The organism is Chryseobacterium sp. B21-037 (assembly GCF_028570785.1).
In the GTDB taxonomy this organism is placed as follows: Bacteria; Bacteroidota; Bacteroidia; order Flavobacteriales; family Weeksellaceae; genus Chryseobacterium; species Chryseobacterium proteolyticum.
Genome location: NZ_JALGCB010000001.1, coordinates 2,018,503 through 2,076,173 on the forward strand (window position 1 = coordinate 2,018,503; position 57,671 = coordinate 2,076,173).

Consider the following 57,671-nt stretch of genomic DNA (forward strand, 5'->3'; position numbering starts at 1 on the left):
GGAGGAGCCGCGTTCACAGTAGATGCCGCTTGTGCCAGTTCTCTGATTGCAGTAGACCACGCTGTTCAGGAGCTTAACAGAGGCCGTTGTGATATGGTTATTGCCGGAGGCGTACACACCGGACAAAATGCAGCTTTTTGGAGTATTTTCGCCCAATTGGGCGCCATGTCACGCCAACAGCAGATCAAACCTTTCAGCATGGATGCCGATGGATTATTGATTGGAGAAGGCTGCGGATTTATTGTCCTGAAACGTCTGGAAGATGCCATCAGGGATCAGGATAAGATCTATTCCGTGATCAAAGGAGTTGGTGTAAGCAGTGACGGCAGTGGCACCAGTGTTATGAGCCCATCTGCAAAAGGCCAGCTGAAGGCACTACAACAGGCATGGATCAATGCAGACCTTGATGAAAAGAAAATCGGTTATCTTGAAGCCCATGGCACAGGGACACCGCTTGGAGATAAAACAGAACTTCAGACGCTCGCTCAGTTTTTTGGAAAAGAAGAATCTGCTCTTACGGCAGGTATCGGATCCGTTAAATCCAATATCGGACATGCCATGCCGGCAGCCGGTATTGCAGGTTTAATAAAAACGTGCCTGGCCCTGCATCATGATATCCTTCCTCCAACATTATATTGTGAGAATCCTATTGCCGATATGCAGCAAACCAGATTCGCACCGGTCCAGGAACCTACAAGCTGGTCTAAAACCGGCTTACCGAAAGTAGCCGCTGTTAACGCATTTGGGTTTGGAGGAATCAATGCCCATGTGGTTCTTGAAGGATACGATATGCCTAAAAAAGACCGCGTATTGCTACTGGCCAGAAAAACACATCAGGAGTTACTTTCAGCTTTACAGAATAACGAAAGTACAACCGGAGAAGGGAACTACAGAGTGGCCATGTTTGATCCTACTCCTGAAAGAATAGAAAAACTTATTAAAATTGTATCCAAGGACAAACCTTGGCGTAATAAACAGGATATCTGGTACACCAATACTCCGTTGCTTCATGATGGAGGAAAAGTTGCTTTTGTATTCCCTGGACTGGATGGACTGGCAAAAGGCGAAGTAGAAAGTGTAAGCCGTTATTTCGGATTAACAGAACCAATACAAACAGAGGGCGAAGGCTTACTTACGGACGCATTAAACATATTCAACAACTGCAGCATCCTGGATAATTCATTGAAAAAACTAGGCATAATACCGGATATGAATGCGGGACACAGTTTGGGAGAATGGCTGGCCGGCTACTCCTCTGAGCTGGCAGAAGTGAATTCTGTAAAAGCACTGATCGATGTTCTGAATCCTGAAACATTTGAACTAAAAGATTCTAAGTTTATTGCGATCGGGGCAGGTATTGATATCATCACCCCCATTATTGAAACAATTCCGAATATCTATATTTCCAATGATAACTGCCCGAATCAGGTAATCCTTTGTGGCAGTAATGCTGCACTGGAAGAACTGGTCCCTTTATTAAAAGCCCAGCAGATATTTCATCAGATACTTCCCTTCCAATCAGGATTCCATTCACCTTTTATCGCAGATAAACTGGATATAATCCTGCAGGGAATGGAAAAAGCACAATTCCAGAAAACGAAAATCCCGTTATGGTCTGCAACGACGTTGGAGCCTTATCCTTCGGACGAGGAGGCCATCAGAAAACTAAGTGCGGAACATTTGGTTCAGCCTGTACGCTTCAGGGAACTGACGGAGAAATTGTATGAAGAAGGAGCCAGATTCTTTATCCAGATAGGTACCGGAGGACTGATCGGCTTTATAGATGATACCTTGAAAGGGAGACCATTCAGTACATTAGCATCAAGTGTCGCTACCCGATCTTCTCTTGCCCAGCTACAACGTGTAGTTGCCGCATTATTTGTGGAGGGTAAAGATATTTCACTCGACTTTTTAGAAATACATCACGCTTCTAAAAAATCATCAGGTAAAGGTATTAAACTGGAATTAGGATCACCTATCATCCGTAATTTTAAAGAAGCTAAAACACTGGCTAAATCTTTTGATGTACTAGCACAAAACGGAACTTCCGCCATCGCAACGAAAAGCGGGCATCCTCTTGTGCAGGCTTTCCAGGAAAATATTGCGGATATGATCCGTATGCAAGAAGAAGTTTTAACGCTATTCCAGCACGGACCAAAGACGACAACTCAAAGTCCGGTAATTACTCAACCTAAAGCACCTGTAAGCAAGAATTTTTCAAAATCCCTGCATGTGAATCTGGATACCCATCCATACCTCATCGACCATAGTCTGCTTAGACAACCTGCAGGCTGGCCTGATGTAACGGATATGGAACCTGTGATTCCCATGACCATGATCTTTGAATTACTAGCAGAAATAGCCCAGGCTGAGATCCCGGAAATGCAGGTCCATAAAATAATGAACATTAGCGTATTCCAATGGATGAACGTAGCCAAACCATTTGAAAAAACAGTGAATGGAGAATGGCGCTCTTCAACCCACGCTTATCTTGATATAGAAAATTTCGCCAATGCTGAAGTCATATTAAGATCTTCACCTCCTGTCGTACCGGTTTTTGATCTTTCGATCGGAGATCTGCTACCCATCCATCGTACTCCTGAGGAAATCTATGATAAACATATGTTCCATGGAGATGCTTATCAGGGAATTACAGAAATTTTATCCGTTGGAAGTAAAGGTATTATAGGAACTATTAAAGGAAATGGCGGAAAAGGTTCCCTGTTGGATAATGCAGGACAGCTGTTTGGCTTGTGGCTGCAACTTACCCTTACTAAAGACAGGATTGCTTTTCCGGTAAAAATAAGGGATATTGAATTCTTCGGAAACATGGAAGGTCAGGACGGATTATTCGAATGTACCTGTATTCTTACCGATTTAAATGAGGAATTTGCCACCGCCAATATTATACTGAAAAGAGATGGAAAGGCGTGGTGTGCCATTACAGGCTGGCAGAACAGAAGACTTGAAATCGATGAAGCATTATGGAATGTTTCCATGTCTCCTCTTCACAACCGTCTTTCAGAAGAAATAGCACCCCAGGTATTTTCTTCCATCAGGCTTATACCAGAGTGGCTTCCTGGGACTTTATCCTGAAGCGATATTTCAACCAGACGGAAAAACAATACCACCAAAAACTACTACCCAACAAGAAGAAAAACTGGATGGTGAGCCGCGTTGCCGTAAAAGATGCCGTAAGGAATTTACTCCGTGAACAAAAGAATCACGCCTGCTATCCTATTACATTTGAAATAGGCTCAGATGAACTGGGCAAGCCTTACCTCATCAGCGATTTCACACAGGATATCCACGTATCCCTTGCCCATAAAGGAAAGGAGGCTGTAGCTATTGCACGCCATGGTAAGTCCGTAGGAATTGATATGGAAACGATCGAGGAAAGAAGTTCCGGTTTCTATGATCTGGTATTCACAGATTCAGAGCTGGAATTATTAAAGGACAGGGATCAGGCGGAATGGACGACCCGATTCTGGGTTGCCAAAGAAGCCTATGGAAAGTTCCTGGGAAAAGGACTGCAAGGCAATCCTAAAGCATATGAAGTACAACTAATAAAGGATGATCATTTGTGGATCAACCAAACTGAAATAAAAACCATAAAACATCAAAATTATATTATCGGATGGACACTATGAACAACACATTAAAAATGAATCACGAGGAATTATTCATTCTTTTGAAAGGTTTTATCACTGAAGTTATAGGAGAGGAATTTGTTGAAGAGATGGATATCACTCCGGAGAGTTCATTTACTAAAGATCTTGAAATGGACAGTATAGAAATTGTCTCTTTCTCAGAAAAAATAAAAGCACATTTTGGAGATCAGATTGATTTTACAGGTTGGTTGTCTTCTATGGACCTCGACCAGCTGATCAACCTGGATCTCCGTATGATCATCAATTATATTTACGAATGCCAATAATTACAGTTGATAACAGGAAAATTCATATTCAGGAACTTAATAAAGGTGCCCGGGAAACGGTTGTGCTTATCCATGGGATGTTCAGCAATCTGTCCATTTACTATTTTAACATAGCACCCATCCTGGCACAGCATTACCACGTAGTAATGTATGATTTAAAAAGCCATGGAATGAGTGAACGTATACTCGATGGATACGATCTTGAAAATATGGCTTCCGATCTTCTTGGCCTTATTGATTTCCTTGACCTGAAAAAAGTTCATTTGGTAGGTTATAGTTTCGGGGGACTTATTGCTTTGAAAACAGCATTGAAATATGCAGACCGCATAAATCAGCTTGTAATTATGGAAGCTCCTGATCCCAGGGATGAAGAAACCCGGGGGATTATCGATCAGTACAGTAAGGAATTCCTGGAACATTATGTAGCCAATTTTACAGACACTACAAAAGTGCAGATGGGCAAAAGGCAAATGGAAAAAAATCACAGAATGTATGAATTCCTGTTTTATGAGACCAGTATCAAAGCGGATATGATCAGAGAGAAAGATTTCTTTACTGAAACCGATCTTACAAAGATAAATGTTCCGGCATTGCTTTTATATGGGAATCAGTCCAATTGTCGTCCTACGGGAGAATGGCTAGAGAAAGAACTCGGCCAGGCAAAACTTGAACTCATTCCTGGAGATCATAATATCCCGATACAGGAACCCGCTCAGATCGCTGAGGCTATTGTGCATTTTTTATCCAAATCATTATCTAAATCTAACACCTTAACACAAAATCATGGCTAAATTTGTATTTGTTGTTCCACCGTTGACGGGCCATGTCAACCCTACCCTGAGTATCGGGGCTGAATTATTGAACAGAGGACATGAAGTGGCATGGATCAGTCTTGACAAAAATCTTAATACCAAACTTCCGGCAGGAGGAGAGCTCCTGCTTATCCAATACGATCAAACTGACGAAGAAAAAAGAGATAGCGAACAGTACCTGGATATTATTTCCAAAAAAGTAGTATACGGAATAGACAGCATCAAATTTCTTTACGATGATGTACTTATCCCACTGAACAGGCATTGCTATAATGGTATTGTCCATTTACTCGATTCTTATAAACCTGACCTTGTAATCGGTGATCATCAGCTATTTGCAGCTGCTATTGCTGCAAAAAAGCTAAACCTTCCTTACAGCACTACTGTTACTGCTCCCGCTGCCATCAAAATCATGGATGAATTACCAAAGGTTCATGAGTGGGAAGTAAATAAAATCATTGAACTGCAAAAGGAACTGGGAATAATGGAAGACCATTCTTTGGCTTCCTCAGACCTCTTAACAATGGTTTTAACGTCCAGATATTTCTTTGGTGAAATGGAACTACCCTCCAATTACCAGTTTACAGGTCCTGTTCTTACGGAACGCCGGATATCCTGTGAGTTCGACTGGGAAAGGTTTAACAGCAGAACTCAAAAGAAAATTCTTGTAAGTATCGGTACGACTTTCGATCATGATCATAAAAAAGCTTTTTTCCAAAAAGTAATTGATGCATTTAAAGATGAAGACCTAACGGTTGTAGTTGTTTCAGATCCTCAGCTTTTCGACAGCTGGCCGGAAAATTTCATGGTATATCAGCAGGTTCCTCAATTGGATCTCTTGCCGCATCTTGATGGTGTCGTTTGCCATGGGGGACATAATACGGTATCCGAAACGCTTTCAAACGGACTGCCGTTGGTTGTTATTCCGATTGCCTATGACCAGTCCCATGTAGCAGGACGTGTAGTACGTACAGGAGCTGGTGAGCGTCTTAATTTTAACCGCTTCAAATCAAACCATTTAAAAGAGGCGGTACAGCAGATCCTTAACAATCCTGATTATCGTAAAGCAGCAGAAATCATCCGTCAGTCTTTTATTGAGGCCGGAGGTACGGTAACAGCTGCCAATTTACTGGAAAAAGCTATTACCGATGCCACACAAAAGATAAAATCCCGTTCGAAATTCCTGTTTGTTATCCCTCCTTTTTTTGGACATATCAGTCCTACTCTGAGCGTCGGTGTAAGCCTTATCGCAAGAGGACACGAAGTAAAATGGTTCGGGATTACCCCGCTAGGAGATGAACATATTCCGGAAGGAGGATCGTATTTCTACCCTGAAGAAGATCTTATTCCGTATCAGGATGAGATCAAACGTATTTTAAAAAGACAGGATGACGGACCCGCCTGTTCCGGGCCTGAAGTTATGAAACTGGCATTAGAGGAAACTTATGTTCCTTTTGCCAAAATGATGATGCCCGGATTAAGCCGTCTTACTGAAAACTGGAAACCTGATGTTATCGTTAATGACTGTATTACTTTCGGAGGTGCCCTTTTTGCTCATAAACACAATATTCCATGTGTAACAACTACTCCTGTACCCCCGGATGTTATGGGAGATACAGAAAAAAGTGCTCCGAAAATATTTGAATGGCAACAAAACCTCATCAAAGATCTACAAAAAGAAGTGGGGATTGATGATGATGGAATTTTCATCCATTCCCATAAATTAAACCTTGTATTTACATCTCAGGCTTTCGCAGGTTTTGAAACAGTACCTGACCATATGAAATTTGTAGGTCCTGTGAAAGGACGTCCCAATGATGCTCCTTTTGACTGGGATCGTTTGCATGCGGCTACTACACCCAAAATATTTGTATCATTAGGAACACTCCTTGTAGACATCAGAAAAGCCTTTTTCGAAAAGATCATTGCGGCATTCGCGGATCAGCCGGTAACTATCGTTGCTGCCACGCCACCGGATATTTTTGAAGAATGGCCTTCTAATTTCATTGTAAACAGTTTTGTACCTCAATCGGCATTAATGCCTCATATGGATATGGTAATTTGCCACGGAGGTTTTAATACAGTTAATGATACATTCCGTAACGGATTACCAATGCTGATCACACCGATTGCCTACGATCATTTCCACATCGCAAAGCTCATCGAACAGGCTGGTTGTGGCAAGAGTATCCGTTATAAAAGATTACGCATAGATTCACTCCGTGAAACGGTTTTTGAATTGCTGGAAGATCCTGCTTACCGCAATGCAGCAAAAGAAGTTCAGACAACATTCCTTACTGCCGGAGGTAATGATAAGGCTGTAGAGCTACTGGAGAATTTTGTACAACAAGAACAATCAACATTAGTTTCTGTTTAAATCATGAAAAGAAGATTGTTATTTGGTGAGCGCATGTTGCTGGGGGATGGAACGGAACCCTTCAATGCAATTATTCCCTTCCGGTTAAAAGGAGATTTCAGGGAAGAAGACGTGCGGCATGCCTTATATCAGATCCAGGCCAAGCACCCTTGGCTGAGAGCACTCATCATACATGATGAAAAGAAAGTACCGTGGTTTGAAGTACCGGATCCTATTGTTCCTATTCCTGTAAGAACTGTGGTCAGAAAAGGGGAAAACGATTGGCAGGAAGAATCCATAAAGGAATGGCAAACCGTTTTTAAGTATGACCAATTTCCTCTTATCCGGTTTGTATGGATCAAGGGAGAAGGAGTATCAGATATGCTTTTTGTTTTCCATCATTGTCTGTCTGACGGTGGTTCTGCAATGGCATTTTTAGATGAATTTCTAAAGGTATTGGATAATCCATTGACAGATATTGGAACAGAGAATCCGATATTGGGAATTGAGGATGTGGTTCCATCAGCTATTTTATTGAACCGGAGACAGCGTCTGAAAGCAAAATTTATCGGGAGAGTCGCTGCCACAGCGATAAAATACATGCCCGTGAACAAAAAAGCCATTGACCGGAAAAATGACTACTTTATCCACTGGAAATTTGATCGTGAGACAAGCAGCCAACTGATCTCTTACTGTAAAGCCATGAAGGTTACCGTGAATACTTTTTTGAGCGCTTCATTACTTAAGGCTTTTAAGAAAGTAAAAGGTCCGGCGGCTTTCAATAAAGTTTCCTGTCCTGTAGATATCAGACGTTTTGCCTCACAGATAAAAGAGGATCATATCTTTGCTTTCGGGCTGATGATTACCCTGTCATCCAATGAAAAAGTGAGCTTTGAAGACAATCTGACGCTTATGCAGGAAGATGTGGAACGTAAAACATCCAAGCTTAACCCGTACATGGTAATGATGGTAATGGAGTCCGGACACGATGCCCTGAAAAACTTCACCAGGCTTCTGAAACAAGGAAGGTCTACCAATGATTGTATGTTCTCCAATCTGGGAAGGATCCAGATTCCTGAGAACTATAAAGAATTTTCCGTTGAAACCATATTCAGTCCTTCTGTAATCGGTCCTCTGGGTAATACAACAACCATGGTAACATCTACCTACAGGGGAGAAATGGATTTTTCTTTTATGGGTAGTGAGGGATATTTACCATACACTGAAGCTTTAGCCATACGTGATGAGATGATTGAGTCCATTCAACTTAAACTGGAATATGCCGAAGTATTATGATCAGATAAAAATCAGTGATATGAACTAAAAGATTGATAAAGTTACTTCTTGTCCGGTATTATTCGGGAAGCAGATGAAGTAAACGGAATGATATAAAACTAAAGAGATCCATTTTGGATCTCTTTGCAGCAGACAGCAAGAATGTAGGTTGGAATGATCAGAAAGCTTTTTGCATAAAAAACAAGAAAAACATTAATTTGATATAACCTATGAAAAGAAAACTACTATTTGGAGAACGAATGATATTAGGAGATGGAACAGAGGCTTTTAATGGCATTATCCCGTTCAGATTAAGGGGTACGTTCAAATTGGAAGAAATTCAGCGGGCTCTGGCTTTGCTTCAAAATAAACATCCCTGGTTAAAAGCACATGTAACCCATGACGAAGAAAACCTTCCATGGTTTGAAGTGCCCCAGAAAGTTGTACCCATTCCTATAAGAATTGTGATCCGGCAGGGAGAAGACGACTGGCAGAAAGAATCCATGAAAGAATGGTATATGCCTTTCGATCATGAAAAGTTCCCCCTGATAAGGTTTGTATGGATCAAAGGAGAAGAAGTTTCAGACATGTTTTTCTCATTTCACCATTGTTTATGCGATGGAGGTTCCGCAATGACATTATTGTATGAGTTTTTACAGGTATTGGACAACCCTTCCGCCGATATTGGTGTAGAGAATCCTATCCTCGGAATCCAGGATATTGTTCCTGCAAACATCTTAAACAGCCGAAGGCATAAGCTTAAAGCAAAAGTACTCGGCAGAGTGGCATCTACCATCATTAAATATGCTCCTGTAAACAAAAAACCAATAGAGAGGCAAAACGATTATATGATCCATTGGAAGTTTGACAAGGAAATGACTCAACAAGTAATTTCCTATTGTAAATCCAATGGTTTTACCGTGAATACTTTTCTTTGTGCAATTGTTCTTCAGGCATTTAAAAAAATAAGGGGGAAAGCTGCATTGAATAAAATTTGCTGCCCTGTGGATATCAGACGTCTAACAACACAAATCAAACATGATCATATTTTTGCCTTCGGGCTGATGGTTGAAGTTTCGATTAATGAAAAATTGAATTTTCTGGATAATGTACGGAAGATGCAGAAGCACGTGAAGCGTAAGACCTCAAAACTGGATCCATATACCAAGATGATGATCATTGAATCATGGCATTATGCCCTGGATAATTTCACGAGAATCCTGAGAAATGGAAAAGCAACCAATGACTGTATGCTTTCTAATCTTGGCCTTATTCAGGTGCCCCATGAATACAGGAACTTTACCGTAGATACCGTTTTCAGCCCTTCAGCTTTGGGCCCTCTGGGCCAGACTACCGGATTTGTAGTTTCAACCTTTCAGGGAGAAATGGATTTTTGCTTTATCGGTAGTGAAGGATATCTACCTTACTCAGATGCACAGGCCATTCGTAAGGACATCCTTGATACTATAAAATTAAAACTTGAATATTCAGCAGTATCATGATCAAGAGAAAACTAATGATGGTGGAGAGAATCATGTATGTTGATTCCGGAACACCCCTCAATTGCGTATTTACAGCAAAGATCAAAGGAACACTTCATGAAGCAGATTTTAAAACAGCTTTAGAAAAAATCCAGAAAAAACATTCTTTGCTCAGATCCAGGATCGATACCGATACTGAGCAATATCCCTTTTTTATAGAAGAAAGAGAGATGGAAGCCATTCCCCTTCGGATCATAGACCGGGAATCCGATGAAGATTGGTTGCGTGAGTCTGAAAAAGAATGGTTCCGCATGTTTGAAGATCATCGGAAACCTTTGGCTCAACTGGTATGGATTAAAGGAAATGAGGTTTCCGAAATTCTCTGGGTACTTCCCCACTGCATTTGTGATGGAACTTCCCAGGTAACTCTGATGCGGGAGCTTCTCTGCCTGCTGGATGATCCAACTATGGAACTGGATACATACCAGGCATTCAGCTCAGTTGATGACTTCCTGCCTTCCGGTTTTAATACCAAAAAGAAAGTACGCAAAGCAAGGCTATACCTGCTTATGGCCAGGCTCTTCTTTCTGATGCAAAAGAAAAGTAAAAAAAGAAATCTTGGAAAAAACTATGTGATCCATTGGAAACTGAACCCGGAAATAACGAACCAGATCACCAGCAAGTGTAAAGCGCATGGTGTTTCTGTACACTCGCTGTTGTGTGCTTCATTCATGCAGGCATTTCAGGAAATCCGGGGAGCTGAGGCTAAAAGAAAAGTGATCAGCCCCGTGGACGTGCGCCATTTTATTCCGGAAATAAAGCAGGATCATGTATTTGCTTTTGCTCCTACCATAGAACTATCATTGAAAAAAGGAAATCATGGGATATTTGACCAGGCAGGACACATCAAAAAAGACCTTCTTGAGAAATTAGAAAAAATAGAAGCACGGGAACTTCTTTGGATGGGTGAACAGATGCACCCGCTTGTCGAACGCATGATCAGCATGCTTAAATCAACCCATGGCGGACATGATATTACCCTATCCAACATGGGAAAAATTAATATTCCGGATCAATATCAGCGTTTTGAGCTCGAAACGATTATGAGTCCCACCGTTGCTTTTCCTTGGCTCAATTCGAACACCCTGGTTACCACTACCTACAAGCAGGAAATGGATTTTACGCTTATGTCGAATGAAGATTTCCTATCCAGACAGAAAGCCACAGAAATTAAAGATAAAGCCCTTGAACTACTTACTGTATCTTTACAGAACTAAACATGAAAACGGATAAATCCCCTACTATAAAAAAGAAAACCACTCTCAAACGCTTTTTATTAACGCGGACGATCTACTATGTTCTTCCGAATGCATTTCTTAATTTTATTATTGCCTATGCAAGCTTTCACGAGCTGGGTTATACTCATTTCTTCTCAGGTACCCAGAATCTGGCCCGGCTAACCTTGCCAATGGCCATTTTCCTGCCGGTTATCCTCACGATCGATATCACCAAAAGAGTCACTGCCGCTGCAGAAGAGGGAACAATAGAATTCATGGTAGATAACAAGCTGAATACAAAAAAGTTCATGACGAAATTCAGTATATTACATGGTGTTATCAGTGGGCTTCTTGTACTTTCTCTTCTGGTATTTGCTCAGTACAAATTTTCAACAAACTACAAGCTCGATGCTATGGCAATGGCCATACTCGTAGGAGCACTTGCAGGAATACTGTCTGTACTTTCCGTCTATTTACCCGTTAATAAACTAAGGAAATACCTGTATAAACCTGTTCCAGCAAACACTTCAGAATAATTGAATAGTAAATTCCGTGCTTATCAGACTCATCTATTCAAAACATAAAGACCTGCCATTGTAGGGTCACTGTTCAAAAATTTTCCAAACTTTTGGGATAAATTGAATTAATTAAATTTAATATCATAGATTTGTCTTAGTAACACAATTAAAACACATGAAAAATTTATTTTACCCATTTCTTACCGGATATCTATTCCGGGTGATCTGTTCCCCGCAACTTTCTGTTATCCAAAATCATATTACTCTTTTACATTTTCGTGAACAGCCGGGTAATTCAGCGTGATTCGGAATAAACTCTTTTGCGTTAGAGTTAGATGTTGCGCATAACATAGCGCATATTTCAAAAATAAATATCAAAAAAAAATGTTACTTTTGCTTTAGGGACGAAGTTTTTAATGCTATCTGATCCCGGAATTGCAAGGACGCCATATTATAAAATGTTAAAAATCAATCCAATGAGGAAAATAATTTTACTATTTACTTGTCTGTTCGGTATTTCAATTTTTGCACAAATTAAAGTGTTAAAAAATGAGACTCTAGTGGAAATTGGTAAAGATAACTCTGTTGGCTTATATAAAAAGGAGGATAAATTCACTATCAATTACCAGGATCTTAATACCAGCAACCTCAATACTTTCAGATCTTTTTCTTTTCAAAACCTGAACGGAGATGTCTCTGATCTATATAAACTGATTACGGACGGGTTTATTTCCCTTCCAGAAGGAAACATCGCTTTGGAGCTTCCAAACGATATCATTGAGCTCCATTACGAGAAAAACTATGGCCAGCCAACCGTTCAGTTTATCCAGTTCATTAATAAAAACCGAAAATATGTTGGAAAATCTCAATTCTTAAATAAGAAGCAGGTCGATAAAATCTTCGGAAAAACAAATGGGAAATCATCTCTGTATGAGAGGACTGCCATGATGAACAATGTTCATTCCAATAAGCCGGACACTTCAGCATCATCTTATAATTCCGGCAATAAAAATAAGAAAACGAAAAAATAATAATTATTTTTACAATATAGCAGAGCTCATTCCTAAGAATGAGTTTTTTTATTTTATTTTTGCAAAAAGATCATTACACCCTATGTCGCTTCAAATAATCAATTTAACCAAAAAATTTGGTGACCAAACCGCCCTTAACCTGATTAACATCTCCATTGATAAAAATGAAATCATTGGCCTTCTGGGACCTAACGGCGCAGGAAAATCTACTTTAATGAAATCCATTGTCGGAGCTTTAAAAATAGATGAAGGGCAAATCATCTTTAATGATAAAGAAATTTCGGAATATGAGATAGAAGCTAAGAAGAATATTGGTTTTCTTCCTGAAAATAATCCTCTGTATCTGGAAATGTATGTTAAAGAATATTTGCAATTTGTGGCTAATATTCATAAAATCCCTGAAACACGAATTAATGAAGTGATAGAGCTTGTAGGGATCACTCCTGAAAAATCGAAAAAAATCAGTCAGCTTTCCAAGGGATATAAGCAGAGGGTTGGTTTGGCACAGGCTATTCTACATCAGCCTGATCTTCTCATTCTTGACGAACCTACCAACGGTCTGGATCCTAATCAGATTATTGAAATAAGAAATGTAGTAAAAGAGATCGGTAAAGAAAAAACCGTTCTGCTGTCAACCCACATTATGCAGGAGGTTGAAGCATTATGCTCACGGGTAATTCTTATCCATAAAGGAAATATCCTTCAGGATTGTCCGATTGAAGAATTCAAAGGAAAATTCGGCAGCCTGGAAGAAGCTTTTGCAAGCCATACCAGCTAAGATTTAAATTGTATTGATTGTTTAATGGCTTTATATTTGATTAGATTCAGGTAATCTAATTTTAAAACCTATTGCCATGATCAGAACAATCTTAATGGGCACATTTATTATAGCATTAGCTTCTCCAGCTTATGCATACGCTGCTAATGAAAATCCGGTTATAAAAACTGAAAACAGTTCAGAATATATCCAGCAGGTTCCCAAAACCGTTATTATTAAAACAAAGAAATTTAAAATACGGATCGATCTTCAACCTAACGGAAAATACCTTTATCAGGCATGGGGAGCCAATTCAAAACTTACCTCAAAACCTAATATGATCATCAGTGACGGAGAGCTTGTTCCAGATGGTTCCGGAGGTAATTATTATTATGATTTCGTAAATAAAGGATTTCATTACCAGGTCTGGAGAAATTACCTCACCGATTCAGCAACGAAAGCACCCTATACGCTCGTTGTAAGTGATGAAAGTGGTAATACTGTGGTACAACAGGATGGAATCGTGGTAAAAAAGTAAAATAAAAACTCCCGCATTGGATGCGGGAGTTTTTATTTTATGTACCTAATTGTTTGATCTGGGTATAAAAATTACTCTCTGCAAAACTTTCTTTTGCCGAATTATAGCCTATATTGAAAATCTCTTCAAGACGATCCTTTTTCCTTTCAAAAGTTCCGTAATTGGAAAGATCCTGTGAGGTAATGAACCAATCACAATAATCGAACTTTCCTTTTTCTATTCTGTACGAAAGAAGGTCATAAGAGCGTGAAACAATAGCTTTAATGGATTTTAAATCTTTAATATCGATTTCATGGGGCGGAGATACAAAAACCCCGATCAGCTTATCACATTCCTCCCTGATGATATCTGCAGGAAAGTTATTTAATACTCCTCCATCACAATACATCTCTTCGCCGATGATATAAGGCGTTGTAATCCCGGGAATAGAACATGAGGCAATAATTGCATCTGTAACTTTAAAATTTTCATCAAAAATTTTCTGCGTCCCGGACACCAGTTCCGTAGCTACGATCTTAACCTCTTTATCCAGATCTTTCAGCTTCATATCCTGAAAAATGGGTCTTAAATAGTTGGTAAAAATAATGGAGGATACCAGCCCGGGCTGGTTGAATGTAAAATGCTTCCAGTTGAAAAAATAAACCGAATTGAAGAATTCCAGAATTTCTTCAGGTGTTTTACCGACTGCATACAGGCATCCTACGATAGAACCTGCACTGCAACAAGACAATACATCAATATCAATATTCTTCTCAATCAGGAATTTTAAAACTCCGGCATGTGCAATACCCTTGGTACCGCCACCTGATAAAACAAGCCCTACTTTCTCAAGATTCATAGAATAAAATTAAGAAAACAGGGCGAGAAAATCTGATTATTTTTTTGAAATATTCTAATTTTAAAATTATTTTAATAAATATTCCTGCATAAACTATATTGAAAAAGCCCAGAATAATCTGGGCTTTTAAATATTTCTGTATTATAGATTAAATGTGGATCACTTCTCCATAAGCTGCCGCAGCTGCTTCCATGATTGCTTCAGAAACAGTTGGGTGCGGGTGGATAGATTTAATGATCTCGTGCCCTGTTGTCTCTAATTTTCTTGCAACAACAGCTTCGGCAACCATATCAGTTACTCCGTCACCGATCATATGACATCCTAACCACTCTCCATATTTAGCATCGAAAATAACTTTGATGAAACCATCTGTATTTCCGTTTGCAGTTGCTTTACCACTTGCAGAAAGAGGGAATTTACCTACTTTGATTTCATATCCTTTTTCCTTAGCCTGCTTTTCTGTAAGACCTACAGAAGCAACTTCAGGGTGACAGTAAGTACATCCAGGAATATTGCCATAATCAATTTTCTCTACGTGCAATCCTTTGATCTTTTCAACACATGTAATTCCTTCTGCAGAAGCTACGTGTGCTAAGGCCTGAGTCGGGATAAGGTCACCGATGGCATAGTATCCGGGAACTGAAGTTTCGTACCACTCATTAACCAAAACTCTTCCTTTATCTGTCTGGATTCCTACTTCTTCCAATCCTATATTTTCGATATTGGCAGCAATACCAACCGCTGAAAGTAAAATATCAGCTTCCAGGGTAATGTTTCCATTAGCAGTTTTTACATTTGCTTTTACACCTTCCCCGTTGGTATCCACGCTTTCTACAGAAGCATTGGTCATAATCTCGATTCCTGATTTTTTCAAAGATTTCTCAAGATGTTTAGAGATCTCTTCATCTTCTACAGGAACAATGTTCGGCATAAACTCAACAATAGTCACTTTTGTTCCCATCGTGTTATAGAAATCGGCAAACTCTACTCCGATTGCACCTGAACCTACAACAATCATAGATTTTGGCTGCTCAGGAAGAGATAATGCCTGTCTGTATCCGATTACTTTTTTACCATCCTGTGGTAAATTTGGTAATTCTCTTGAACGTGCACCTGTTGCAATGATAATATGACTTCCTGCATATTCAGTCACTTTACCGTCTTTATCTGTAACAGATACTTTTTTATCTTTTAAAACTTTAGCCGTACCAAGGATAACATCGATCTTATTTTTTTTCATTAAGAACTCGATTCCTTTGCTCATTTTGTTGGCAACACCACGGCTTCTTTGAATTACGTTTGAAAATTCAAAACTTGGCTCTACTTTATTTAAACCATAATCTTCAGCATGATTAATATAATGAAAAACCTGAGCAGATTTCAATAAAGCTTTAGTTGGTATACATCCCCAGTTAAGGCAAATTCCACCTAAATTCTCTTTTTCGATAATTGCAGTTTTGAAACCCAACTGTGCCGCTCTAATCGCTGTAACATATCCACCAGGACCACTTCCGATGACAATAATATCGTAATTCATTAGCTTAAAATTTTTATGCGAATTTAAGGAAAAAATATGGGATGATTCACGTTTATGCAAATTCATCCAATAATGAATCATATAGAAAATTTCATTTGATTATAATTAATTAAAAACATAACACAACAAAATATTCATAACAAATATTATATTATACCAAAAATTTCACAATACAAAATCTTCTCCCGAAACAATTTCAATTTTAATAATCCTAAAAAATCCCTGTTATTTCAGCTTTTAAATAATCACCGGTACTTTCATAGTCTTAGCTAATTGGTGATTACAGGTTATAAGAAACAGGCAATAGAAATGCGTGCACTAGTTACTATCTTACAAAAGATTTGGAAGTTCCGTGCCGATTGGTTTAATTAATAACGATCCGATATACTGAGTTTTAAAATAACATAATAAAAAGAGCAGGTATTTCCTGCTCTTTTGAGTCGTATATAAATTCCGGAGTATTATAGTTTTTTCAGTAATTTTTTTTCAATCCTGTACTTCTCATCCAAAGCCTTTAACTGGTCTCTTTTCATCTTTTTGGTAGCCAGCGGATGGTTCAAAATAAGTTTCCTTTCCCGATTGTATTTTCTTTCCAGCTCTTGCGATTTCTTTTCTATCAATTCGGTTCTCGAAGGATGTGGCGGAGGTGCCGGGCGCCTCTGAGCCTGAACATTCATCGATAAACCTATTAATACTACTGTTGTTATAAAAAACTTGTTCATGACCTTTACTTTTATGAATGATTTTAATAAAAAAAATATAATTAATTAATTTCATTCAGGTTCGGAGTAAATATTACATATATCATACCACAATCTTAAATTACTGAACTTCAACATCCTGCTTTAAAGTCAGATTTTTGGAAGAGTTCCCAATCATAATACGGTAAGTCCCTTTTTCTACGATCCAGTTCATTTTCTCATCCAAAAACTTCAGATCTTTTACGGGAACTTCTATAGATACCTTCTTTAATTCTCCCGGTTTCAGATATACTTTCTGAAATCCTTTTAGTTCAAGAACAGGTCTGGAAACTGAAGCCAATTTATCTCTTACATAGAGTTGGACAACTTCGCTTCCACTCACCTTTCCGGTATTTTTAATAGTAACCTTCGCAATAATGGTATCGTTTGTGTGATATTGGGTCTTGTTCAATTGTAAATCCGAAATCTCAAAAGTCGTATAGCTCAATCCATATCCAAAGGGATACAATGGCTCGCCACTCAGGTCATAATAATCATTTCCCCTGCCGGTAGGATGATGGTTATACGTTAACGGAAGCTGCCCTTCTTCCTGTGGAAACGTAACCGGCAGTTTTCCGGATGGGTTTTCGTCCCCAAAAAGAACTTTTGCGATTGCATTTCCCCCTTGCTCTCCAGGATACCATACATCTAAAATAGCTCCGACCTCATCTTTCCACTTTGTTGTTTTTATTGCTGAACCTCCGACTAAGACCACGGTAGTCGGTTTACTTAACTTCGACACCTGATGAATAAAGTCTTCCTGATTTCCGGGAAGGGCTAAAGATGAGCGATCCTGAAACTCGCCTTCATGAATTCCTGCGGTGACAATAATATGATCTGCCGTTTTTGCCAGTTCCAAGGCTTCATTAAAATTCTTTTTCTGATCTTCTACACCATAATTCCATATCAGTTCTATATGAGCTTCGCCCCTGTTTTCTTTAAATTCGATCTGAAGATCATAACTTTTATTTTTAACAAAATCTATTTCTGTGGTTTGAGTGGAATAGCTTAGCTTTTCCCACTGATCTACAACCAGTTTGCCGTCCAGATATAATCTGAAACCATCATTTCCACGAAGGCCCAACCGATACTTGCCTGAATCCGGAGCTTTTAATTGCCCGGTCCAACGCACACTGTAATTATCCGGCTGAAGCTTTTCCACATCAGGAGAATACAAAGTCCATTGAAAATTAATCTGTTCATCCTGTCTTTCAAATGCAGGATTTCCTTTGAATTCACTATTTGAAAAATAAAATCCTTTCAAGCCCTTTTGATTTCCAAAAGATAAAAATTCAGCAGGAACAGTCAGTACATCTTTCACATTCCGCTCAATTCCTTTAGCATATACTACCTCAATCCCTTTCTTTGAGCAAAAGTTCTTAATGCCTTCCAATATACTCACCTTATGATTTCCCGGTCCTGAATACCCGCCTAATCTGGCTTCCGTCGCATCAGCACCTACTAAAAGGATTCTTTTTGCATTTGCGGAAACAGGGAGTGTGTTGTTTTTGTTCTGAAGCAAGACAAAAGACTCTATTGCAGCTTTTTCTGCAAGACTTGCATAATTAAGCTTTTTTAAGCCCTCAATATCTTTATCGGATATGTATGGATCGTCAAATAACCCGAGTTCGAATTTAGCCCTCAGTACCCGCGAAACAGCATCATCTATTCTCTCCTGAGATATTCTTCCGTCCAGGAATGATGGAATAAATAATCGGTAATGCTCGTAATCCGTCTGAAAAATTACGTCCAGACCTGCATTAATTGCCTGAGCTGAGGCATCCTCATAATCTTTTGCCGTAAAATGCAATACATTGGCACCACCAACTGCACTTGCATCACTGATTACAAATCCTTTAAAATTCCATTCTTTTTTCAATTTTTCTGATAACAACCAGTGGTTTGCTGTGGCAGGTCTTCCATCCAACAAATTATAAGAAGTCATTACAGATCTGCTTTTTCCCTCTGTAAATGCTTTAAAAAACGGAATAAGGTGGGTTTCTTCCAGATATCTTTTGCTCCAGTGGATAGGATAAGAATCTCTTCCTCCCTCCCCCACGTTCGCAAGAAAATGTTTAGGCGTTGTAATGATTCCTGTATTTTCGAATGAGCTTACAAAACCGGTTCCCATCACGGAGGTCAAAAACGGGTCTTCTCCATATGTCTCCTCTGTTCTGCCCCATCTCACATCACTGGCCAAATTAACTACAGGAGTTAAGATCTGACGGATTCCCCTCAGTTTCGATTCTTTTGCAATCGCCATGGAGACTTCCTTCATCAGCCCTTGATTAAAAGATGAAGATAAAGCAATGGCTTGTGGAAAGGCCGTAGCGCCTTCTCTCATTAAACCGTGTAAAGCTTCATCAAATGGAATAATCGGAATTCCCAATCTTGATTCTTCAATAAAATATTTCTGAATACTATTGATTTTTCTCGCCAGTCTCTCTGCATCCTCATCTGCATTATATTTTAGCATTTGTCCGGCTACACCATCTCCTTGATTGGTGGCACTCACCTGTAATCCAAAAATCCCATGCCGGTACTGATCTTTGGAAACATGATCCAGGTCTCCGGGAATCATAAAACACTGCCAGAACTTTTCTTCAGGCGTCATTCTTTTGAGCAGATCCTGAACCCTTAGCTCAACAGGTTGTTTTGAATCTTTATACAGTGGTTTTTGAGCGGAAACAAAGCTTAGACTTAATAGCAAAGCGATTCCTGGAAATCGAAAACGGAACTTCATTATTTCTGTAGTTGAATTACAGTTGAATATATGAGCTGTTTACGTTCTGAAGGCAGGTGCACCTCAATGCTGTTTCCTTTCTGCTTCCACTGTACCTTCGAATCAATACCCAGAATTTTCAGGGATTTAGGGGTAAAGTTTTCAGGGACTGAAAAACTCAGGTCAGAAGGAGCTGCATAACTTGTTTTTTCATCGGTATGGAATACATTCACCGTTTTTCCGTCTTTGCTCGTGGTGTAATAAAAGTCCCCTTCATGAAAAGGAGCCAAGGTTCTTGTTGCAAAAACAGCTGCCCCATTCTTATCCATCCAACCGGATATTTCTTTCAGCCTTTCATATACCACAGCATCATAATCCCCATTAGGACCGGGAGCAATATTCATCAGATAGTTTCCTCCTCTTGAAATGATTTTAATGAGGGTTTCAATGATCTTTTGGGAGGACTTATAATGATCATTAGGTACGTAAGAAAAAGAATCTCCCATGGTAATACAGCTTTCCCAGGGAATTGAAAGAGGCTGATCGGGCACTGCCTGTTCCGGAGTTACATAATTTTCCCATTTTCCGGGAACCGTACGGTCTACGATAATGATTCCCGGCTGGTTTTTCCGGGCCATATTACCAATCTTATCCATATCGATATCCTGTTCCACCTTAATGGTTTTTTGCCATTCTACAGCAGGATCAATTGTTTTAAAGGGGCGCACCCAGCCACCATCCAGCCACAGTATATCTATTTTACCATAATTTGAAGTAATCTCATTGAGCTGATTCCAGGTAAACTTCTTAAAGCGTTCCCATCTTTCCGGATATTTTTTAGGATCATAATTTACATTCCGGTCTTTTGGAGGAAAGTAAGGCCACCAATAATCATCGGAATGCCAGTCCGGTTTAGAAAAATAAGCTCCGATCTTAAATCCCTCTTTACGGAATGTGGTAAAAATTTCTTGTACAACATCTGCTTTGGGATTTTTAGAAAAAGGAGTTTTAGCAGACGTTATTTTGTAATCAGATTCTTTCGTATCAAACATGGAAAATCCATCATGGTGCTTCGTTGTAAAAACTACATATTTCATTCCCGCTTTTTTAGCTGCATCAGCCCACTTCCGGGGATTAAACTGAGTTGGATTGAATGTTGTCTGAAGATTTTCATAATTCTTCACATATTCATTATATGTTTCTCCGTGTTCAGGCTTACGCTGAGTCCACGATTCGTCTTCCGGGCATAGACTCCAGCTTTCTACAATTCCCCATTGGCTGTACGTTCCCCAATGCATAAAAAGTCCGAATTTAAGATCCTGCCATTCTTCCAGGTTTTTCACAACCAAAGGGTCCGTTGGCTTCTCATAGCCTTTTGAAACATTATGGGCCTGTGAAAGAAAGGTTGCCGATATGAAAAGTGATGAAAGAAAAAAGGTTTTAGTTTTTTGTGGAATCAGCATAAAAAAATACTTTTTGCTAATGTAATCATCCTGCTGTAAACTCGCAAAAATTACTTCCCTGTATGACTCCTGATGAGTAGCTTCAGAGCTTTTAAACATTCAGGGTTTTTAAAAATATTTTCTCCCCGCGGATGAAATTTCTGTTTTTAGCTTACTAAGACTAATCCTTTATGGGGTTTCAAACCTAGATAAGTTTCTGTAAAGCAGAATCAATATCAGGATAGAGGAATTGAAAGCCATTTTTCATCAGTATTTCCGGATATACATTTCTGCTTTTAAGTAATAATTCTGTTTCTGTATTGAGAAATACAGACGCCAGTTCCAGTTGCCACACAGGGGAATTAATTCCAAACGGAATTCGTAAACGTTTCCGTAGTTTTTTCATTAATTCTTCATTAGTTAAAGGCTGAGGAGCGGTCACATTAACACAACCTGAAATGTATTCATGATGTATGATCCATTCAATGGCACGACAAAAATCTTCAATATGAATCCAGCTAACATGCTGATTCCCTCTTCCCTGTCTTCCTCCTAACCCTAGTTTTGTAACCTGGCAAAGTTTTGGGAAAGCTCCTCCGTTTTTCCCCATTACTATAGAAGTACGTAACGCCACTTTCCTTATCTCATCATGATGCACGGCAAAGAATTCCTTTTCCCAGCTTTTACAGATATTCATCGAAAAATCATCTCCTATAACTCCGTTTTCTTCTGTATTCAGATTCTTTTCAGAGTGCACATAAATGGTTGCCGAACTTGCATTCAGCCATATTTTCGGTTTGTCAGTGCATTGGTCTACCGCTTTTTGAAGAACTCTTGTACTTTCAATTCTTGAGGAATAAATTTCTTTTTTGTTTTTATCATTATACCTGCAGTCAACAGATTTCCCCGTAAGATTGATCAGGACATCACAGCTCTCAAGCTTATGTGACCACTCGCCGATATGGGTTGCATCCCAATACATTTCGTGTTCATTTTTAGGATTTCTGGTTAAAATATAGACCTGATTTCCTTTCGCACGGAAATACTCTTTCAGGTTTTCACCAAGAAATCCTGTACCGCCTGCAATAATGATTTTCATAAATTTAGGGTTTTAGAGGGTTAATTATTCTGAACTCCGTTTCAGATAATATATTTTTTTATTTTTACTTTAATCTCGGAACCTTCTGCAAGCATTACAGACAGAGGATCCTGAATGTTCAAAAATTTAAAATCTTTTCCGTAGATTCTTTCAAAATCTATCTTCAACTGATGATCTTTTACCAGATAATATTTCCATTGAGGGTGGCAAACTTCATACTCGGAAGTCTTGTTATCATTTTTTGTAAATCCGTAATAGTGTTCGGTAATGAACTCAAATTCAGAATCAGATTCCATAGGAAGTGCCTGAAGATCTGCAGTAATTTCCATAGAATGCCATGTTTTATCTTTCCATGAATATGTAACCAACATTTCGTGTTCCTTTTTTGCTATTGCGTTTTTCATCGGCAGCGTTTTATAATTTTCATTATAGATAGCATTTGCAATAAAGCTTAAGGCCGGTTTCGGAACAATCTCTTTAATAAAGACCACTCCTCTTTTCCATGCATTATTTTCTCTTTTTTTCACATAAAACCTAAGGTTAACTTCCTCAAAGTTGCGGTGAAAAGGGATGCGTAAACCGAGTAATCTGGTATTTAAAAACATAAATCCGACAAGACTTATATAGCATTTCCCTTTATAGAAATCAAGTTCTGTACCTTCAGGAAGATATTTTATCAGTATTTCAGGATCTATTTCATAATTGATGATCGCCAGTTTGCGCCATTCAGCCTTTAAAAAGTTCATAATTCTGCATTTTTTTGATGATTTCATTTCTTTTTACTAAAAAATCTTTGAGGTAATTTTTAAGAAAAAAATAATTAAACAGCATACCGATCATTCCCAAAGGAGATTCAAATTCGAAAATATCGGTCATGATCGTGTAATTTCCTTCCTGTTTGAAAAGGTGCTGATGCTTTAATGATTTAAAAGTTCCTTTCAGCATAACATCAGTAAACTCCAGAGGCTTTTCCATACTGATTATTTTTGAAGTGTGCGTCTGATATATTCCCAGATGCTTTGCACGCCATGTTACCGTTTCATTCAGTTCAATAAGTCCGTGCATACGTCCGGCAATAGCTTTCTCCTCTGTACCGGATGTTGATTGCTGATGCAGATCAATATCCCTTGATAGATCAAAAACTTTACAGATGTCTGCCTTAATGATTGTTTTTAAATAAATTCTAGACATAGTAATACAATAAAGTGATCAAGACAATAGTTCTGTAAATAATCCAACTTATGGACGGAATAAAATTCAATTCCAATATTTTGCAACGTCTTATGTGCTCTAGAAGCATCATGAAAACCACAATTCCAAAGTAAAAAATATAAAATAGAGAATTGAATTCTGTAAAGAGAGCAGGCAATAAAAGCAGGGTCCCGATCAGGGAAACAGTCATCATATTTCCGATATAATCCCATATTTTATCTTTCAGGTAGGCCTTTAAAAAAACAGTTTGCCAAGCGATCTGCCCTAAACAAATGGCCAATTCCCTTAAAAAATTCCGGCTAAAACCTAATCCCGTTTTTGTAACAAATACACTTAAAATACAGGAGGAAAAAATCACCACAAACAGGATGTATCCGATCCTGTACTTCATGTTAAAATCGGGAACACATGACTCTTCTGTATAAGGTTTAGATGATGGAATAATCTGTTTTCTGTTATATGACACAAAAGAATATAATTTTCTGAAAAACCAGTAAAAAGGTTGTATTCTCACTATCTTCTCCAATACCGGAAATGAGTTTCCAATAATAGCAAGCAGGCTGTCCAGACCGTATATCACTTCATTTGTGCTATGATCAATCAACGCAATTTCATTTTTTGCCCGCTTATAATCAATAACCGATCTGCTCTTAACACTCAATTCACTAAAAGCCTCTCTCCCATTTTCATCAAGCATTCCACATTGTATAAAACCTTTAGAGTAAATATTACACATAGGACATTCATTGTCGTAGATGAGGGTCTGGTTCTTTAGAGTTTTCATATCCTTAATTTTAAAATGATTTTCTTTTCGAGAAGTACAAAATCAAAAACAAATGAATGATTAAATTTTTCATAATTATTATATTTTCAATAATTTTTGAAAGTTTATTTGAAATAAAAAAGGAACACTGTCCTTTTTAGCCTTATTTTAATAGATTCGTGATCTTTCCTACCAGCCAATGATCATCACTTTTGATCGCGAGATCCATAATATTATTAATCTTCCCCGTAACCGAACTAAAATCTTCCATCAACTTAATAAACTCTTTGGCTTCATCAGAATCACGGTCTTCAATATTCTTTAATTCTTCTAAAAAAGAAATTACCGGTTCGATTTCCCTTTTTCTTCTTTCTTTTGTGATTTGCTTAAACAGAAACCACACATCTTTTTCAGCAATGAAATACTCTTTCCGGTCTCCTTTTACAAATTCCTTTTTTACAATTCCCCAGTCCATCAGAGCCCGTAAATTCATATTGGCATTTCCTCTTGAAATTTCAAGCTGCTCCATTACCTCATCTGTTGATAATGGCTTTCCACTTGCCAAAAGCAATGCATGAACCTGTGCCATTGTCCGGTTAATCCCCCAATTGGTAGCAAATGTTCCCCACGTCTGAATATATTTTTCCTTCGCCTCTGAAAGTTGCATATTGATCTCTTTTTGAATTTCTATTACAAATGTAATAATAATTTTCGAACTTTCAATAATTTTTGAAAATTAAATTTAAAGTTTTTATATTATGGTAACATAGAATTCCTGCTTTTTCACCCAAATAACTCCAATTTAAAATTTAACCTTTTCCTTTGTAACAAATCTTGTATTACAACGACTATTCAATAATAATCTTTTTAGTAATGAAATATAACAAAATTGCCTCATTACTTTTTGTTTTGTCTGCAGGAAGTATGATGTTCGCACAGGATGACTTGATCAACAAGTTGAAAAACAATCAATCCCAAAATGCTAACTTTAAATTTACGACTCTTAAAGATGTTGGTGCTACTTCAGTAAAAAACCAGGGATCTTCAGGAACGTGCTGGAGCTACTCGGGGAACTCTTTTCTTGAGTCTGAAATGCAGCGTATGGGTAAAAAACCTGTAGACCTGGCAGAAATCTTTACCGCAAGAAACTCTTACCATGACAAAGCAAAATTATATGTTTTAAATAACGGAGCTATCAGTTGGGGAGACGGAGGTGAATTGCACGATGTAATCAATATGTACAAAAAGTACGGTGCAGTTCCTCAGGAAGTGTATACAGGATTGAAAGCCGGACAAACCACCAACAACTTCAAGGAAATGCAGGGTAAATTAAAGACTGTATTAGATAGTTTGGTTCAGGCTTCATCTAAAGGAAAACTTTCCGACAACTGGATGTCTTCTGTGGATGTTATTCTGGATGAGTACCTTGGAAAAGTTCCGACTAACTTTACATATGAGGGGAAATCCTACACTCCGAAAACATTTGCTAAGGAGGTCGTAGGAATCAATCCTGAAGATTATGTAGAATTATCTTCTTACAAAGATTATCCTTATTTCCAGAAATTTGTAAACCCGATTCCTGATAACTGGAGCCATGATTCTGACTGGAATATTCCGATGACAGATATGACTGCAATTGTTGACAATGCAATTTCAAAAGGATATTCTGTAGGTTGGGCAACAGATGTATCTGAACCTTATTTTTCATATAAAAACGGAGTGGCCTATGTTCCGGATGTAGATCTTGACCAGATCACTCCTGAAGTAAAAAAAGAATTGTTTACAGAGCCTAAAAAAGACAAAGCGATCACAGAAGATATGCGTCAGAAAGCTCTTAACAACCTTTCAACCACGGATGACCATGGTATGCATATCGTAGGTTTAGCAAAAGATCAAAGCGGAAAAGAATATTATATGGTAAAGAACTCATGGGGTGTTACCAATGATTTTGAAGGATATATCTATGTAACAAGACCATACGTTGAATATAAGTCAACTGCTATTCTTGTACATAAGAATGCCATTCCAAAAAATATTTTAAGACAATTAAAACCTACCAAAAACATCGGTTTATAATTAACAAAATCACTTTGTCATTTGATGACAATTTTAAATATTTACTCGGTTAAAAAACAGCTTCTGTAAACCAGAAGCTGTTTTATTTTATGTATAAGAATTATTTGATTAGTCATAAATCCAATAAGAGTGAAACCAAAACTGTTATATTTGTAATCTAATCAACAAATTAAAGCAATATGAAAAATTCAAAAAAATTATCCAAATCTGAATTAAAAAGAATTAGTGGTGGAAATCCACCGGACTGCGCAGAAGGAATAGCTTGTTATCATCGTCCCAAAAACGGATTTCCGGGTTACTGGACATGTAATGCAGGATCAAGCAGTTGTCCTGAAGATTAATTGATTCTACAGCCAAAATCCCCAAATTTTCCGGGGATTTTTTGTATAATAAATTTCTGAATTAAAATTAAATGAAATCAATAATGCAAAAAAAAGCTTCCGGGTTACCCGGAAGCTTTTTTGTATATTTTTTTGTCCTTAGAATATCGCCGGATATTTTTGAGGATTGGTTTCATTAAACATCGCATAGATCTTTTCTACCATATCATCTGCAGAAGGTTTGCTGAAATAATCTCCATCACTTGCATAAGCAGGACGGTGGTCATTTGCGGCAATTGTTAAAGGATCAGAATCAAGATATCTGAAAGCTTTTTGCTTCTCCAAAATCTGCTGAAGAATAAATGCTGAAGTTCCTCCTTCCACATCTTCATCGATCACCACTAATCTGTTGGTTTTCTTCACACTCTCAGCAATTTCGTTTGTTAAATCAAAAGGAATTAAAGACTGAACATCAATAACCTCTGAAGAAATTCCTAATTTCTCCAGCTCTTCTGCTGCCTCCATTACAATTCTCCATGTAGACCCATAGGTTACTAACGTTACATCCTTTCCTTCTTTCGTTACTTCAATCTTCCCGACAGGAACAGTAAACTCTCCCAGGTTATCAGGCTGCTTCTCTTTTAAACGGTATCCGTTCAGACACTCAACAATTACTGCCGGATCATCACTCTGAAGCATTGTATTATAGAATCCTGCAGCTTTTGTAAGGTTTCTTGGTACTAGTACCAGAATCCCTTTTGAAAGATTAAGAATTCCTGCCATCGGAGAACCTGAATGCCATACCCCTTCTAATCTGTGCCCTCTTGTTCTGATAATTACGGGTGCTTTCTGCCCTCCTTTTGTTCTGTACTGAACTGTTGCCAGATCATCACTCATTCCCTGCAGGCAGTATAGGATATAGTCTAAATACTGGATCTCGGCAATTGGTCTCAGACCTCTCATTGCCATACCGATTCCCTGGCCTAAAATAGTCGCTTCACGGATTCCCGTATCTGCAACACGAACTTCACCATATTTCTCCTGCATTCCTTCAAGTCCCTGGTTTACATCACCGATGTTTCCGGCATCTTCTCCAAATACAAGGGTTTCAGGATATTTTTCAAAAATTTTATCAAAGTTGTTTCTTACCACTACTCTTCCATCCACATCTTCTGAGCTGTCTGAATATACAGGCTTGATCTCTTTAACGTTTTCGGCCTTCCACTGAGACTGAGAATACAGATGAGAAGAATAGTTGTCTTTTTCTACTTCCAGGATCTCATTGTACTTCTGTATTAGCTGGTTTCTTTCAGGAGTATTGGTTCCTCTTGTTGCCAGTAAAGACATTCTTACCAAGTGGAAAATATCTTTTTTAGCTTTTGAGACTAATTTATTAAAATGAGTAATGTAATTTTCTATTTCTGCATTTTGACCTTTAAGGTTTTCCACCAAAGGTAAAACTGCTTTTGACAGGTCTGAAATGGTTTTCTGATAGTTTTCCCAAGCCAGTTTCTGTCCGGCTTTTACTGTCTTTTTAGCCTCGTCATCGATAGCATCCAGTTCTTCTGCGGTTGCAATCACCTCTTCTTTACCTTCAATTTCAATGGAATAGTTGAGAATCCACTCTCTGAACTTGACCAACCCGTCAAAATCTGCTTCCCATGAAAGACGTTCTTCATTCTTATATCTTTCGTGAGATCCTGAAGTAGAGTGCCCTTGTGGTTGCGTAACTTCAATGACGTGAACAACTACAGGAACACTTTCAGTTCTTGCAAAATGTTCAGCTCTTGCGTAGGCATCCAATAATGCAGGATAATCCCATGCTTTTACCTGAATGATCTCGCATCCCTGGTTTTCTCCTTCTTTTCTCTGGAAACCACTTAGCATTTCAGAGATATCCGCCTTTGCTCTCTGGTTTTTAGTAGGAACAGAAATCCCGTACCCATCATCCCAGATCGAAACGATCATCGGAACCTGAAGTGCACAAGCCGCATTCAGAGTTTCCCAAAAATGGCCTTCTGCTGTGGAAGCATCGCCAATTGTTCCGAAAGCTATTTCATTTCCATTGTTTGAAAACTTTTCAGAACCTTCAAATTGTACTGATTTATATATTTTAGAAGCCTGAGCTAACCCTAATAATCTAGGCATTTGTCCTGCTGTAGGAGAAATATCAGAAGAAATATTTTTTTGAGCCATAAGGTTTTTCCAGCTCCCGTCCTCATGTAAGCTTCTCGTTGCGAAATGCCCGTTCATCTGTCTTCCTGCTGATGCCGGCTCTCTTTCTACGCTGGTATCTGCATATAGCTGTGCAAAAAAGCTTTCAACCGTTAACGCATTGACGGACAAAGCAAAGGTCTGATCCCTGTAATATCCTGAACGGAAGTCGCCATTTCTGAAAACTTTCGCCATTGCCAGCTGTGGTAATTCTTTACCGTCACCGAAGATCCCGAATTTAGCTTTTCCTGTAAGAACTTCTCTTCTCCCCAGGTAAGACATTTCACGAGAGATTCTCCCTAATTTATAGTCTTCAAGTATTTGATTTTTAAAATCTTGAAAGGAAATCTTCTGTGTTTCAATATAGGTTGTTTGCATAGCCAAATATAAAAATTTTTAGTTCTAGAAGTATTTTGCTAATATACACTTTTTAAATTAATTTTAATTTTTAATAATCTTTTTTAAAAATTTGATAATAAGGCAAATTGTGTTTTATTTTAAATAAATTTGTATAAATGGAAAAAAAATCACCTCATATATTAAATGCATCCAGCAATCTTTTAGGATTTTCTCTGATTATAATCACTTCATTGAAAATCACTAAAATCAGTGGTAGTACGTATCTGGACGAATTTGCAGGTGTTGCTTGTATACTTTTTGCCTGCAGTTGTTTTTTTTCATTTCTGGCTATCAGAACGAAGAATGAAAAAAGAGAAACCAAGTTTGAGAACATTGCGGATTATTTATTTTTAATTGCTTTATTCTGCATAGTCCTGGCAGTTATCATCGTAACCATAAGAATAATGTAATCATTTATCCCGAATTGAAAGATAAACATTAAGTAGAGTTGAATATAAATGAATATTTAGGCCATATAATCAAATTCACTTTATTTTAAGATAATCTGATTATAAAAGCATTTATAGAATTTCCCAACGGATGGCAATTACAGAGAACTGTAACAGGAAAAACCGCTTTAAGGATTAATTATTTACGGGAGATAAAAAAAGTACCGGCACTTTTAGAATTTTCTTTCGATCACATAATCCAGCATGCTGTGGAGTGATCTTTTAGCATCTGAATCGGGGAATTCATTAAGCAGGTCTTTTGCTTTTTGCTGGAAATCTTTCATTACACTGATAGCATAATCCAGCCCACCTGAGCTCTTAACAAAAGCGATAAGCTCTTTTACACGCTTCTGATCATTATTATAGCGTTTGATCGTATTGAGATAGTATTTTCTGTCTTTTTCACTTGCTATTGTAAGGGTATGGATCAAAGGAAGTGTCATTTTCTGTTCCTTAATATCAATCCCCACCGGTTTCCCGATAACATTTGAACTTAGATAATCGAACAGGTCATCTTTAATCTGAAAAGCCATTCCGGTATAAGTTCCAAAGTCCTGCATTCTTTTTGCAAGCTTTTCATCAGCGTTATTTGACAAAACACCTATTTCGCAACATGCGGCAATCAGGGTTGCTGTTTTCTGACGGATAATTTCATAATAAACATCTTCAGTAATATCAAGCTTTCTGGCTTTTTCCAATTGAAGAAGCTCTCCTTCAGACATTTCCCTGATGGTCCTTGAAATAACAGAAAGTAAATCATAATCTTTATGGTCGGTAGACAACAGAACTGATTTCGATAAGAGATAATCCCCAACCAATACTGCAATTTTATTCTTCCATAAAGCATTAATAGAGAAAAAATTCCTTCTTTTAAAACTTTCATCCACTACATCATCATGGACCAATGTTGCGGTATGGATCAACTCTATCATCGAGGCTCCGCGATAGGTCTTTTCTGTAACTTCACCTACCAACTTTGCGCAAAGAAATACAAACATAGGACGCATCTGCTTCCCCTTGGTCGTAACAATGAAACGTGTCACTTTATCCAGTAAAGGAACTTTACTTTGCATAGATTCATAAAACTTTTGTTCGAAAAGTTTCATTTCTTCATTGATCGGTTGCTTGATTTCTTCTACGATGTTTGCCACAATCTGTGAGTGATGGATAAATAATAATTAATATTCACAAAGATAATTTTTTTCAGGCAATTTTAGTAGAAAATTCAATCTTTGAATTCTTCTTTTGGAATAAAATACAGACTCTGCTTTACAGTTCCGAGTGGATAACGGAATTTCTCCCCGGAAATATAGACTCCTTTTTCATCTACGGCAATTCCTTCGATCTGCCCGATTGAGGTGGCACTTCCCAGATAATAGTGCTTTAATCTCTCTTTAAAAAAGATTCCCGGTTCAGTTTCATTAAAAATATCAAGGAAAACTTCTGTTTTTTTGGTGTATCCAACCAAATAGAGTTTATGATCAAAATAAGCAGCATCGGTTACTACAAAATCTGTTTTATAAGTTTCTATTTTTTCGGCTTTCTGCAATTCATCCGCTTTTGGATCGATGGTATAATGTGAGGTTGCTTTTGCGGACCATTCTTTGGTAAAAATATGCAGTTTACCATTCAAATAAATCATAGCTTCCGCATCGAAATCATTATTGGTGTTTTTGGGGACAAATTCTTTTTGTTCAGGATAATAAAAAGAAAGGGTTCTAATAGAGTCATTTTCCATCCTGCCATTAGAAAAAGGAACTTTATAAATTTCAAGGTCTTTTCTTGTTCCTGTATTATTTCCAAAATCTCCGATATAGAAATGAGAGTCATCATGAGTAAGCGCTTCCCAATCTTTATTTTTAGCTTTAATTTTCAGGATACTCAACACCTTTCCTGAGTCCTTGTCTATTTCAAAAAGCTCCGGGCTATTACCACTATCATTAAAAGTATAAAGTTGACCATTAAAGAAATCCAATCCCGATGTTTCTTTAACCTCATCTTCTAAAAAGGCTGTTCTGTACCTTTTTATTTTAAGAAAATCTGTCTGTTGGGAAAATGAAGTCTGAAAAAACAGAAATACAAAGATGAGGATAACCTTTTTCATTGAATAAAAATACTAATTTACCGGTTTAGCATAGCAAAATTGATGCTGTAAACGATGCACTTATCATATTGCTAAAATAAAACGGGCTTTTGGGCCCGTTTTACTGATTAAAAAAGTTGTTTGAAAAAATTTATGCTGACTTTTTATGTTGTTTGCGGATTTTCCTTGCAAAGTAATCTTTCTGATATTGCCTTACCGTCTTTCCTGTACCGTCATGTCTCCAGCCGGGAGAATTGAAAATATAATTGATCCTGTCTGAGAATTTCAATCCCGGTTGTTTGATATCTTTCCATATTTTTCGCCATTCATAGAACAGCACCGTATCAGGTCTGTCATCGGGCATTTTAGGGTATATCCCGTATTTCACAGGAATATTCGGATCCTCTTTTTCAAAAGTTCCGAACATTTTATCCCAGATGATCAGGCACATTCCCATATTTCTATCGAGATATTTGATGTTGCATGCATGATGTACACGGTGATGGGATGGAGTCACCAGAATATGTTCCAGGAAACCCATCTTTTTTACCGTTTGCGTATGAACCCATGTTCCATATACCTGTCCGATAGCGTACACTACCATAATATGCCATGGATTGAATCCTAAAAAGGCAAGCGGAGAAAAATAGAGGTACCGGTACAACGGTTGTAAAACAGGACTCCTGAATCCCGTTGTCAGGTTAAAGTATTCGGAATTGTGGTGGGTAATATGAACTGCCCAGAAAGCCCTGGAATGATGATCTACATAATGAAGCACATAATATGCAAAATCCGTGATAACAAAGCAGATCAGCCAGTACCAGATGGTGAAATCCCAAGAGAAAAGACGGTGATTGTAAAAGAAAAACATCACCCCCATTGCAAAAACCTTCATTACCAGATCCAAACCAAAATTCAGAAGAGCTAAAAAAACGCTTGTTGCTACATCTTTTTTATTATATAGTTTAGCCTCAGAAACGTGGCTATAAATCATTTCAGCTAAAATTACGGTGGCATGAAAGGGAATTGCCCAGGCATAGACATTTTCTAGTCCATCTTCGCCCAAAAAGTAATTCATCGTTACTAATTTTTGTACAAAGGTAGGACATTCTGAAAATCAGAGTCCCATTTTAGATAATTTTTTAAGGAAATTTTAATCGGTCGTCTTATTGGCCAATTGTCCGCATGCGGCATCAATATCTCCACCTCTGCTTTTTCTGATCATTACTGTAATACCCGCATTTTCAAGCTGACGAACATAATTTTCTTCTGCCTGTTTATTGCACTGGTCATATTTACCATCACCGATCGGATTGTACTGGATAAGATTAACTTTGGAAGGAACCTGCTTGCAATATTTGATCAGCGCTTTGATATCTTCATCACCATCATTAATGCCTTTCCACACACAATATTCAAAAGTGATCACGTTGCCGGTCTTTTTGTACCAGTATTGAAGAGCCTCCATAATATCAGTTAAAGGAAACTTATCTGAAAAAGGCATGATTTCGTTTCTCTTGGATTCTATCGCAGAGTGAAGCGATAATGCCAGTTTTACCCTAAGGTCATCATCGGCAAGCATCTTGATCATCTTTGGAATCCCGGAAGTAGAAACCGTAATTCTCCTTGGAGACATCCCCAAGCCTTCAGGCTGGGTAATTTTCCGGATCGCTTCTACCACATTTTTGTAATTCATCATTGGCTCTCCCATTCCCATAAAAACGATATTGGTAAGAGGGCGGTCGAAATACATTTTGCTTTGACTGTCAATAAGTGCAACCTGATCCACGATCTCGGCGACTTCAAGATTTCGCATTCTTTTTAGTCTTGCGGTAGCACAGAATTCACAGTTTAACGAACATCCTACCTGTGAGGAAACACAAGCGGTAGTTCTTGTTTCAGTAGGAATCAGAACAGATTCTACCATAAGACCATCGTGAAGTTTCACCCCATTTTTAATGGTTCCGTCCTTACTTTTCTGAAGCAGGTCCACAGATACCGGATTGATGGTATATTCTGCTGAAATTCTGTCACGAAGCTGTTTTGAAAGATTGGTCATCTCATCAATAGAATGGAGGTTTTTACTCCACAACCAGTCATAAACCTGTTTCGCGCGAAATGGTTTTTCTCCTAAAGTCAAAAAGTAGTCTTTAAGCTGGTCCAGTGATAAAGTTCGAATATCTTTCAAAATAGAGTTGAGTATAGATTTTAAATTATAAATTTTAGATTAAAATCCTCAAACGAAGTTAGGACTTAATCTAAAATTTACAATCTATCATTTAAAATTATTATAAAATAAGCATTGCGTCCCCGTAAGAATAGAACTTATACTTTTCTTTTACGGCTTCTTCATATGCATGCATTACAAAATCTCTTCCAGCAAATGCCGCAATCATCATAATTAATGTAGATTTTGGAGTGTGGAAGTTTGTAATCATTGAGTTGGCTACTCCGAATTCATGAGGCGGATAGATGAATTTATTTGTCCAACCGTTGAATGCAGAGATTTTTTTGTTGGAAGAAACAGAAGTTTCCAATGCTCTCATTGTTGTAGTTCCTACAGCACATACTCTTCTGTGTCCTTCTACTGCCCTGTTGATGATTGCAGCATTTTTCTCATCAATGATGATTTCTTCAGATTCCATTTTGTGCTTGGAAAGATCTTCAACCTCGATCGGATTAAATGTTCCCAGACCTACGTGAAGAGTTACTTCTGCAAAATCGATTCCTTTGATCTCCAATCTCTTCATCAGATGTTTGGAGAAGTGTAATCCTGCAGTCGGTGCTGCTACTGCTCCTTCTACTTTTGCATAGATCGTCTGGTATCTTTCAGCATCTTCAGGCTCTACAGCTCTTTTGATATATTTTGGAAGCGGAGTTTCTCCTAATTCTTTTAATTTTGTTCTGAACTCTTCATAAGAACCATCGAATAAGAATCTTAAAGTTCTTCCTCTTGAAGTGGTATTATCGATAACCTCAGCTACCAAAGATTCATCTTCTGTAAAGAACAATTTGTTTCCAATTCTGATTTTTCTTGCAGGATCTACCAATACGTCCCAAACACGTGTTTCTTTATCAAGCTCTCTTAAAAGGAATACCTCAATCTTAGCACCTGTCTTTTCTTTATTTCCATAAAGACGCGCAGGGAAAACTTTAGTATTATTGAAAATAAACAAGTCCTTCTCATCGAAATAATCCACTACATCTTTAAACAACTTGTGTTCTATAGTTTCGGTTTTTCTGTTAAGAACCATAAGTCTAGCATCATCTCTATGCTCGGACGGGTGTTCTGCCAATAGTTCATCAGGAAGGTCAAAATTAAAATCGGATGTTTTCATTTTTTTAAATTACGGTTTAAAAATTATTGAAATTACTGGTGTAATTTTCGGTGTGCAAATATACGACATTGAACACCCCTTTGTCAAGCTTTATTTGATAAAGCTGTCAAATGGTTAATAATTACTATGTATTTTGGTCTGAAAAAGATGTAATTTGGTCGCACAAAATTGATTAATTATGAGCAAATATTCGTTAGAATCATTCATTAAAGAAACCAAAGAAAATCCTGAAGAGCGGGACTATTTTGAACTTGAAAAGCCTCAGCTTTTAGAGATAAACCTTACCAATCAATCGGTTTGGACTAAAAGGGGAAGTATGGTGGGCTACATCGGAAATATAAATTTTGAAAGGCAAGGCATGCTTGCAGGAGGTATCGGAAATCTTCTGAAAAAAGCAATCAGTGGTGAAGGTACGAGATTAATGAAGGCAGAAGGCACAGGAAAACTGTATGTGGCTGATTCAGGAAAAAAAGTACGTATCCTTTACCTGAATAATGAAGCATTGTGTGTGAACGGCAACGATGTCCTGGCCCATGAACAAAGTATAAAAAGTGATATTACCATGCTTAAAAGTATTGCAGGAATGCTGTCGGGCGGATTATTTCAGGTAAAACTTTCCGGAACGGGACATGTGGCTATTACAACCCACGGAGAACCTTTAACGCTTATGGTAACTCCTGAAAACCCTGTTTTCACAGATCCTAATGCCACAGTTGCATGGTCCGGGAACTTAACTCCTGAACTTAAAACGAATGTTTCTTTTAAAAGCCTTATGGGTAGAGGAAGTGGTGAAGAATTTCAGATGAAGTTTTCAGGAAACGGATGGGTTCTTATCCAGCCCTATGAAGAAGTATATGCAATAGAAAAATAATAATACCTATAATGGGCTATTAACAAAATTAACTTCATATTTTTATTAAGCTTTAAAGCCGAAAATAAAATGAAAAATCTTTTAAAAATATTTTTTGCACTGATTCTTCTTCCCAATTTGGCAACTGCCCAATCGTCAAAGAAAAACTATCAATACAATATCGATCTTATTCATACGGATAATGACCAGGTGACGGTTTCTTTTACTCCACCCAAAAATAAGCTGGAAAAAGGTAAGTTTATTATACCCAAACTCGTTCCCGGATTTTATCAGCCCCTGAATTTCGGGCAATATGTTTCCGATGTTACAGCAATCGATAAAAAAGGGAAAAAAGTGGTTACGGAACGCTTAGATACCAACAGCTGGTTAATCCACGATCTCAGGCATGTAAAAAAGATATCCTATCGTGTTGCCGATGGCTGGGATTCCCTAAAGGAGCATACAGAAGGAGCAAAGTCAGCAGGAAGTACTTTTAAAAAAGACAGTGTTTTTGTGATCAATTATAATTCATTGGTAGGTTACTTTGAGGAAATAAAGGATAAACCATATGAAATCAGCATTAAGAAAAATAAAGATTTTTATGCTTCTTCTGCGTTGGATTATGAAAGAAAAAATGACAGTACAGACATCGTCCGGGCAAAAGATTACAGAAGCCTCGTAGATTCTCCTGTACTGTATTGCGTTCCTGATACGACCTGGTTAAAAATAGGTACCACTGAGGTGCTTGTATCATTTTACAATAAAAAGGAACGGCATTATTCCAAAAAAATAGCAGATCATATAAAGACGATTTTAGAAAATCAACAGGCCTACCTGGGTGGAAAATTGCCTGTCGAAAAGTATGCTTTTCTGATTTATTACGAATCTTCAGATAAAAAAGGGTTTATGGGAGATGGCCTCGAACACTCCAGGTCGACCGTATGTCTTTATCTTTCCGGGAATATCGGCTATCTGCCGGATGCATTGGACAGGGTTGCCTCCCATGAGTTTTTCCACATTATCACTCCGCTTCATATTCATTCAGGAGAAATCCAGCATTATGGTTTCTTAAATCCTTCGATGTCGAAACATCTCTGGCTGTATGAAGGTATGACGGAATACGCAACGATACACATGCCCATAAAGCAAAAGATGATCGGTATTCCTGAATTCGAAAAAAAGCTGGAAGAAAAGATAGCCGGTATGAAGGAGTTTGATCCTCATTTGTCCTTTACCGATCTGAGTAAAAACGCTATGGAAAAACAGGACCAGTACATGAACGTTTATCAGAAAGGCCCATTAATCGGGTTATGCCTGGACATCAGATTGCGTGAGCTTTCGGGTGGAAAAACGGGAACCCAGGATCTGATGCAACGCCTTATGCAAAAATATGGAGAGGATCGCTATTTCAATGACAATGATTTATTTGATGAAATTACAAAAATGACTTTTCCGGAAATCCGGGATTTTTTCAGGGATTATGTAGAAGGAACAAAACCACTTCCCTTAAAAGAATACCTTGCCAAAGCCGGTTTTGCCTATGATGACACTACGGGAAAGGTTACCGCCTTAGCTCATCCTGATCCGAAGCAAATTGCATTGAGAAAAGCCTGGATCGGCCAATAAGTTGTATGTAGGTAGCTCACTGAAAATACTTTTCCTCATGGATTAAAAATATTGAGTTTCAAAAATTGTTCTTTATTAAAACTGTTTACTATGAAAAAAACCTTTACCACATTTCTTTTATTAGCAATAAATGTGGTCTATTCTCAAATTTCAAATGTGGAAAAAGTAATTGATTCCAGTGTGAAGAATGATAATTTCAACGGAGCAGTTCTGATTGCCCAGAATGGCAGGACCGAATTACTTTCGTATAAAGGATTATCCAACAGACATTATAACATCAGCTTTTCAGACGAAACCAGATTTCATATATTTTCTCTCACCAAGTCATTTACTGCAGTCCTGATCATGCAGCTATATGAAAGAGGTAAAATCAACCTGGACGCTCCCATTGCAACTTATCTTCCGGATTACAAAGGGGAAGCCGCTAAAAAAGCAAGCGTAAGAAACCTTCTAACCTATAGCAGCGGGAGATTTAATAAGGACATCAGTTCTCCGGAACTCATTCACGAGGCATATGACAATACAATTTGGAACCTGGATGATTTTATCAAAACCTTTCTCTCTGAAAAACTGATCGATAAACCCGGAACAAAATTCAGCTATAACAATGGTGATTATATCCTGCTTGGAAAAATTATTGAAAATATATATGGTAAATCTTTTGAAGAAGTTCTGAAAGAGCAGATCCTGGTTCCTCTTAAAATGAATAATACAGGTCTTTTGCACCACAATGATATTATCCAGAATATAGATGACGGATATTCGGAAACAGATTCGGACCCATTTGCTCTTCATATCCCAACCAACACCTATATCGACAATTTTTATACGGCCGGGGGCATATACTCCACTCCCAAAGATCTTTTAACCTTTGACCAGGCCGTTTTCAATCATGTTTTATTAAAAAAATCAACTGTAGACACCATGCTTACTCCTTATAAGGAGCTTGGGGATACTGCTTTTAGCTTTTGGGTTTATCCTAAAAAATTCGGAAATATGACTACCCTATTTGTAGAACGTCAGGGTGAAGGTTACGGACATAGTGCGAACTGGGTGCATTTACCTGAAAAAAACCTGACGGTGATTATTCTGTCCAATACCAAAAACATCAACTACCTCAACAAAATGAGAGAGAGGCTAATAAGTGCATATTACGGACAATAAATAAAAATAAAATCAATTTTAAGAGTAAAATGATTCACTGGTTATTGATATTTTAATATCTTTAAATTTAAATAACATATTTAATCAAAAATATCATTTATGGATAATTCACGTAGAGACTTCATCAAAACAACTGCATTAGCTTCATTCGGAGCACTTGTTTTACCTCATTCTTTATTTGCCTATTCAAAAGGTTTTGTATCTGATAAAAAAGTAAGAGTTGGTTTTATAGGAGTCGGATTACGGGGACAGGAACATGTAAAGCTATTGGCTAAAAGGGACGATGTTGAGATCGTTGCTTTTGCAGACCCTAGTCCAATTATGTTATCTGCCAGCCAGAAAATCTTAAAAAGCAATGGTAAACCGGAAGCCCGTGAATTTTCAAATGGAGAATATGATTACAGAAATCTCCTGAAACTTGGCAACATCGATGCGGTTGTTATCGCTACTCCGTGGGAATGGCACCTTACACAGGGAGTTGAAGCGATGAAGGCTAAGAAAATTGTTGGAATGGAAGTATCCGGTGCCATTAAACTGGATGACTGCTGGGAATTCGTAAAAACTTATGAGGAAACAAAAGTTCCCATTTTTATGATGGAGAACGTATGTTACCGTAGAGATATCATGGCTATCCTGAATATGGTCCGTAAAGGAATGTTTGGAGAATTGGTCCACGGAAGAGGAGGTTATCAGCATGATCTTCGCGGGGTTTTATTTAATGACGGTGTTACGCCTTACAATTCCGGAGCCGAATTCGGGGAAAAGGGTTTTAGCGAAGCAAAATGGAGAACGGAACATTATGTAAAAAGAAATGGAGAACTTTATCCTACCCACGGCCTTGGTCCGGTTTCCGTTATGATGGATATTAATCGTGGAAACCGATTAACACGCTTATCTTCATTTTCTTCAAAATCCCTCGGCTTGCATCAGTATATTGTGGAACATCCGAAAGGTGGAGCCAACCATCCTAATGCCAAAGTGAAGTTTAACCAGGGTGATATCGTTACGACACAAATAGCTTGTGCTAACGGAGAAACTATTCTTCTGACACACGATACCAGCTTACAGAGACCTTATGATCTTGGATTCAGAGTGCAGGGAACTGACGGAATCTGGCAGGACTTCGGATCAGGAGGCGCAGATCAGGGACATATTTATTTTGAAAAGATAATGAATCACACCCATAAATGGGATAATACCGAGAAATGGATCAAAGATTACGACCATCCGATATGGAAGAAATTTGAAAGCAAAGCAACTGGCGCAGGACATGGTGGAATGGACTTTTTCGTTATGAACACCTTTATTGAATGTATAAAACGTAATATAGAATTCCCTATGGATGTATATGATCTTGCCACCTGGTATGCAATCACACCGCTCAGCGAAAAATCAATTGCTAAAGGAGGACAGGTTGTTGAGATCCCTGATTTCACAAAAGGACAATGGAAAAATCGTAAACCTATATTCGGAATGACAGATGAATTCTAAAAAAACACTTCTCATAGTAGCCGGAGGCTTAGGCACCCGCTATAAAGGCCTTAAACAAGTAGATGGAATATTGGGCAATGGCTCTCCTATTCTGGAATATTCTATTTATGATGCTCTAATGGTCGGCTTCAATAAAATTGTGATTATTATTAATCGTTTCATCCCTGAAAGCTATATAGAAAGGCTGGAAAACATTTCCAAAACCAACAACTTTGAGTTGCAATGGGTCTATCAGGATATGGATAAATACATTCCTTCAGGGTATGATTATTCGTCCCGGGAAAAACCTTGGGGAACAGGCCATGCCGTACTTTGTGCAAAAGAATATATTAGTGAACCTTTTGTAATGATCAATGCAGACGATTTTTACGGTAAAGAAGTTTATCAGTTAGCATCGAGTGAAATCGACAATCAAAATGTTTCTGATTCCCAATTTGAACTCATTGCCTATCCGCTTTCTACCACGTTAAGTAACAATGGTACGGTAGCCAGAGGTATTTGCACGGTGGATGATGATCATTTTTTGCTAAAAGTAGAAGAGCAGACTTCCATCCGAAAAGAAAATAATACTATTGTCTATACCGATGAAAACGGGAAAGACATAGAAGTAGCACCAGATACTTTGGTTTCTATGAATTATTTTATTTTCCATCCCATTATATTCGATTCATTAGAAATCTATTTTAAGGATTTTATTACATCCAATCCACAACCCAAAGAAGAATTTTATATTCCTACTGCTCTGCAGAAAATGAACGAGGAGAATACAATCAAAATTGCAGTCAGAACCTCGCCATCTCATTGGTTGGGAATGACCTATCCCGATGATAAAATTATTCTAAAAAGTTACCTTGAAAAAGAAATCCAAAACCAGCGATACCCTGAAGATCTATGGAGCTGAAGAATATTATCTCAAAATTTATAGGCACTGACAACTGTACAGTTACTCAGATCAATAACGGTTTGATCAATACTACCTATTGTGTAGAAAATAATCAAAACCGGGAAAAGTATATTTTACAGAAGATTAATACACAAGTCTTTAAAAGGCCGGAGCAGGTTATCAACAATCATTTGAAAATAAATAAGATTCTTAAAGAGGGTCAATATCATTTCAAAATGACACAACCGATTGCTTCGTCTTCAGAGGAGTTTTTAATCAGGGATGGAAATGGAGATTCATGGCGAATGACCAGCTTCATTGATAACAGCATTACCTTTCTTACTGTTCCTTCAGCAGAAACAGCTTCCAAGGCAGCAAGGGCTGTGGGTTATTTTCTTAGCATCATTAACACGCAAAGTCTTCCCATCATTGAAGATCCACTACCCGATTTTCTCAATTTTGAAAAGAGACTTACCGACTATAAAATTTCATTAGAAAGCGGATCATCTTCTTTAAAAGAAAATGCAAAAGCTGAAATAGAAATGATGAACCAATTGTTGTGGTTACCTGATCAATGGATCAAAATGCAAAATAATGGCCAACTTCCTAAAAGAATTGTTCATGCAGATGCGAAAATCAGTAATATTCTTTTTGATCAGAACCATGACCCGATGGCTATAATTGACCTGGACACAATCATGACTTCTACTATTCTCTATGATTTTGGAACCATGATCCAATCATACACCAATACCACTAATGAAGATGATGGAACAGCTCAAAATAATTTCAATTCAGAAATTTTCGAATCGGTAAAAGAGGGCTTTCTATTTCATCTTAAGGATCTATTGACTCCAGACGAGTTTGAAAATCTTGATTATTCCGCACAGGTGGCTATCTACATTCAGGGGCTTCGTTTTCTTACAGATTATTTAAATGGAAGCACTTATTATTCTACAACCTATCCGGAGCATAATCTCGACCGTACGAAGAACCAGCTGGAGCTTCTCAGGGGTTTACGCAGTTATTTAAAAGTAGATTAAAGTGCACATCTTATGATGATGTTGCTGGAGCATAAAGGAAATAAGGAAGGAGGTTATTTTAGAAATTCCATGATCTTTGACCATCCTTCTAATTTCTTTTCCAACGAAATGGTATGCAGCGGGCTTGTCGAAGGCAGCAGAATCACAGGAAGCCGATAACTTTTTCCTAAAACTTTCTGTAGGTTTTTATAAGATTTTCCTCCATTACAAAATATGGCAGTGATATTCGGATATTGTTCTAAAAGTTCTTCAATCTGATTGGCTTCTTCATTTCTGATCTCCGAATCAAGACTTCCTTTTCGCTCACAGGAATCAATCACATCCCAAAGTGCGATGTGATGTTTCTTCAATGTTTCAATCCTTACTGTATAATCTTCCGTAAATTTTTCATGAAGCAGCTCAAAAATAATCTTCCAGAATTTATTTTGAGGATGTGCATAATATTGTTGTTTTTCCAATGATTTGACCCCGGGAATAGAACCTAAAATTAAAATTCTGGAATGGACATCAATAATAGGAGGAAATGAAGAAATACGGTTTTGCATAATTCAAATATAAAAAAAACGGGCCAAAAGCCCGTTTTCGTTTTTATTGTTTGTTATAAAGTTTCTTTTAACCAGTCAAAGAATTCTCTTTGCCATACCAAACCATTTTGCGGGTGAAGCACCCAGTGGTTTTCGTTCGGGAAATACACTAATTTTGTTTTAAGGCCTCTTAATTTTGCTGCCTGGAAAGCCTCTTGTCCTTGCTCATAAGGCACACGGTAATCTATTCCTCCTTGGACAATCATGATCGGCTTATTCCATTTTTCAACAAAATTGCTAGGGTTAAATTCTGTATAAGCTTTTGGAAGCGGCTTCTCCCATGGAGACCCTAAATCCCAGTTGGCAAACCAGAGCTCTTCAGTGGTCAGATACCATGATTTCATATCAAATAGCCCGTCGTGAGCAATAAAGGTCTTGAATCTGTTATCGTGAATCCCCGCAAGCATAAATACACTGTATCCTCCATAACTTGCTCCTACTGCAGCTACTCTTTGTCCGTCCACATAAGGTAATGTCTTAGCATAATCTGTAGCGGCAAGATAATCCCTCATAGGTTGTCCACCCCAGTCTTTAGAGATTTCTTCATTCCACTTTGTTCCCCAGCCCGGCATTCCTCTACGGTTCGGCGCAACTACAATGTATCCGTTAGCCGTCATAAGAGCAAAATTCCATCGTACACTGAAAAACTGAGTCAATGCAGATTGAGGTCCACCCTGGCAATATACCAAAGTAGGATATTTTTTATTCGGATCAAAATTCGGCGGATAATGGAACCATACTCCCATTTCTTTTCCATCCGATGTTTTCACCATTTTTAGTTCAGATTTCCCTTGAGCCAGTTTGGAATAAGTATCTTTATTGGCTTCCGTAACCTGTTTCATTTCACCGTTTTTAATGTTTACAGAAAATAAATCTGTAGCATGGTTGACATCGGTTCTGCCTACCAATAAGGTGTTTTTATTATCAGCAAAGATTTCATTTACATCAAAATCTCCTTTTGTGATCTGTTGAACCTTTGCATTTTTAGGATCTAAGGAAAACAATTGTTTTGTTCCTCTGAATGCCGCTGTAAAATAGATGGTTTTGGAATCACCACTCCAGAAAACATCACCGGAAACACTTTCGTCCCAGCCTTTTGTTAGGTTCTCTGTTTTTCCGGACTTCCAGTCCATGATTTTCACATCATTTTTATCCGCTTCATAGCCATCTCTTTCCATGCTCTGCCATACCAGTGATTTTCCATCCGGACTGAATTTAGGATTGACATCGTAGCCTTTATTTGATTCTGTAAGGTTCTTTGTAGCACCGGAAGCAAGATCATAAGCAAAAATATCCGTATTTGTACTTGTAGCATACTCTTTCCCGCTTTTAGGCTTGGTAACATACAAAAGCTGAGAAGAATCAGGACTCCAGATGAAATCCTCAGCTCCACCAAACGGCCTCTGCGGAGAATCCCATGTCTTTCCTTCCAGTAAGTCTCTTGATGATTCCACTTTATCTGAAGTATTTACTACAAAAACATGATTGTATTTTCCCTCATTGAAATAATCCCAGTGTCTGTGGTTCAAGTCAGTATACACCTGTGCTGTTGTTTTAGGAGTATCGCTGTATTTATCTTTCCCCATTACCTTCTCCACTAAAACCTGCTTGCTGAAAGCGATTTTCTTTCCATCAGGGGAAATTACAATATTATCAACCTCACCGATGGTATAAAACTCCGTCCAGGTTTTTCCGTTATCTTTAGAAAGGAATATCTTATCTCCTTCCTGTGCGTAAATTCCATTCTTATCCCACTGAATAAGAGCTTTTTTACCTAAGTCTAATTTTGAAGACTGATTATTGATAACATTAAGGAAATAGTTTTCGTTTTTCGTTTTCTCTGTTTTCAGATCTACTTGTCCTACTTTATAAATAAGTGAAGACTGATCAGGTGAAACTGCCTGTACTCCCACTTTTTTCAAAGTCCAAAGAATTTCAGGCGTCATTAACTGTTGTGCATTCATTAAAAGTGGGGCTGCTAAAGCCAGCAGGCTGTACTTAAGTTTCATAAATTGCTTTTTAATTCAAAGATTGCCAAATTTAGTACTTAAAATAAAAATATGCGAAGGAATTAACAATTATCTTGTTTTTTGTTAAAGTGATGAATTGATTTACCTGTGATACATTTGATGATAAGACGCTTGTACAGTTGCTATTTATGTTATTTATATCCTTTTTGATGGACCCAATAAAAAATCCGCCAGCTCAACTGACGGATTTATATTGTTATGCTATACTTCTGTAAGCTTAGTCCCCATCTGAGAACATAGAATTGGCCAGTGAAGTGATCAATGATAAGGCGATACTAAAAATGAATGCCCACCAGAATCCATCTACAACCATACTGTCTATGAAATAATCTGCCAGAAGGATGATCAATGCATTAATGACTAAAGCAAATAATCCTAGGGTGATGATCGTTAAAGGAAGTCCCAAAAGACTTAAAACAGGTTTTACAATTAAATTCAAAAGTCCCAAAACAATCGCGAAAATAATCGCAGATGAAAAGCCTTCAAAATGTACTCCCGGTAAAATTTTCGTTAAAAGAAACGCAACAAGCGCAGTAATCAGTAAACGGATAATTAAGTTCATATGTTAATATTTTTAATAGTTTGTATACAAGTATCAAAACTCATTCCATCGGATCTCGGTTTGAATGATTAATAAAAGTCTTTATCCATCATGAATTGCTAAAGTTTATATTTTCAATACAATAAGGGAAAACACTGATTTTTCAAAAATGGGTATTTTCCCTTTGGGTTATGATCTTTTTATTCCTGAATTTTAAGTCTGCAAACCCCTTAAAAATTATGATCATGGACGCAACACACACAACCAATCTCACCAGAGTTGATGCAGGAAAAGATTCATCCTGGCATATTCACAAGGATCACCTGAAGTATTCCAATATTCAAAAAACAAGAGTGGACTTTAATGGACGGAGCCTTGAAAAAATTATGCAAAAAATTGCAGACAACGCATTTATTAATGCACCTTATCTACAATCTGATGAGCAAAACCGCTATTACCAGGAATGCCTTAGATGGATTGAAGAGAATTATGATTAATCATTTTTTTTAAATGGACAAATTGCCTAAGGTATCCTTAGGCATTTGTTTTTTTGGCAAGTAAGACGGCTGAAGTAAAAGTTACGTGTCTTTTTTTTAATTTTATAACAGCTAATAATCTTATATGAAAAAAGAATACACCCATTATTTCAGATATATTATGCTTGCTTCTATCCTACTATTAATCATATCAATGATAGTGCAGGTTAATCTGTTGGTCATTAGTGCTCTTTCTGTGGTTTTTATTTTATCTCTTATTCTTGTGCTTGACCAAAGCGAGTAGATTTAAATAACGGTGGATGCCCTGTAAATCAATTCGGTTTCCATAATAACCGTCTGATCCGGTGATGACGCATTTTGTATTTTTTCCAGCACGAGACGGGCAGCGGTTTCTCCCATTTTTTCTAATGGCTGCTGTACTGTTGTCAGCTGCGGATGCACAATAGTTGCTAGTTCTGTTCCTGAAAAACTTGCAATCGCTATCTCTTCAGGAATTTTTATATTCTGCTCATGAAGATAATTCATTGCACCAATAGCTAATGTATCGGAAAAGGCAAAAATACTGTCGAAATGGATGTTTCTGTTTAATAGTTCCTGTACTGCCTTTCTGCCATCTTCAAAAGTCATTCCCTCTGTAGAAACAATCAGATCAGGATCAGTAAGACTATATTTCTCCATAATACGCTTGTATCCGTTCACTCTTTCAGTTACGTTCCTTATCGTTAAAGGCCCCATAATGTGTGCGATCCTTTTTCGTCCCGTATTAATCAGATGCTCCACTACTAATGATGCTTTGATCTGATCATCTACGATCACCCGCGAAGCCTGTATTGATTTCCCGGGTATCCTGTCAAAAAATACCATGGGAATATCATTATTGATCAGCTTTTTGTAAACTTCTTCATTAAGACTTTCATGACAAAGATTAATAATGATCCCGTCCACATTAAATTCTTCTAAAAGCTTAAGATTCTCTCTTTCTATCAATGGATTTTCATCCGATTGTGTTATGATAACACGATACCCTAACGGATCCAAAATATTCTGAATCCCCTTCAGAACTTTTGAAGAAAATGGTGTGATCATTTCCGGTACCACCAATCCAATATTTTTGGATTTCCCATACTTTAAATTCAAAGCTGTTGCATTGGGTTTATAGCCCAATTTCGTTGCTGCTTCCAATACCCTCTTCTTAGTTTCCGGGTTGATATTTTTATCATTAAGCAGTGCTCTTGAGATGGTAGAGGTAGATAATGACAAAAATTTCGACAAATCTTTAATGGTTACACGCTTCATCAGGGACTCTTTTTTATCAAAAATAACAAAAAAATAAGCAAATGGGAACGTTCCCAAATTCTGGGAACGTTCCCATTATCAATTTCATAACAAAAAATACCGCGCAATAGATTTATTAATATAAGTTTAGCAAACGATTAACATTCAATTAAAAACTATAATATATGACTCCCAATTCTTATCCCTATAACCGTGAAAATATTAAAACCGGCATTGTACATATTGGTGTCGGAAATTTCCACAGGGCTCATCAGCAGTATTACACCCACCTTCTGCTGGGAGACAAAAGTCAACAGCAATGGGGAATCTGCGGAATTGCCTTACTTCCTTCTGATGAAAAAATAGTACGTGATTTAAGATCCCAAAATCTGGACTATACCCTTACGGTTTGTGGAAGGGATGGAAAAGATGAAATCTATACCATAGGTTCACTCACAGAGTTGATATGGGGAGTAGAAGATCCCCAGGCAGTAATTGCTAAAATCGCTGATCCGGCGATAAAGATCATCAGTCTTACCATTACGGAAGGAGGATATAATCTCAATAAAGAAACGAATGAGTTTAATCTGAACGACAGCCACATACAAAACGATTTAATGAATCCGGGTACTCCTGAAACGGTTTTTGGATTTATAGCAGAAGGTCTGCGATTGCGTAAAAAAAATGGAGCCGGAAGTATCACGATCCTGTCTTGTGATAATCTTCAGCATAATGGCAATACCGCAAAAAGGGCATTCACCAGTTTTATAGAATCTCAGGATAAAGATCTTGGAAACTGGATCAAATCCCACGTTACATTTCCGAACAGTATGGTGGACAGAATTACACCTGCTACCACAGCCAAAGATATTGAAAGGCTTAATGAAAAAAGCGGCTGGAATGATAAAGCCCCCGTTTATTGTGAAGATTTCATCCAATGGGTGATAGAAGATCAATTTATCGCAGGAAGACCTGAATGGGAAAAATCCGGCGTAGAATTCACGAATGACGTCACTGCTTTTGAAAACATGAAACTCAGTCTCCTGAATGCTTCGCACACCCTATTATCCTACCCTTCTTTCTTAAAAGGCTACCGCAAGGTAGATGAGGCCATGCAGGATCAAAGTATTGTAAAGCTAATCAGGGATTTTATGAATATAGATATTACACCATATGTTCCGGCACCTGCCGATACTGATTTAGATCTTTACAAACGTACACTGATAGAAAGGTTTTCCAATCATAGCGTAAGTGACCAGGTGAGCAGATTATGCTTTGACGGTGTTTCTAAATTTCCGGTATATATTATGCCCAATCTCGCAAAAATAATCAGTGATGGAAAAGATCTTATGCGTCCGGCATTTCTTATAGCTTCTTACAGGCATTATTTGAAATACAAGACAGACGATAAAGGTTTTACATATGAAATTGGCGAGCCATGGCTGGCTTCGGAAGATGAAATTTTAATCCAAAGTGATAACCCCATTGATTTTTTAGATCTTTCTGCCTTTAAAAGCATCGATTTGAGAGAGGTAAATGCATTTACCGGTCTGTACTTACAGTTTGTTGATGATATTAAAAATCAGGGGATCGCACCTGTTTTAGAAACTATTGTAAACTAAAGTATTATGCAAACAAATTCCGAAATAAAAGCTTTGAAAATAAAGTCTGACAGCAGTATCCTTCCTTTTGCTATTATTACTTTCATTTATTTTATCGTTGGTTTTCTGACAACTGTTAATGAACAGTTGCAGGCTCCTTTAAAATTTACTTTTCTGGCTCATGCGGGAGGTCTGAAAAACACCTTCACCACGCTCATTTCTTTCTTTTTCTTTTTAGGATATTTGTTAAACGGCACTTTAGGAAGCAAATGGGTCAATGCCTTTGGATATAAAAATACGATCCTAAGAGGTTTGTTTTTTATGATCTCCGGATTGATGATGTATTTATGTTCTTCGTGGGTGGGTTATCAGTTTCCTTCGGTGGATTTCAGGATCGGTGATGCCATTATTCCCTTTGGGTTTATCATTTTTGTAGCCGGATCTTATTTAATGGGAACTTCTGCAGCAATTATTCAGGTGGTGGTAAATCCTTATGCTGCCTCTTATCCTTTAAAGGGGACACAGCCCGTACAACGACTGAATATTTTAACAGCCATCAATTCTATTGGTACGACCTCAGCACCTTTCTTTGTGACCATCGTGATGTTCAGTGGTATCTCCATTGAAAATATTGAAATAAAACAGCTGCTACTACCTCTCTCTGTACTGATCATCTGTATTGTTACGGTGATGGCTATCACCAAGAGACTGCATCTTCCTGATATTGAAAATACGAGAGCCGTTGCAGGAGAAAAACTGGAAAGAAGCATCTGGTCATTCCGCCATTTTGCTTTGGGTGTGGTTGCCATTTTCTTTTATGTAGGAACCGAAGTTGCCATCGGAGCCAATATCAACCTGAATGCTTTTGAGCTTATGGAATCGGGAAAGCCGATCACTTTCTTCGGAAAAACGGATATTATTATCGGCGGAATGGACCTTGGAATTCATGCATTATTATCTACTTTATATTGGGGAGGCTTCCTTGTTGGAAGATCTATTTCTAGTTTTTTCAATAAGATCTCAGCGAGAACACAGCTTGCAACGACAACAGTTCTTGCTACCATCCTGGCGATTACTTCAATGATCACCCAGAACCTTTGGTTCCTTGTTGCCATCGGGCTTTTACATTCTTCTATGTGGAGCTGTATTTATACACTTTCTATAAAGGGTCTGAATAAATATACCTCAAAAGCATCCGGTGTATTCATTTCTGCTGTATTTGGCGGTGCGGTATTTACTTTACTTCAAGGAGGACTGGCTGATCTTTTCGGCTCATGGAGATGGACCTGGATATTAACGGTCATCTGTGAACTGCTTATGCTTTCTTATGCACTCTTCGGATCTAAGATCCGGGAGAAAGATATTATTAACTAACCATTCATTTCTTTTATACATTCCTTTTTTCCGGTATTCATTTACCGGACAGGAATGTTGTAATCAAAAAGACACTCAGCATTATGATTAAAATTAAAAAGTTGATGATTATTTCCATCATCATTGGAAATTCATGGGTTTATGGCCAGAAACTGCATTCTGCATTGCAGCTCAGAAACAGTCATTTGTGGCGAGGTCAGGAAGTTTCCTCAGGTTTCATATATACCGGTGATGTTCATTTAGATGGTAAGAATTTTTACGGAGGATTCTGGGCCGGAGGAAATGCAGATGGCTCCTATAAAGAGTTTGACAATTATATTGGATACAAAAATAAGCACCTTATGGTGGAACTCTGGGATATTTATAATTTTTCACCTGGTGCCACTTATAACAACAAAGAATTTTTTAATTACAATGCAAGTGAAACAGGGCGCTTCTGGGATTTCAGGTCATATTATACAATAAGTGAGAAACTACCCTTAGTCTTAAGCTGGAATACGGTAGTCTTTGGCCGGGATAGGGATAGGGACAATACACACAATAAATATTCTTCTTTTGTTTCAACAGAATATCCTTTCTATACAAAAGAAAACCTCGCGGTACGAGGGAGGATCGGATATGCCTTTGCCTTACATAATCCCAAAGGTGAAAAAGGAAACTTTTTTGCTCAAGAAGCAGGTTTTAATGAGATCAGTCTGATCATTACCAAAACATTTTCCATTGCGGGTTATCAGCTTCCGGTTGGAATCTGGGGAATGTTTAATCCTGTAGGAAATAATGCTTACCTGCAGTTTTCTGTTCAGGCTTATTCTTTTTAAATCTTATTTAAGTCTCATCATCGTCACCAATGATGTAGCAACATGAGTTTCGGATGATCCGTTTTCGTCCACTGTATAAATTTCAGTTCTGATCACGCTGATCTTCCCGCCTCCTTTTACTACGTATGATTTTGAAATCAAAGCATCTCCCATTGCAGGCCTTAAATAATTAACCTTAAGTTCTATGGTCACTACGTAACAATCATCTTTATAATTGCTTACCGCAGCATATCCCGAAGAAACATCAACCAGAGAAGCGATCATTGCCCCATTAAACATTCCTGCCTTACGGGTCATCATTTCCATCTTTGGGATTTTAATGGATATGAAATCGGTTTCTACTTCAAGAAGCTCAGCTTTGTAGAATTTTAAGGTTTCGGAGCGGTTGAAACTGTCTATGATCAGTTGTTTTTTCTCAGGTGTCATGGATTGAAATATGATTCTTACAAATGTAATAAAAGGATTGAAAATCCCAGCAGCACTTTTTAAGGTAAACGCATATAAAATATCAAATCACAAAAATCAAAGATCAGAAAGATCTTGTCCTCTTGTGATTAATCAAAAAAAACTTCAGTTCACAATGATAATGTGAGTTAACCTAGTTGCACCGTAAAATCATCAGATAATGACAGGACACCTTCCGTAAGGGCACCCGGATGCGTACTGAAACCTTTTAATTTAGATGTTTTTGCCTTAAGAATAAGATCCAGAAGTTGTTTTTCGGATAACTTTTTTCCAAAGAGCTCAAACGGTATTTTAAAACCACAATTTTTAAAATCTGAACATCCAACTGCGGTTTTCCCCTTAATCAGATTGTGTTCTTTGCATTTCGGGCATTTTGTTTCCTCAAAAGACTGAAGTTCCTTTTTAGGAGCAGGTTCGCGTTTTTTCTTTTCAACCACTTTCTCTTCTTCCTGTAAAGTGATCACTTTTCCTTTCCCGTCCACTACTTTTCTTGTAAGCTCAGAGACCATCTGGATCAGTTCTTCTTTAAACTGATTGGCTTCATATTCACCACTTTCTATTTTCCTAAGCTTTAACTCCCACTCTCCTGTAAGTTCAGGGCTTTTCAGCAATTCATCTTCAATAGTATCAATTAGTTGAATTCCGGTGTGCGTCGCAATAAGATTTTTTCTTTTCTTCTCAATATATTTTCGTTTGAAAAGAGTTTCTATGATATTGGCCCGGGTAGAAGGTCTTCCGATCCCGTTGTTTTTCAGCATTTCACGCAGCTCTTCATCATCAACCTGCTTTCCGGCAGTTTCCATTGCCCTTAACAACGTTGCTTCGGTATATGGTTTTGGAGGGGATGTCTTTCCCTGATGGATTATTGGATCATGCGGCCCCGTTTCTCCTACTGTAAATTCAGGAATGGTTTGCTCTTCTTCTTTTTCTTTATCCTTATCTGAAGACTCTTCTTTCGGTTCTTTGGCATATACAGCTCTCCATCCCGGCTCTAAAACCTGTCTTCCGCTTGTTTTAAAAGGAATAGTTCCCACTTTTCCTTCTACCAATGTATTGGAAATTTTACATTCGGGATAAAAAACAGAAATGAAACGCTTGGCGATCAGATCATAAATAAGCTTTTCCTCCCTGCTCAGGTTCTGGGATGGTGGAACTTCGGTGGGAATAATTGCATGGTGATCCGTTACCTTCGAATCATCAAAAACAGCTTTGGATTTCGGTATAGGAGCTTCCAATAGTGGAGCAATTAAATCCTGATAAAAGTACATTTTCCGAAGGATTCCTTCTATTTTAGGATATAAATTTTCAGATAGATACGTCGTATCCACACGCGGATAAGTCACGTGTTTTTTTTCATAAAGGCTTTGAATATAATTAAGCGTATTTTCGGCTGAATATCCGTATTTTTTATTCGCTTCCACCTGAAGTCCCGTAAGGTCAAAAAGCCTCAGGTTCTTTTCTTTTCCTTCTTTGATCTCAAATGAAACGATTTCAAAGGGATTTACTTTAAGATATTCCAATCCTTTTTCAGCTCGGTCCAGTGTCTTTAAACGATCAATCGCAGCATTGAAAATAACATCGCGGTATTTCGTTTTAAGTTCCCAATACTCTTCTGTGGTAAAAGCGTCAATTTCTTTCTGACGCTGAACCAACATTGCAAGGGTTGGAGTTTGTACCCGGCCGATAGAAAGAACGGCTTTATTCCCTCCGAATTTTTTCGTAAATAAGCGTGTTGCATTAATACCAAGCAACCAGTCTCCGATAGCTCTGGCATTTCCAGCCAGGTACAGATTTTTGTAATCTTCCGCAGGTTTCAGGTTAGCAAATCCTTCTTTAATCGCATCTTCGGTTAGGGACGAAATCCATAATCGTTGAATCGGCTTATTGCACTTTGCCTTCTGCAATACCCAACGCTGGATCAATTCTCCTTCCTGTCCGGCATCCCCGCAGTTAATGACCTCATCACATTCTTCCACCAGTTTTTCAATTACTTTAAACTGATTTTCAACTCCTTTATTCGGAATCAGTTTTATTCCAAAGTTATTGGGAATGATCGGTAATAAAAACAGATTCCAGGATTTGTACTGCGGACCATAATCATGCGGTTCTTTCAGCGTACATAAATGTCCGAATGTCCAGGTTACACAATAGCCGTTTCCTTCCATATAGCCCTGTTTAGGTGTAGTAGCACCTAAAACTTTGGCGATATCTCTGGCAACACTGGGTTTCTCGGCAATACAAAGTTTCATGAATGTTCGGGATTATTGAAAGGGTTGCAAAAATCGGGATTTTTTTTGACTTTAAAAAACTTATAGCTAATCAATACCGGGAAAAGATTAAACATTGGTAACTGATCATTATAAAGTACAAAAAAAGCTCCCACAGGAAGCTTAATCAATTATTATATTTATTCTTTCAACCAGACATCATTATATTCTTCCGGATGTCTTTTGAACTGCGCAAAAACATAAGGACATAGAGGAACTATTTTCAAATTATTTTCCCTGGCATAAGAAACAAGTTTCTCCAATAGTATTTTAGCAAAACCTTTTCCTTCATGTTCAGGATCTACCTCTGTATGATAAACGGTTAATTTTTGTCCTATAACTGAGATATCCATTTTTCCTATCTTCTGATCATCAGAAAATAACTGAACTTCTCCCCTGTTGTGTGTATTAATAATTACTTCTGTTCTTTCCATTTCTATATTTTTTATCTGTTTTACTATTTAATAAAGTAAAGATAGAATGATTGTTTGTACTACGTCATATCCTATGATAACTTCTCTGTATTTTATATTTATTGTATTCCAAATGGGTTTACAAAATCAAAAATCCCTTTTAAACCGAAGTTTAAAAGGGATTGGGTTTATCTTCTAATAGAATTTAGAATTAAGGTTATAGTTGTGGAGTATTTGTTACAATCAGTTCCAGATCTCCTTCCTTAATAAGAGTTCCGTTTCCTACACGCATTGAATCCACTTTAAAACTGGAGTAATACACGTTCGGTAACTTAAACCAAAGATAAATATGGGAATCCGCTCCTACATATTGCCCCGCAGTAATCGCGGTACTTGTATCAAGACATAGATAACAGTTTATAAGTTTCGAAACTAAGCTTCTATAGCCTCTGAAAATCTTGTAATAGAATTAATGTTAACAGATAAGTTAGCGTCTGTACTACTTGCAACTACTTCTAGTATATATCCATTCGCTGAAGAGATTGAGGCTGCATCAGCAATAGTATCATAATATAAAGAAAACTCGCCTGAACTTTGTTGTGGAGCAACCGTAATTACTCCCATTAGAGAAAATCCACTCACAGGATTTTTCAGTCTGATTCCAAGGGTAATGTATCTGATAAAGCATTTGTTCTATCAGAAAAACTACCCATAATTCTCCATCTATGATTCTGTCCGGGAATTGGATTTTCTATTAATCTACCGGAATAAGTTGTTGATCCTCCATTTCTTCCCGAATCAAAGATTCCTTTATAATTATTTGGTGTACTATTGGGATATTTTGTGACGGGTGAAGATACAATTGTTGGAGTAGCAATATTAATATTAAGTTGCTTATATGTATTGGCTGTAAAATTAGAAACAGACAATCCTGCATAACTTACTTTTATCTGCCCAGATTCATTTTTTCTGGCGAATGCAACATTCCAGTTGTTAATATTTTGCTGTGAAAAATCATTTGAATCCCAGTCTTTTGTCCATGGTGACCATGTTCCATTATAATAATACCTTCTGTAGGAATCATTGTATATTGAATACGTGATATACTCCTGAACGATATGAGTGCTTGTTGCAAATACTTTTAAAAGTCCAGCGAGCAATACGGGGTGATTATTTTCAGGAGTAGCATTAGCAGTACCTCCTTGTATCCGAAATCCAGTTGTCGTAATAGTATTAAGGTCAACATTACCAACTAATCCTCTGTATATCAACCCCTGTGTGAAAGCATTGTTCCATTGAGAGGAATCTCCGTGATTTAAGGTAGTAATAGTACCTGTATTATTAATCTTAACAACTTCTGTTAAAGACACCGAACTCCCGTTGGTTCCAGAGTTTGTTGCATAATTAAATGAAAAATTCTTATGATTGTTTACTGTAAATCCCCATGATGCTAAACTTCCTCTGGGCTGAATAAAGTTTGTTCCATTGAACTGCAAATTATGTCCCATCCATAAACCATATCCTGGTGTTGCACTTGCTACATTAGTATGAAACAATGCAGATCCAGTAGTCGTCTGGGTACCAAAGTTTAGATTGTAAGCATCAACATATTGTGTGCCAGCTGAACTAAGAATAACCTGACCTGCACTGGTACTATCGCCCTGTGGTCTTAAATATATGTTTCCTGCGGCTGTCTCTCCAGAAAGAATCAAACTATATGTATTGGTTCTCACTTTATTTGTACCTTGCCTTTGAAGAATTAATTCTCCGGTGGTGCTGTTTATGTTTCCACTTAAATCAACATTTCCTCTCGTATATTGATTTCCTACAGTGTCTAGGGCATATCCCGTAGTTGGAACAACAGAAGAACTGGCTCCGACAACGACACGTTGGTCAGAGGTCCATCTGATTGCATTTTTACTGTTATAGGCTGATCCTCCAATATATCCCCAACTCAAATTTACAGCTCCGCTACTTGTAACGGTTCCGTAGTATCCAAATGTATCTATATCTCCGTTAGAACCTATTAGCTTTGTAAAATATCTTGAAAAATTAGAGCTAGTTGTTACACCGGACATATCTCTGGATATTCCGTTTGTATTTGTTTGCCCAAGATTTATGCCGCCCGTCATTGTTCCTCCTGAAAGAGGTAAATAAGGTGCATTATTTGAATCTAGGTGCACATAGCTATCTATAAGGTCTCCAAACTGACTTTCAGTTGGTCTTTTTCCTGACTTAAAATAATTTTTTAATTCTGTGATGGATTTCTTTGCCATGATTTATTTAATTTATTAAATTTTTTAATCTCTCAATTTCTTCATTTTGAGAAATCATATAAAGAGTCAGTTCTTCAATTTTCTGAAGTAATTTCATCTGGAAATCTCCGACTTTAATTCCACTTTCTATAATATTATCTCCAGATGGAATTTCCGGAAGGTGTTTATTTTTTTTTATAAATGATTTCAGCTCATTTAACGTAGGCATTTGATAATCCGGTCTGATGGAAGAAGTATTATCAAAATACTTTTGAAATACATAGTCGGCAGGAACATTGGTATCTACAATTACATCTTCTGCATGTATTTTTCCTTTTACAGTTAGCTTTTGATCCGGATTTTGGGTTCCAATTCCCACATTACCCGCATCTCTGTTTAGCACTAAGGTATTTCCTAAGGGATTAATATGCAATTGAGATCCGGCATGACTCTGAATCCAAGTGTTCTGTGTATTATATCCCATTCTTAAGTTAGGTAATGCGGTATCTCCAATGATAACTGCGCCTGGATCTTGCGGTTCACTAAAGGAACTGATAACCTGTAATCTGGATTGAGGATTCGCGGTTCCTATTCCAAAATTATTGCTATAATAAACATAGTGTTTGTTCTGACCTGCAACAGGCTTGGCATATATTCCTGAAACTTTTGCATTATCTACAACTGCTGTTCCTTGGGATTGCTGCACGATCCTGATACTGTAAGGATTCCCTGTCGCTCTGGTATGATAGATACTTAATTTATATTGATTTAAGGTAGCATCCCAGATAATATCTCCTATATAAATATTGTCAACAATGGGTCCTGAAGCTTCCATAACCCTGGAAACCGATGGATACCAAATATTGTTATCAGGATTTCCCCCGAAAATAATCTGTTTTCGGATTATTCCAATCGTATTTTCATTACTGTACGAGCCTACAATCTGAACTTCAAATTCACCATTGACATAACCATTTCCCAGTAAGATATCAACGGCAAGGTCATTCTGCTGATGAGGAAAAAAAATGAAGAAATCCTTGTATTTGTAATTTTCAGAAGATAATCTCGGATCGTCCAAATGTAAATAACTATCAATGAAATCACTAAATTGACTTTCAGTTGGCCTCTTGCCCGTTTTAAAATAATCCTTTAACTCTTGTATATCTCTTTTTGCCATAATTAGTTTCGTTGTAAAACACCAATTTCTTTTTTTAGAGAAATGATGTATAATGTTAATTTTTCTATTTTCTGAAGTAATTTGAAATCTCCAAGCTGGCTTT

51 protein-coding genes (2 of these 51 only partly in view) are annotated in these 57,671 nt (G+C 37.7%); 25 read left to right on the forward strand and 26 right to left on the reverse strand.

Going from position 1 to position 57,671, the window contains the following annotated elements:
- From MTQ00_RS08765 to MTQ00_RS08820, 12 genes are all read left to right on the forward strand, one after another.
- Window positions 1–3,096, forward strand: partial view of a beta-ketoacyl synthase N-terminal-like domain-containing protein gene (locus tag MTQ00_RS08765; protein ID WP_273648500.1) — the 3' portion only. It extends 588 nt beyond the left edge of the window; only the last 3,096 of its 3,684 coding nucleotides appear in the window; the start codon falls outside the window, past its left edge; it ends in the stop codon at window positions 3,094–3,096.
- Entirely contained in the window at window positions 2,985–3,650 is a 666-nt protein-coding gene (locus tag MTQ00_RS08770) for a 4'-phosphopantetheinyl transferase family protein (RefSeq protein WP_273648501.1), read from the forward strand. The genes MTQ00_RS08765 and MTQ00_RS08770 overlap by 112 nt, the downstream gene beginning before the upstream one ends.
- Before the next feature lie 14 nt (window positions 3,651–3,664).
- Complete coding sequence (locus MTQ00_RS08775) at window positions 3,665–3,937, forward strand: acyl carrier protein (RefSeq protein WP_273648502.1); 273 nt, start codon at window positions 3,665–3,667, stop codon at window positions 3,935–3,937.
- Entirely contained in the window at window positions 3,928–4,728 is an 801-nt protein-coding gene (locus MTQ00_RS08780; protein ID WP_273648503.1) for an alpha/beta fold hydrolase, read from the forward strand. Before MTQ00_RS08775 ends, MTQ00_RS08780 begins: the two co-directional genes overlap by 10 nt.
- Window positions 4,721–7,126: a glycosyltransferase gene (locus tag MTQ00_RS08785; protein ID WP_273648504.1), complete on the forward strand. Its 2,406-nt coding sequence runs from the start codon at window positions 4,721–4,723 to the stop codon at window positions 7,124–7,126. Before MTQ00_RS08780 ends, MTQ00_RS08785 begins: the two co-directional genes overlap by 8 nt.
- A 3-nt stretch (window positions 7,127–7,129) precedes the next feature.
- Window positions 7,130–8,401, forward strand: coding sequence for a condensation domain-containing protein (locus tag MTQ00_RS08790; protein WP_172279206.1), 1,272 nt, complete (start codon window positions 7,130–7,132; stop codon window positions 8,399–8,401).
- A gap of 209 nt (window positions 8,402–8,610) precedes the next feature.
- Window positions 8,611–9,882: a condensation domain-containing protein gene (locus tag MTQ00_RS08795; protein WP_172279208.1), complete on the forward strand. Its 1,272-nt coding sequence runs from the start codon at window positions 8,611–8,613 to the stop codon at window positions 9,880–9,882.
- Entirely contained in the window at window positions 9,879–11,138 is a 1,260-nt protein-coding gene (locus MTQ00_RS08800; RefSeq protein WP_172279210.1) for a condensation domain-containing protein, read from the forward strand. Before MTQ00_RS08795 ends, MTQ00_RS08800 begins: the two co-directional genes overlap by 4 nt.
- A gap of 2 nt (window positions 11,139–11,140) precedes the next feature.
- Window positions 11,141–11,674: a hypothetical protein gene (locus MTQ00_RS08805; RefSeq protein WP_172279212.1), complete on the forward strand. Its 534-nt coding sequence runs from the start codon at window positions 11,141–11,143 to the stop codon at window positions 11,672–11,674.
- A gap of 458 nt (window positions 11,675–12,132) precedes the next feature.
- Entirely contained in the window at window positions 12,133–12,687 is a 555-nt protein-coding gene (locus MTQ00_RS08810) for a hypothetical protein (RefSeq protein ID WP_172279214.1), read from the forward strand.
- Window positions 12,688–12,769: 82 nt separating this feature from the next.
- The gene (locus MTQ00_RS08815; RefSeq protein WP_172279216.1) at window positions 12,770–13,465 is read left to right on the forward strand and encodes an ABC transporter ATP-binding protein; all 696 of its coding nucleotides are present in this window, start codon (window positions 12,770–12,772) and stop codon (window positions 13,463–13,465) included.
- 76 nt (window positions 13,466–13,541) lie between these two features.
- Window positions 13,542–13,982: a hypothetical protein gene (locus MTQ00_RS08820; protein WP_273648505.1), complete on the forward strand. Its 441-nt coding sequence runs from the start codon at window positions 13,542–13,544 to the stop codon at window positions 13,980–13,982.
- Between the two features lie 37 nt (window positions 13,983–14,019).
- Here the strand turns inward: MTQ00_RS08820 and MTQ00_RS08825 are convergent, their stop codons facing one another.
- From MTQ00_RS08825 to MTQ00_RS08870, 10 genes are all read right to left on the reverse strand, one after another.
- The gene (locus MTQ00_RS08825) at window positions 14,020–14,820 is read right to left on the reverse strand and encodes a patatin-like phospholipase family protein (protein ID WP_172279220.1); all 801 of its coding nucleotides are present in this window, start codon (window positions 14,818–14,820) and stop codon (window positions 14,020–14,022) included.
- Between the two features lie 148 nt (window positions 14,821–14,968).
- Entirely contained in the window at window positions 14,969–16,357 is a 1,389-nt protein-coding gene (lpdA, locus tag MTQ00_RS08830) for a dihydrolipoyl dehydrogenase (protein ID WP_273648506.1), read from the reverse strand.
- Between the two features lie 461 nt (window positions 16,358–16,818).
- Window positions 16,819–17,079: a hypothetical protein gene (locus tag MTQ00_RS08835; protein WP_273648507.1), complete on the reverse strand. Its 261-nt coding sequence runs from the start codon at window positions 17,077–17,079 to the stop codon at window positions 16,819–16,821.
- 100 nt (window positions 17,080–17,179) lie between these two features.
- Window positions 17,180–19,840: a glycoside hydrolase family 3 N-terminal domain-containing protein gene (locus tag MTQ00_RS08840; protein WP_172279226.1), complete on the reverse strand. Its 2,661-nt coding sequence runs from the start codon at window positions 19,838–19,840 to the stop codon at window positions 17,180–17,182.
- Window positions 19,840–21,381 carry an alpha-L-fucosidase gene (locus MTQ00_RS08845; RefSeq protein WP_273648508.1) on the reverse strand — a complete coding sequence of 514 codons (1,542 nt, stop codon included), beginning with the start codon at window positions 21,379–21,381 and terminating at the stop codon, window positions 19,840–19,842. The genes MTQ00_RS08840 and MTQ00_RS08845 overlap by 1 nt, the downstream gene beginning before the upstream one ends.
- Before the next feature lie 85 nt (window positions 21,382–21,466).
- Window positions 21,467–22,360 (reverse strand): TIGR01777 family oxidoreductase, encoded by an 894-nt coding sequence (locus MTQ00_RS08850; RefSeq protein ID WP_172279228.1) that lies wholly within the window; start codon window positions 22,358–22,360, stop codon window positions 21,467–21,469.
- 41 nt (window positions 22,361–22,401) lie between these two features.
- Window positions 22,402–23,106, reverse strand: a complete 705-nt coding sequence (locus MTQ00_RS08855) for a YqjF family protein (RefSeq protein ID WP_172279230.1) — start codon at window positions 23,104–23,106, stop codon at window positions 22,402–22,404.
- Window positions 23,087–23,551, reverse strand: coding sequence for an SRPBCC family protein (locus MTQ00_RS08860; protein WP_172279232.1), 465 nt, complete (start codon window positions 23,549–23,551; stop codon window positions 23,087–23,089). The genes MTQ00_RS08855 and MTQ00_RS08860 overlap by 20 nt, the downstream gene beginning before the upstream one ends.
- Complete coding sequence (locus MTQ00_RS08865; protein ID WP_273648509.1) at window positions 23,544–24,356, reverse strand: DCC1-like thiol-disulfide oxidoreductase family protein; 813 nt, start codon at window positions 24,354–24,356, stop codon at window positions 23,544–23,546. Before MTQ00_RS08865 ends, MTQ00_RS08860 begins: the two co-directional genes overlap by 8 nt.
- A gap of 142 nt (window positions 24,357–24,498) precedes the next feature.
- Window positions 24,499–25,002, reverse strand: a complete 504-nt coding sequence (locus tag MTQ00_RS08870; RefSeq protein WP_172279236.1) for a GbsR/MarR family transcriptional regulator — start codon at window positions 25,000–25,002, stop codon at window positions 24,499–24,501.
- 206 nt (window positions 25,003–25,208) lie between these two features.
- Here MTQ00_RS08870 and MTQ00_RS08875 point away from each other — a divergent pair, with 206 nt between their 5' ends.
- Both MTQ00_RS08875 and MTQ00_RS08880 read left to right on the forward strand, forming a co-directional pair.
- Window positions 25,209–26,411, forward strand: coding sequence for an aminopeptidase C (locus MTQ00_RS08875; RefSeq protein WP_273648510.1), 1,203 nt, complete (start codon window positions 25,209–25,211; stop codon window positions 26,409–26,411).
- Between the two features lie 179 nt (window positions 26,412–26,590).
- Window positions 26,591–26,752 (forward strand): bacteriocin-like protein, encoded by a 162-nt coding sequence (locus MTQ00_RS08880; protein ID WP_273648511.1) that lies wholly within the window; start codon window positions 26,591–26,593, stop codon window positions 26,750–26,752.
- Window positions 26,753–26,890: 138 nt separating this feature from the next.
- On the opposite strand, the gene MTQ00_RS08885 is transcribed toward MTQ00_RS08880, so the two are convergent.
- On the reverse strand, window positions 26,891–29,323 hold the full coding sequence (locus MTQ00_RS08885) for an alpha-ketoacid dehydrogenase subunit alpha/beta (RefSeq protein ID WP_273648512.1): 2,433 nt from the start codon (window positions 29,321–29,323) through the stop codon (window positions 26,891–26,893).
- Window positions 29,324–29,460: 137 nt separating this feature from the next.
- Here MTQ00_RS08885 and MTQ00_RS08890 point away from each other — a divergent pair, with 137 nt between their 5' ends.
- The gene (locus tag MTQ00_RS08890; protein ID WP_172279244.1) at window positions 29,461–29,754 is read left to right on the forward strand and encodes a hypothetical protein; all 294 of its coding nucleotides are present in this window, start codon (window positions 29,461–29,463) and stop codon (window positions 29,752–29,754) included.
- 212 nt (window positions 29,755–29,966) lie between these two features.
- Here the strand turns inward: MTQ00_RS08890 and MTQ00_RS08895 are convergent, their stop codons facing one another.
- The 5 genes from MTQ00_RS08895 to queA form a co-directional block, all read right to left on the reverse strand.
- On the reverse strand, window positions 29,967–30,944 hold the full coding sequence (locus MTQ00_RS08895; protein WP_172279246.1) for a polyprenyl synthetase family protein: 978 nt from the start codon (window positions 30,942–30,944) through the stop codon (window positions 29,967–29,969).
- Between the two features lie 74 nt (window positions 30,945–31,018).
- Complete coding sequence (locus MTQ00_RS08900) at window positions 31,019–31,897, reverse strand: hypothetical protein (protein ID WP_273648513.1); 879 nt, start codon at window positions 31,895–31,897, stop codon at window positions 31,019–31,021.
- Between the two features lie 130 nt (window positions 31,898–32,027).
- A complete protein-coding gene (locus MTQ00_RS08905; RefSeq protein ID WP_172279250.1) occupies window positions 32,028–32,954 on the reverse strand; it encodes a sterol desaturase family protein in 927 nt (308 codons plus the stop codon).
- Between the two features lie 75 nt (window positions 32,955–33,029).
- The gene (gene rlmN / locus MTQ00_RS08910) at window positions 33,030–34,064 is read right to left on the reverse strand and encodes a 23S rRNA (adenine(2503)-C(2))-methyltransferase RlmN (protein ID WP_172279252.1); all 1,035 of its coding nucleotides are present in this window, start codon (window positions 34,062–34,064) and stop codon (window positions 33,030–33,032) included.
- A 100-nt stretch (window positions 34,065–34,164) separates the two neighbouring features.
- Window positions 34,165–35,214 carry a tRNA preQ1(34) S-adenosylmethionine ribosyltransferase-isomerase QueA gene (queA, locus tag MTQ00_RS08915; RefSeq protein ID WP_172279254.1) on the reverse strand — a complete coding sequence of 350 codons (1,050 nt, stop codon included), beginning with the start codon at window positions 35,212–35,214 and terminating at the stop codon, window positions 34,165–34,167.
- A gap of 178 nt (window positions 35,215–35,392) precedes the next feature.
- On the opposite strand from queA, the gene MTQ00_RS08920 reads away from it, so the two are divergent.
- From MTQ00_RS08920 to MTQ00_RS08945, 6 genes are all read left to right on the forward strand, one after another.
- Window positions 35,393–36,085: an AIM24 family protein gene (locus tag MTQ00_RS08920; protein WP_172279256.1), complete on the forward strand. Its 693-nt coding sequence runs from the start codon at window positions 35,393–35,395 to the stop codon at window positions 36,083–36,085.
- A 69-nt stretch (window positions 36,086–36,154) separates the two neighbouring features.
- Window positions 36,155–37,690, forward strand: coding sequence for a M61 family metallopeptidase (locus MTQ00_RS08925; protein ID WP_273648514.1), 1,536 nt, complete (start codon window positions 36,155–36,157; stop codon window positions 37,688–37,690).
- Window positions 37,691–37,780: 90 nt separating this feature from the next.
- Window positions 37,781–38,854: a serine hydrolase domain-containing protein gene (locus MTQ00_RS08930; protein ID WP_273648516.1), complete on the forward strand. Its 1,074-nt coding sequence runs from the start codon at window positions 37,781–37,783 to the stop codon at window positions 38,852–38,854.
- Between the two features lie 99 nt (window positions 38,855–38,953).
- On the forward strand, window positions 38,954–40,345 hold the full coding sequence (locus MTQ00_RS08935) for a Gfo/Idh/MocA family protein (protein WP_273648517.1): 1,392 nt from the start codon (window positions 38,954–38,956) through the stop codon (window positions 40,343–40,345).
- The gene (locus MTQ00_RS08940) at window positions 40,335–41,246 is read left to right on the forward strand and encodes a nucleotidyltransferase family protein (RefSeq protein WP_273648518.1); all 912 of its coding nucleotides are present in this window, start codon (window positions 40,335–40,337) and stop codon (window positions 41,244–41,246) included. The genes MTQ00_RS08935 and MTQ00_RS08940 overlap by 11 nt, the downstream gene beginning before the upstream one ends.
- Window positions 41,237–42,271, forward strand: a complete 1,035-nt coding sequence (locus MTQ00_RS08945; RefSeq protein ID WP_273648519.1) for a phosphotransferase enzyme family protein — start codon at window positions 41,237–41,239, stop codon at window positions 42,269–42,271. Before MTQ00_RS08940 ends, MTQ00_RS08945 begins: the two co-directional genes overlap by 10 nt.
- A gap of 53 nt (window positions 42,272–42,324) precedes the next feature.
- Here MTQ00_RS08945 and MTQ00_RS08950 read toward each other — a convergent pair whose 3' ends face one another.
- The 3 genes from MTQ00_RS08950 to MTQ00_RS08960 all read right to left on the reverse strand — a co-directional run bounded on the left by MTQ00_RS08950 (window position 42,325) and on the right by MTQ00_RS08960 (window position 45,447).
- Window positions 42,325–42,816 carry a DNA-deoxyinosine glycosylase gene (locus tag MTQ00_RS08950; RefSeq protein WP_273648520.1) on the reverse strand — a complete coding sequence of 164 codons (492 nt, stop codon included), beginning with the start codon at window positions 42,814–42,816 and terminating at the stop codon, window positions 42,325–42,327.
- Between the two features lie 53 nt (window positions 42,817–42,869).
- On the reverse strand, window positions 42,870–44,864 hold the full coding sequence (locus MTQ00_RS08955; protein ID WP_273648521.1) for a S9 family peptidase: 1,995 nt from the start codon (window positions 44,862–44,864) through the stop codon (window positions 42,870–42,872).
- A gap of 238 nt (window positions 44,865–45,102) precedes the next feature.
- Window positions 45,103–45,447: a phage holin family protein gene (locus MTQ00_RS08960; protein WP_172279273.1), complete on the reverse strand. Its 345-nt coding sequence runs from the start codon at window positions 45,445–45,447 to the stop codon at window positions 45,103–45,105.
- Window positions 45,448–45,671: 224 nt separating this feature from the next.
- Between MTQ00_RS08960 and MTQ00_RS08965 the strand changes: the two genes are divergently transcribed.
- Window positions 45,672–45,923 (forward strand): hypothetical protein, encoded by a 252-nt coding sequence (locus MTQ00_RS08965; RefSeq protein ID WP_172279275.1) that lies wholly within the window; start codon window positions 45,672–45,674, stop codon window positions 45,921–45,923.
- A 285-nt stretch (window positions 45,924–46,208) separates the two neighbouring features.
- On the opposite strand, the gene MTQ00_RS08970 is transcribed toward MTQ00_RS08965, so the two are convergent.
- Window positions 46,209–47,219 (reverse strand): LacI family DNA-binding transcriptional regulator, encoded by a 1,011-nt coding sequence (locus MTQ00_RS08970; RefSeq protein ID WP_273648522.1) that lies wholly within the window; start codon window positions 47,217–47,219, stop codon window positions 46,209–46,211.
- A 164-nt stretch (window positions 47,220–47,383) separates the two neighbouring features.
- Between MTQ00_RS08970 and MTQ00_RS08975 the strand changes: the two genes are divergently transcribed.
- The 3 genes from MTQ00_RS08975 (at window position 47,384) to MTQ00_RS08985 (ending at window position 50,991) form a co-directional block, all read left to right on the forward strand.
- A complete protein-coding gene (locus MTQ00_RS08975; RefSeq protein ID WP_273648523.1) occupies window positions 47,384–48,820 on the forward strand; it encodes a mannitol dehydrogenase family protein in 1,437 nt (478 codons plus the stop codon).
- Between the two features lie 6 nt (window positions 48,821–48,826).
- Window positions 48,827–50,173: an MFS transporter gene (locus MTQ00_RS08980; protein ID WP_273648524.1), complete on the forward strand. Its 1,347-nt coding sequence runs from the start codon at window positions 48,827–48,829 to the stop codon at window positions 50,171–50,173.
- An 83-nt stretch (window positions 50,174–50,256) separates the two neighbouring features.
- Window positions 50,257–50,991 carry a hypothetical protein gene (locus MTQ00_RS08985; protein WP_273648525.1) on the forward strand — a complete coding sequence of 245 codons (735 nt, stop codon included), beginning with the start codon at window positions 50,257–50,259 and terminating at the stop codon, window positions 50,989–50,991.
- A gap of 3 nt (window positions 50,992–50,994) precedes the next feature.
- Here MTQ00_RS08985 and MTQ00_RS08990 read toward each other — a convergent pair whose 3' ends face one another.
- From MTQ00_RS08990 to MTQ00_RS09015, 6 genes are all read right to left on the reverse strand, one after another.
- The gene (locus MTQ00_RS08990; RefSeq protein ID WP_172279721.1) at window positions 50,995–51,417 is read right to left on the reverse strand and encodes a PaaI family thioesterase; all 423 of its coding nucleotides are present in this window, start codon (window positions 51,415–51,417) and stop codon (window positions 50,995–50,997) included.
- Between the two features lie 167 nt (window positions 51,418–51,584).
- Entirely contained in the window at window positions 51,585–53,705 is a 2,121-nt protein-coding gene (locus tag MTQ00_RS08995; protein ID WP_273648526.1) for a type IA DNA topoisomerase, read from the reverse strand.
- 158 nt (window positions 53,706–53,863) lie between these two features.
- Complete coding sequence (locus MTQ00_RS09000) at window positions 53,864–54,157, reverse strand: GNAT family N-acetyltransferase (protein ID WP_172279285.1); 294 nt, start codon at window positions 54,155–54,157, stop codon at window positions 53,864–53,866.
- 629 nt (window positions 54,158–54,786) lie between these two features.
- Window positions 54,787–56,412: a pyocin knob domain-containing protein gene (locus MTQ00_RS09005; RefSeq protein ID WP_273648527.1), complete on the reverse strand. Its 1,626-nt coding sequence runs from the start codon at window positions 56,410–56,412 to the stop codon at window positions 54,787–54,789.
- 7 nt (window positions 56,413–56,419) lie between these two features.
- Complete coding sequence (locus tag MTQ00_RS09010; RefSeq protein ID WP_273648528.1) at window positions 56,420–57,568, reverse strand: hypothetical protein; 1,149 nt, start codon at window positions 57,566–57,568, stop codon at window positions 56,420–56,422.
- 2 nt (window positions 57,569–57,570) lie between these two features.
- Window positions 57,571–57,671, reverse strand: partial view of a hypothetical protein gene (locus MTQ00_RS09015; RefSeq protein WP_273648529.1) — the 3' portion only. Its footprint extends 61 nt past the window's final position; 101 of the gene's 162 nt are visible here — the last part of the coding sequence; its start codon lies off the right edge, out of view; its stop codon occupies window positions 57,571–57,573.

Excerpts from the sequence above, each read along its gene's own strand:
- MTQ00_RS09000 (WP_172279285.1), bottom strand. The coding sequence starts at position 54,157 with ATGGAAAGAACAGAAGTAATTATTAATACACACAACAGGGGAGAAGTT.
- MTQ00_RS08865 (WP_273648509.1), bottom strand. The coding sequence starts at position 24,356 with ATGAAAACTCTAAAGAACCAGACCCTCATCTACGACAATGAATGTCCT.
- MTQ00_RS08935 (WP_273648517.1), top strand. The coding sequence starts at position 38,954 with ATGGATAATTCACGTAGAGACTTCATCAAAACAACTGCATTAGCTTCA.
- MTQ00_RS09010 (WP_273648528.1), bottom strand. The coding sequence starts at position 57,568 with ATGGCAAAAAGAGATATACAAGAGTTAAAGGATTATTTTAAAACGGGC.
- MTQ00_RS08960 (WP_172279273.1), bottom strand. The coding sequence starts at position 45,447 with ATGAACTTAATTATCCGTTTACTGATTACTGCGCTTGTTGCGTTTCTT.
- MTQ00_RS08885 (WP_273648512.1), bottom strand. The coding sequence starts at position 29,323 with ATGCAAACAACCTATATTGAAACACAGAAGATTTCCTTTCAAGATTTT.
- MTQ00_RS08925 (WP_273648514.1), top strand. The coding sequence starts at position 36,155 with ATGAAAAATCTTTTAAAAATATTTTTTGCACTGATTCTTCTTCCCAAT.
- MTQ00_RS08775 (WP_273648502.1), top strand. The coding sequence starts at position 3,665 with ATGAATCACGAGGAATTATTCATTCTTTTGAAAGGTTTTATCACTGAA.
- MTQ00_RS08855 (WP_172279230.1), bottom strand. The coding sequence starts at position 23,106 with ATGAACTTTTTAAAGGCTGAATGGCGCAAACTGGCGATCATCAATTAT.
- MTQ00_RS08945 (WP_273648519.1), top strand. The coding sequence starts at position 41,237 with ATGGAGCTGAAGAATATTATCTCAAAATTTATAGGCACTGACAACTGT.
- MTQ00_RS08790 (WP_172279206.1), top strand. The coding sequence starts at position 7,130 with ATGAAAAGAAGATTGTTATTTGGTGAGCGCATGTTGCTGGGGGATGGA.
- MTQ00_RS08930 (WP_273648516.1), top strand. The coding sequence starts at position 37,781 with ATGAAAAAAACCTTTACCACATTTCTTTTATTAGCAATAAATGTGGTC.
- MTQ00_RS08905 (WP_172279250.1), bottom strand. The coding sequence starts at position 32,954 with ATGAATTACTTTTTGGGCGAAGATGGACTAGAAAATGTCTATGCCTGG.
- MTQ00_RS08860 (WP_172279232.1), bottom strand. The coding sequence starts at position 23,551 with ATGTCTAGAATTTATTTAAAAACAATCATTAAGGCAGACATCTGTAAA.
- MTQ00_RS08920 (WP_172279256.1), top strand. The coding sequence starts at position 35,393 with ATGAGCAAATATTCGTTAGAATCATTCATTAAAGAAACCAAAGAAAAT.
- MTQ00_RS08940 (WP_273648518.1), top strand. The coding sequence starts at position 40,335 with ATGAATTCTAAAAAAACACTTCTCATAGTAGCCGGAGGCTTAGGCACC.
- MTQ00_RS08835 (WP_273648507.1), bottom strand. The coding sequence starts at position 17,079 with ATGAACAAGTTTTTTATAACAACAGTAGTATTAATAGGTTTATCGATG.
- MTQ00_RS08985 (WP_273648525.1), top strand. The coding sequence starts at position 50,257 with ATGATTAAAATTAAAAAGTTGATGATTATTTCCATCATCATTGGAAAT.
- queA (WP_172279254.1), bottom strand. The coding sequence starts at position 35,214 with ATGAAAACATCCGATTTTAATTTTGACCTTCCTGATGAACTATTGGCA.
- MTQ00_RS08805 (WP_172279212.1), top strand. The coding sequence starts at position 11,141 with ATGAAAACGGATAAATCCCCTACTATAAAAAAGAAAACCACTCTCAAA.
- MTQ00_RS09005 (WP_273648527.1), bottom strand. The coding sequence starts at position 56,412 with ATGGCAAAGAAATCCATCACAGAATTAAAAAATTATTTTAAGTCAGGA.
- MTQ00_RS08800 (WP_172279210.1), top strand. The coding sequence starts at position 9,879 with ATGATCAAGAGAAAACTAATGATGGTGGAGAGAATCATGTATGTTGAT.
- MTQ00_RS08810 (WP_172279214.1), top strand. The coding sequence starts at position 12,133 with ATGAGGAAAATAATTTTACTATTTACTTGTCTGTTCGGTATTTCAATT.
- MTQ00_RS08970 (WP_273648522.1), bottom strand. The coding sequence starts at position 47,219 with ATGAAGCGTGTAACCATTAAAGATTTGTCGAAATTTTTGTCATTATCT.
- MTQ00_RS08890 (WP_172279244.1), top strand. The coding sequence starts at position 29,461 with ATGGAAAAAAAATCACCTCATATATTAAATGCATCCAGCAATCTTTTA.
- lpdA (WP_273648506.1), bottom strand. The coding sequence starts at position 16,357 with ATGAATTACGATATTATTGTCATCGGAAGTGGTCCTGGTGGATATGTT.
- MTQ00_RS08770 (WP_273648501.1), top strand. The coding sequence starts at position 2,985 with ATGGAATGTTTCCATGTCTCCTCTTCACAACCGTCTTTCAGAAGAAAT.
- MTQ00_RS08840 (WP_172279226.1), bottom strand. The coding sequence starts at position 19,840 with ATGAAGTTCCGTTTTCGATTTCCAGGAATCGCTTTGCTATTAAGTCTA.
- MTQ00_RS08975 (WP_273648523.1), top strand. The coding sequence starts at position 47,384 with ATGACTCCCAATTCTTATCCCTATAACCGTGAAAATATTAAAACCGGC.
- MTQ00_RS08780 (WP_273648503.1), top strand. The coding sequence starts at position 3,928 with ATGCCAATAATTACAGTTGATAACAGGAAAATTCATATTCAGGAACTT.
- MTQ00_RS08820 (WP_273648505.1), top strand. The coding sequence starts at position 13,542 with ATGATCAGAACAATCTTAATGGGCACATTTATTATAGCATTAGCTTCT.
- MTQ00_RS08785 (WP_273648504.1), top strand. The coding sequence starts at position 4,721 with ATGGCTAAATTTGTATTTGTTGTTCCACCGTTGACGGGCCATGTCAAC.
- MTQ00_RS08955 (WP_273648521.1), bottom strand. The coding sequence starts at position 44,864 with ATGAAACTTAAGTACAGCCTGCTGGCTTTAGCAGCCCCACTTTTAATG.
- MTQ00_RS08850 (WP_172279228.1), bottom strand. The coding sequence starts at position 22,360 with ATGAAAATCATTATTGCAGGCGGTACAGGATTTCTTGGTGAAAACCTG.
- MTQ00_RS08825 (WP_172279220.1), bottom strand. The coding sequence starts at position 14,820 with ATGAATCTTGAGAAAGTAGGGCTTGTTTTATCAGGTGGCGGTACCAAG.
- MTQ00_RS08980 (WP_273648524.1), top strand. The coding sequence starts at position 48,827 with ATGCAAACAAATTCCGAAATAAAAGCTTTGAAAATAAAGTCTGACAGC.
- MTQ00_RS08815 (WP_172279216.1), top strand. The coding sequence starts at position 12,770 with ATGTCGCTTCAAATAATCAATTTAACCAAAAAATTTGGTGACCAAACC.
- MTQ00_RS08900 (WP_273648513.1), bottom strand. The coding sequence starts at position 31,897 with ATGAAAAAGGTTATCCTCATCTTTGTATTTCTGTTTTTTCAGACTTCA.
- MTQ00_RS08995 (WP_273648526.1), bottom strand. The coding sequence starts at position 53,705 with ATGAAACTTTGTATTGCCGAGAAACCCAGTGTTGCCAGAGATATCGCC.
- MTQ00_RS08845 (WP_273648508.1), bottom strand. The coding sequence starts at position 21,381 with ATGTTTAAAAGCTCTGAAGCTACTCATCAGGAGTCATACAGGGAAGTA.
- MTQ00_RS08795 (WP_172279208.1), top strand. The coding sequence starts at position 8,611 with ATGAAAAGAAAACTACTATTTGGAGAACGAATGATATTAGGAGATGGA.
- MTQ00_RS08950 (WP_273648520.1), bottom strand. The coding sequence starts at position 42,816 with ATGCAAAACCGTATTTCTTCATTTCCTCCTATTATTGATGTCCATTCC.
- MTQ00_RS08875 (WP_273648510.1), top strand. The coding sequence starts at position 25,209 with ATGAAATATAACAAAATTGCCTCATTACTTTTTGTTTTGTCTGCAGGA.
- MTQ00_RS08870 (WP_172279236.1), bottom strand. The coding sequence starts at position 25,002 with ATGCAACTTTCAGAGGCGAAGGAAAAATATATTCAGACGTGGGGAACA.
- MTQ00_RS08880 (WP_273648511.1), top strand. The coding sequence starts at position 26,591 with ATGAAAAATTCAAAAAAATTATCCAAATCTGAATTAAAAAGAATTAGT.
- MTQ00_RS08990 (WP_172279721.1), bottom strand. The coding sequence starts at position 51,417 with ATGACACCTGAGAAAAAACAACTGATCATAGACAGTTTCAACCGCTCC.
- MTQ00_RS08965 (WP_172279275.1), top strand. The coding sequence starts at position 45,672 with ATGGACGCAACACACACAACCAATCTCACCAGAGTTGATGCAGGAAAA.